At 74.4% G+C, this 56,695-nt stretch carries 55 protein-coding genes; 22 read left to right on the top strand and 33 right to left on the bottom strand.

Annotated elements, in window-relative coordinates; all coding sequences use genetic code 11:
* Positions 1-184 precede the first annotated feature (184 nt).
* From AB0873_RS15795 to AB0873_RS15760, 8 genes are all read right to left on the bottom strand, one after another.
* Positions 185-1,465, bottom strand: a complete 1,281-nt coding sequence (locus tag AB0873_RS15795) for an ABC transporter substrate-binding protein (RefSeq protein ID WP_366600464.1) — start codon at positions 1,463-1,465, stop codon at positions 185-187.
* 78 nt (positions 1,466-1,543) lie between these two features.
* Positions 1,544-2,569 carry a branched-chain amino acid ABC transporter permease gene (locus tag AB0873_RS15790; protein WP_366600555.1) on the bottom strand — a complete coding sequence of 342 codons (1,026 nt, stop codon included), beginning with the start codon at positions 2,567-2,569 and terminating at the stop codon, positions 1,544-1,546.
* A gap of 80 nt (positions 2,570-2,649) precedes the next feature.
* A complete protein-coding gene (locus AB0873_RS15785; protein WP_155331702.1) occupies positions 2,650-3,528 on the bottom strand; it encodes a branched-chain amino acid ABC transporter permease in 879 nt (292 codons plus the stop codon).
* 22 nt (positions 3,529-3,550) lie between these two features.
* The gene (locus AB0873_RS15780; protein WP_366600463.1) at positions 3,551-4,291 is read right to left on the bottom strand and encodes an ABC transporter ATP-binding protein; all 741 of its coding nucleotides are present in this window, start codon (positions 4,289-4,291) and stop codon (positions 3,551-3,553) included.
* The gene (locus AB0873_RS15775; RefSeq protein ID WP_366600462.1) at positions 4,288-5,073 is read right to left on the bottom strand and encodes an ATP-binding cassette domain-containing protein; all 786 of its coding nucleotides are present in this window, start codon (positions 5,071-5,073) and stop codon (positions 4,288-4,290) included. Before AB0873_RS15775 ends, AB0873_RS15780 begins: the two co-directional genes overlap by 4 nt.
* A 206-nt stretch (positions 5,074-5,279) precedes the next feature.
* Positions 5,280-6,179, bottom strand: coding sequence for an alpha/beta hydrolase (locus AB0873_RS15770; protein WP_366600461.1), 900 nt, complete (start codon positions 6,177-6,179; stop codon positions 5,280-5,282).
* Positions 6,180-6,351: 172 nt separating this feature from the next.
* Complete coding sequence (locus AB0873_RS15765) at positions 6,352-7,350, bottom strand: metallophosphoesterase (RefSeq protein ID WP_366600459.1); 999 nt, start codon at positions 7,348-7,350, stop codon at positions 6,352-6,354.
* Between the two features lie 143 nt (positions 7,351-7,493).
* Entirely contained in the window at positions 7,494-7,628 is a 135-nt protein-coding gene (locus AB0873_RS15760; protein ID WP_366600457.1) for a hypothetical protein, read from the bottom strand.
* 74 nt (positions 7,629-7,702) lie between these two features.
* Here AB0873_RS15760 and AB0873_RS15755 point away from each other — a divergent pair, with 74 nt between their 5' ends.
* Complete coding sequence (locus AB0873_RS15755) at positions 7,703-7,927, top strand: hypothetical protein (protein WP_366600456.1); 225 nt, start codon at positions 7,703-7,705, stop codon at positions 7,925-7,927.
* Between the two features lie 19 nt (positions 7,928-7,946).
* Here AB0873_RS15755 and AB0873_RS15750 read toward each other — a convergent pair whose 3' ends face one another.
* The 12 genes from AB0873_RS15750 to AB0873_RS15695 all read right to left on the bottom strand — a co-directional run bounded on the left by AB0873_RS15750 (position 7,947) and on the right by AB0873_RS15695 (position 20,977).
* Positions 7,947-9,779, bottom strand: coding sequence for an AMP-dependent synthetase/ligase (locus AB0873_RS15750; RefSeq protein ID WP_366600455.1), 1,833 nt, complete (start codon positions 9,777-9,779; stop codon positions 7,947-7,949).
* A 151-nt stretch (positions 9,780-9,930) separates the two neighbouring features.
* On the bottom strand, positions 9,931-10,440 hold the full coding sequence (locus tag AB0873_RS15745; RefSeq protein ID WP_366600454.1) for a hypothetical protein: 510 nt from the start codon (positions 10,438-10,440) through the stop codon (positions 9,931-9,933).
* Positions 10,441-10,466: 26 nt separating this feature from the next.
* Positions 10,467-11,261 carry a hypothetical protein gene (locus AB0873_RS15740; protein WP_366600453.1) on the bottom strand — a complete coding sequence of 265 codons (795 nt, stop codon included), beginning with the start codon at positions 11,259-11,261 and terminating at the stop codon, positions 10,467-10,469.
* Complete coding sequence (locus AB0873_RS15735) at positions 11,258-12,496, bottom strand: MlaD family protein (protein WP_366600452.1); 1,239 nt, start codon at positions 12,494-12,496, stop codon at positions 11,258-11,260. The genes AB0873_RS15740 and AB0873_RS15735 overlap by 4 nt, the downstream gene beginning before the upstream one ends.
* Positions 12,493-13,890: an MCE family protein gene (locus AB0873_RS15730; RefSeq protein ID WP_366600451.1), complete on the bottom strand. Its 1,398-nt coding sequence runs from the start codon at positions 13,888-13,890 to the stop codon at positions 12,493-12,495. The genes AB0873_RS15735 and AB0873_RS15730 overlap by 4 nt, the downstream gene beginning before the upstream one ends.
* On the bottom strand, positions 13,887-15,113 hold the full coding sequence (locus AB0873_RS15725) for an MCE family protein (RefSeq protein ID WP_366600449.1): 1,227 nt from the start codon (positions 15,111-15,113) through the stop codon (positions 13,887-13,889). Before AB0873_RS15725 ends, AB0873_RS15730 begins: the two co-directional genes overlap by 4 nt.
* Positions 15,113-16,096, bottom strand: coding sequence for an MCE family protein (locus AB0873_RS15720; RefSeq protein WP_366600448.1), 984 nt, complete (start codon positions 16,094-16,096; stop codon positions 15,113-15,115). Before AB0873_RS15720 ends, AB0873_RS15725 begins: the two co-directional genes overlap by 1 nt.
* Positions 16,093-17,124, bottom strand: coding sequence for an MCE family protein (locus AB0873_RS15715; RefSeq protein ID WP_366600447.1), 1,032 nt, complete (start codon positions 17,122-17,124; stop codon positions 16,093-16,095). The genes AB0873_RS15720 and AB0873_RS15715 overlap by 4 nt, the downstream gene beginning before the upstream one ends.
* Positions 17,121-18,410 (bottom strand): MCE family protein, encoded by a 1,290-nt coding sequence (locus AB0873_RS15710; protein ID WP_366600554.1) that lies wholly within the window; start codon positions 18,408-18,410, stop codon positions 17,121-17,123. Before AB0873_RS15710 ends, AB0873_RS15715 begins: the two co-directional genes overlap by 4 nt.
* A 2-nt stretch (positions 18,411-18,412) precedes the next feature.
* Positions 18,413-19,216, bottom strand: coding sequence for an ABC transporter permease (locus tag AB0873_RS15705; RefSeq protein WP_155331687.1), 804 nt, complete (start codon positions 19,214-19,216; stop codon positions 18,413-18,415).
* A gap of 1 nt (position 19,217) precedes the next feature.
* Positions 19,218-19,985, bottom strand: coding sequence for an ABC transporter permease (locus AB0873_RS15700; RefSeq protein WP_366600446.1), 768 nt, complete (start codon positions 19,983-19,985; stop codon positions 19,218-19,220).
* Positions 19,982-20,977, bottom strand: a complete 996-nt coding sequence (locus AB0873_RS15695) for an ABC transporter ATP-binding protein (protein WP_366600445.1) — start codon at positions 20,975-20,977, stop codon at positions 19,982-19,984. The genes AB0873_RS15700 and AB0873_RS15695 overlap by 4 nt, the downstream gene beginning before the upstream one ends.
* A 161-nt stretch (positions 20,978-21,138) precedes the next feature.
* On the opposite strand from AB0873_RS15695, the gene shbA reads away from it, so the two are divergent.
* The 4 genes from shbA (at position 21,139) to AB0873_RS15675 (ending at position 23,676) form a co-directional block, all read left to right on the top strand.
* Positions 21,139-21,723: an RNA polymerase sigma factor ShbA gene (gene shbA / locus AB0873_RS15690; protein WP_155331684.1), complete on the top strand. Its 585-nt coding sequence runs from the start codon at positions 21,139-21,141 to the stop codon at positions 21,721-21,723.
* On the top strand, positions 21,720-22,508 hold the full coding sequence (locus AB0873_RS15685) for an anti-sigma-D factor RsdA (RefSeq protein ID WP_366600443.1): 789 nt from the start codon (positions 21,720-21,722) through the stop codon (positions 22,506-22,508). Before shbA ends, AB0873_RS15685 begins: the two co-directional genes overlap by 4 nt.
* A gap of 329 nt (positions 22,509-22,837) precedes the next feature.
* On the top strand, positions 22,838-23,284 hold the full coding sequence (locus AB0873_RS15680) for a hypothetical protein (RefSeq protein WP_366600442.1): 447 nt from the start codon (positions 22,838-22,840) through the stop codon (positions 23,282-23,284).
* A gap of 44 nt (positions 23,285-23,328) precedes the next feature.
* Positions 23,329-23,676 carry a hypothetical protein gene (locus tag AB0873_RS15675; RefSeq protein WP_366600553.1) on the top strand — a complete coding sequence of 116 codons (348 nt, stop codon included), beginning with the start codon at positions 23,329-23,331 and terminating at the stop codon, positions 23,674-23,676.
* 50 nt (positions 23,677-23,726) lie between these two features.
* Here AB0873_RS15675 and rpmJ read toward each other — a convergent pair whose 3' ends face one another.
* Positions 23,727-23,849 (bottom strand): 50S ribosomal protein L36, encoded by a 123-nt coding sequence (rpmJ, locus tag AB0873_RS15670; RefSeq protein ID WP_155331681.1) that lies wholly within the window; start codon positions 23,847-23,849, stop codon positions 23,727-23,729.
* Between the two features lie 269 nt (positions 23,850-24,118).
* Here rpmJ and AB0873_RS15665 point away from each other — a divergent pair, with 269 nt between their 5' ends.
* From AB0873_RS15665 to AB0873_RS15655, 3 genes are all read left to right on the top strand, one after another.
* On the top strand, positions 24,119-25,366 hold the full coding sequence (locus tag AB0873_RS15665) for a family 16 glycosylhydrolase (RefSeq protein ID WP_366600441.1): 1,248 nt from the start codon (positions 24,119-24,121) through the stop codon (positions 25,364-25,366).
* Between the two features lie 183 nt (positions 25,367-25,549).
* On the top strand, positions 25,550-25,885 hold the full coding sequence (locus AB0873_RS15660; RefSeq protein WP_155331679.1) for an STAS domain-containing protein: 336 nt from the start codon (positions 25,550-25,552) through the stop codon (positions 25,883-25,885).
* Positions 25,882-26,310: an ATP-binding protein gene (locus tag AB0873_RS15655; RefSeq protein ID WP_366600440.1), complete on the top strand. Its 429-nt coding sequence runs from the start codon at positions 25,882-25,884 to the stop codon at positions 26,308-26,310. Before AB0873_RS15660 ends, AB0873_RS15655 begins: the two co-directional genes overlap by 4 nt.
* Positions 26,311-26,316: 6 nt before the next feature.
* On the opposite strand, the gene AB0873_RS15650 is transcribed toward AB0873_RS15655, so the two are convergent.
* Positions 26,317-27,876, bottom strand: a complete 1,560-nt coding sequence (locus AB0873_RS15650; RefSeq protein ID WP_366600439.1) for a PP2C family protein-serine/threonine phosphatase — start codon at positions 27,874-27,876, stop codon at positions 26,317-26,319.
* Positions 27,877-28,156: 280 nt separating this feature from the next.
* Positions 28,157-29,035 (bottom strand): alpha/beta hydrolase, encoded by an 879-nt coding sequence (locus AB0873_RS15645; RefSeq protein WP_366600438.1) that lies wholly within the window; start codon positions 29,033-29,035, stop codon positions 28,157-28,159.
* A gap of 153 nt (positions 29,036-29,188) precedes the next feature.
* Here AB0873_RS15645 and AB0873_RS15640 point away from each other — a divergent pair, with 153 nt between their 5' ends.
* Both AB0873_RS15640 and AB0873_RS15635 read left to right on the top strand, forming a co-directional pair.
* Positions 29,189-32,527 carry a BTAD domain-containing putative transcriptional regulator gene (locus tag AB0873_RS15640; protein ID WP_366600436.1) on the top strand — a complete coding sequence of 1,113 codons (3,339 nt, stop codon included), beginning with the start codon at positions 29,189-29,191 and terminating at the stop codon, positions 32,525-32,527.
* 163 nt (positions 32,528-32,690) lie between these two features.
* Positions 32,691-33,413 (top strand): DUF2306 domain-containing protein, encoded by a 723-nt coding sequence (locus AB0873_RS15635; RefSeq protein WP_366600434.1) that lies wholly within the window; start codon positions 32,691-32,693, stop codon positions 33,411-33,413.
* Between the two features lie 3 nt (positions 33,414-33,416).
* Here AB0873_RS15635 and AB0873_RS15630 read toward each other — a convergent pair whose 3' ends face one another.
* The 3 genes from AB0873_RS15630 to AB0873_RS15620 all read right to left on the bottom strand — a co-directional run bounded on the left by AB0873_RS15630 (position 33,417) and on the right by AB0873_RS15620 (position 36,727).
* Complete coding sequence (locus AB0873_RS15630) at positions 33,417-33,914, bottom strand: pyridoxamine 5'-phosphate oxidase family protein (protein ID WP_366600433.1); 498 nt, start codon at positions 33,912-33,914, stop codon at positions 33,417-33,419.
* Between the two features lie 150 nt (positions 33,915-34,064).
* Positions 34,065-34,478 carry a hypothetical protein gene (locus AB0873_RS15625; RefSeq protein WP_366600432.1) on the bottom strand — a complete coding sequence of 138 codons (414 nt, stop codon included), beginning with the start codon at positions 34,476-34,478 and terminating at the stop codon, positions 34,065-34,067.
* Positions 34,479-34,549: 71 nt separating this feature from the next.
* Positions 34,550-36,727 carry a hypothetical protein gene (locus tag AB0873_RS15620; RefSeq protein ID WP_366600431.1) on the bottom strand — a complete coding sequence of 726 codons (2,178 nt, stop codon included), beginning with the start codon at positions 36,725-36,727 and terminating at the stop codon, positions 34,550-34,552.
* Between the two features lie 365 nt (positions 36,728-37,092).
* On the opposite strand from AB0873_RS15620, the gene AB0873_RS15615 reads away from it, so the two are divergent.
* From AB0873_RS15615 to AB0873_RS15605, 3 genes are all read left to right on the top strand, one after another.
* Entirely contained in the window at positions 37,093-38,577 is a 1,485-nt protein-coding gene (locus AB0873_RS15615) for a S1 family peptidase (RefSeq protein WP_366600430.1), read from the top strand.
* A gap of 198 nt (positions 38,578-38,775) precedes the next feature.
* Complete coding sequence (locus tag AB0873_RS15610; RefSeq protein ID WP_155331673.1) at positions 38,776-39,174, top strand: DUF2267 domain-containing protein; 399 nt, start codon at positions 38,776-38,778, stop codon at positions 39,172-39,174.
* A gap of 12 nt (positions 39,175-39,186) precedes the next feature.
* A complete protein-coding gene (locus AB0873_RS15605) occupies positions 39,187-39,462 on the top strand; it encodes a hypothetical protein (RefSeq protein WP_155331672.1) in 276 nt (91 codons plus the stop codon).
* 122 nt (positions 39,463-39,584) lie between these two features.
* On the opposite strand, the gene AB0873_RS15600 is transcribed toward AB0873_RS15605, so the two are convergent.
* Complete coding sequence (locus AB0873_RS15600) at positions 39,585-40,658, bottom strand: SRPBCC domain-containing protein (protein WP_366600429.1); 1,074 nt, start codon at positions 40,656-40,658, stop codon at positions 39,585-39,587.
* Positions 40,659-40,812: 154 nt separating this feature from the next.
* On the opposite strand from AB0873_RS15600, the gene AB0873_RS15595 reads away from it, so the two are divergent.
* From AB0873_RS15595 to AB0873_RS15575, 5 genes are all read left to right on the top strand, one after another.
* On the top strand, positions 40,813-42,072 hold the full coding sequence (locus AB0873_RS15595; RefSeq protein WP_366600428.1) for a hypothetical protein: 1,260 nt from the start codon (positions 40,813-40,815) through the stop codon (positions 42,070-42,072).
* 213 nt (positions 42,073-42,285) lie between these two features.
* On the top strand, positions 42,286-42,684 hold the full coding sequence (locus tag AB0873_RS15590; RefSeq protein WP_155331669.1) for a hypothetical protein: 399 nt from the start codon (positions 42,286-42,288) through the stop codon (positions 42,682-42,684).
* A gap of 143 nt (positions 42,685-42,827) precedes the next feature.
* The gene (locus AB0873_RS15585) at positions 42,828-44,420 is read left to right on the top strand and encodes a beta-1,3-glucanase family protein (RefSeq protein WP_366600427.1); all 1,593 of its coding nucleotides are present in this window, start codon (positions 42,828-42,830) and stop codon (positions 44,418-44,420) included.
* Between the two features lie 274 nt (positions 44,421-44,694).
* Complete coding sequence (locus AB0873_RS15580) at positions 44,695-45,081, top strand: DUF2267 domain-containing protein (RefSeq protein WP_155331667.1); 387 nt, start codon at positions 44,695-44,697, stop codon at positions 45,079-45,081.
* 97 nt (positions 45,082-45,178) lie between these two features.
* Positions 45,179-45,991, top strand: coding sequence for an endonuclease/exonuclease/phosphatase family protein (locus AB0873_RS15575; protein ID WP_366600426.1), 813 nt, complete (start codon positions 45,179-45,181; stop codon positions 45,989-45,991).
* Positions 45,992-45,994: 3 nt separating this feature from the next.
* Here AB0873_RS15575 and AB0873_RS15570 read toward each other — a convergent pair whose 3' ends face one another.
* Both AB0873_RS15570 and AB0873_RS15565 read right to left on the bottom strand, forming a co-directional pair.
* Complete coding sequence (locus tag AB0873_RS15570) at positions 45,995-46,966, bottom strand: peptidoglycan DD-metalloendopeptidase family protein (RefSeq protein WP_366600425.1); 972 nt, start codon at positions 46,964-46,966, stop codon at positions 45,995-45,997.
* Positions 46,967-47,124: 158 nt separating this feature from the next.
* Positions 47,125-48,651: a glycerol-3-phosphate dehydrogenase/oxidase gene (locus AB0873_RS15565; protein WP_366600423.1), complete on the bottom strand. Its 1,527-nt coding sequence runs from the start codon at positions 48,649-48,651 to the stop codon at positions 47,125-47,127.
* A gap of 47 nt (positions 48,652-48,698) precedes the next feature.
* On the opposite strand from AB0873_RS15565, the gene AB0873_RS15560 reads away from it, so the two are divergent.
* A complete protein-coding gene (locus AB0873_RS15560; RefSeq protein WP_366600422.1) occupies positions 48,699-50,264 on the top strand; it encodes an FAD-binding oxidoreductase in 1,566 nt (521 codons plus the stop codon).
* Between the two features lies 1 nt (position 50,265).
* Positions 50,266-51,126 carry a diacylglycerol kinase family protein gene (locus AB0873_RS15555; RefSeq protein WP_366600420.1) on the top strand — a complete coding sequence of 287 codons (861 nt, stop codon included), beginning with the start codon at positions 50,266-50,268 and terminating at the stop codon, positions 51,124-51,126.
* A 66-nt stretch (positions 51,127-51,192) separates the two neighbouring features.
* Here the strand turns inward: AB0873_RS15555 and AB0873_RS15550 are convergent, their stop codons facing one another.
* Positions 51,193-52,119, bottom strand: a complete 927-nt coding sequence (locus tag AB0873_RS15550) for an SMP-30/gluconolactonase/LRE family protein (protein ID WP_366600419.1) — start codon at positions 52,117-52,119, stop codon at positions 51,193-51,195.
* Positions 52,120-52,230: 111 nt separating this feature from the next.
* Here AB0873_RS15550 and AB0873_RS15545 point away from each other — a divergent pair, with 111 nt between their 5' ends.
* Positions 52,231-52,725: an Lrp/AsnC family transcriptional regulator gene (locus tag AB0873_RS15545; protein WP_366600417.1), complete on the top strand. Its 495-nt coding sequence runs from the start codon at positions 52,231-52,233 to the stop codon at positions 52,723-52,725.
* A gap of 46 nt (positions 52,726-52,771) precedes the next feature.
* On the opposite strand, the gene AB0873_RS15540 is transcribed toward AB0873_RS15545, so the two are convergent.
* The gene (locus tag AB0873_RS15540; protein ID WP_366600416.1) at positions 52,772-53,365 is read right to left on the bottom strand and encodes a TetR/AcrR family transcriptional regulator; all 594 of its coding nucleotides are present in this window, start codon (positions 53,363-53,365) and stop codon (positions 52,772-52,774) included.
* Positions 53,366-53,505: 140 nt separating this feature from the next.
* Here AB0873_RS15540 and AB0873_RS15535 point away from each other — a divergent pair, with 140 nt between their 5' ends.
* Positions 53,506-54,816 (top strand): aminotransferase class V-fold PLP-dependent enzyme, encoded by a 1,311-nt coding sequence (locus AB0873_RS15535; protein ID WP_366600414.1) that lies wholly within the window; start codon positions 53,506-53,508, stop codon positions 54,814-54,816.
* An 82-nt stretch (positions 54,817-54,898) separates the two neighbouring features.
* Here the strand turns inward: AB0873_RS15535 and AB0873_RS15530 are convergent, their stop codons facing one another.
* Positions 54,899-55,672 carry a peptidylprolyl isomerase gene (locus tag AB0873_RS15530; RefSeq protein ID WP_366600412.1) on the bottom strand — a complete coding sequence of 258 codons (774 nt, stop codon included), beginning with the start codon at positions 55,670-55,672 and terminating at the stop codon, positions 54,899-54,901.
* 203 nt (positions 55,673-55,875) lie between these two features.
* Positions 55,876-56,568, bottom strand: coding sequence for a hypothetical protein (locus tag AB0873_RS15525; RefSeq protein WP_366600411.1), 693 nt, complete (start codon positions 56,566-56,568; stop codon positions 55,876-55,878).
* Between the last annotated feature and the right edge of the window lie 127 nt (positions 56,569-56,695).

Raw genomic sequence — 56,695 nt, 5'->3', positions numbered from 1 at the left:
CCGCCTCCTTCACCGCGGCCTGGTCTCGCCCGCACGCCGAGTGTAGACGTGCGGTTACTCACGATCCGGTGGCTGACACCGGGCCCGGCCCGACCCTCCCAGCGAGCGGTTGCCGCTGGCCGGTGGCAGGTGGGCCGGTCGGGCGGCGGGGCCGTGCGCCGGCCCCGCCCCGGCCACGACCGGATCAGGTGGTCGGCACGCCGTTGGCCGGCGGTGCCACCGCGGGGGCGGTGTACCCGTTCACCGCCCCGTCGCCCTCGTCGGTCTCGTACGCGGGCCCGAAGTAGGCCTGCACTCCCCCGCTCACCCGGGTGAGCCGGCCCCCGCCGTAGCCGGAGTGGTCGGTGGCGGAGAACCGCAGCGGAGCGAGCCCGGGGCCCTGGTAGCCACCCTTGCGGACGGCCTCGGTCAGCGACTCGCGGGTGAGGTCCCTGCCGGCGGCGAGGAGCACCTGGACGAAGAGGTACCCCACGGCCATGCCGTACACGGTGTTGCCGTCGAACGGCGCGTTCCCGTTGTGGTCCCGGTTCACCTTCGTGAACAGCTGGATCCACGGGTTGGTCGTGTCGTTCTGCATCGGCAGGTAGTTGATGCCGACCATGCCGTCCAGCAGGCCGGCGGCGTCCCCGAGCTGCTTGGCGAGGGTCGGGTGGTCGGCGCCGACGTTGGACACCACCCACTGCGGCCGGAAGCCGAGCCGGGCGGCGGTGCCGATGGACAGGGCGGTGAAGCCCGGCACCGTGGCGAGGACGACCACCTCGCAGCCGGCCGCCTTCAACGCGCCGATCTGGGGCGCCACGTTGGTGTTGCTGACCACGTAGTCCTGGCGGGCCACGACGGGACCGCCGAGCACCTTCTCCACTCCGGCGAGGCTGTCCCGGCCGAAGTCGTCGTTCTGGCCGAGGAAGCAGACCTTCTTCCCGGGCAGGGTGGTCTTCACGTGGTGGGCGAGGATCTTGCCCTCGACGGTGTAGTCGGGGTTGAAGCCGAACGTGTTCGGGTAGCGGTCGGGCTGGTCCCAGCTGCGGCTGCCGGAGGCGACGAAGAGGTCGGGGACCCGGTTGCTGTGCAGGAAGTCGAGCACGCCGCTGTGGGTCGGGGTGCCGAGGCCGTTGAGGATGGCGAAGACCTTGTCCTGGAGGACGAGCTGGCGGACGACCTGCTGGGTGTTCGCCGGGTTGTACCCGTCGTCCATGACCTTGTAGGTGATCTTGCGGCCGTGCACGCCGCCGTTGGCGTTGACGTAGTCGAAGTACGCCTTGGTGGCCGGCGCGATCTTGGAGTAGCCGGCCGAGGCCGGGCCGGTGAGCGGCATGTGGGTGCCGACGACCACCTCGGTGTCGGTGACGCCCGGGACCGGCCCACGGCCGGCGGACCCGCCGTCGTTCCCGCCGCAGGCCGCCGCGCTGAGCAGCAGGGTGATGGAGGTGGCGATCGCGAGACCGCGTCGTGCGATGCGTCGCATGGGGTACCGACCTTTCTCGGCCAGGGTGGATGGTGTGGTGGGTGGATGAGGTGCGCCCGGCCGGCGCCGGACGGGTGGTCAGCGCCGCCCGGCCCGCCACCGGTCCCGCAGGGTGCGGGCGAGGCGGGAGAGCAGGCCCTGCACGCCGCCGGGTGCGGCGATCATGACGACGACCAGCGTGCTCCCGAAGATCGCCAGCGGGAGGTTGCCCTCCAGCCGCTGCGCCGCCGCCGGCGAGAGCGTCAGCAGGTCGGTCAGGGTGTGCGTCAGGTCGGGCAGGGCGACCAGCAGGGCAGCGCCCCACAGCGCGCCGGCCAGCCGGCCGAGGCCGCCGATGACGACGGCCATCAGCAGGAACAGCGACAGCGTCAGCGAGAACGCGCCGGGCGAGACGCTCTGCGCGAGCACGGCGAGCAGGGCGCCGCCCAGCCCGGCCCCGGCGGCGCTGACCACGAAGGCGAGGACCTGGGTCCGGGCGACGTGGATCCCGGCGAGGCGGGCCGCGATCTCGTCGTCGCGTACCGCCCGGAAGGTGCGGCCGTACCGGCTGCGAACCAGGTTGGCCAGCAGCACCAGGCAGAGCAGTGTCGCCGACCCGGCGACCCAGAGCTGCCACCGCTCGTACGGGAAGTACGGGCCGAGCGCCGCCGGTGGCGGTGCGACCGGGACGGGCAGCCCCTGCTCGCCGTTGAAAACGCCGTCGAAGGTGACGGTCAGGGCCGGTACCACGACCGCGACCGCCAGGGTGACGCCGGCCAGGTAGGGGCCGCGCAACCGGGCAGCGGCCACGCCCACGACGGCGCCGACCGCGACGGTGGTGGCCACCGCCGCCACCAGGGACACGACCAGCAACCCGCCGCCGGTTCGGCCGCGGTCGGCGAAGGCGTCCTGCGTCAGGGCGACCGTGTACGCGCCGACCGCCATCAGCGCGCCGTGCCCGAGTGAGAGCTGGCCGTTCAGTCCGGTGAGGATGGTCAGCCCGGCGGTCGCGCAGAGGTAGGCGGCGACCGTGGCGAGCTGGAAGTTCCGGAACGGCTCGAGGCCGTAACTGACCGCCAGCAGTGCCGACGCGGCGACGGCCGCGAGCCCGAGGTGGCGCAGCAGGGTCGGGACGCGCCGCCCCTCCGGCCGGCCCTCGGGACGGGGCGCCCGGGTCGCGGGTGGGGTCGCCACCCCGGTGGCGCTCACACCCGCCTCGCCGTGACCGGGGCGAACAGGCCGCCGGGACGGACCAGCAGCACCGCCAGGAGCAGCACCAGCACCGCGAGGGGGATGAGGTCGCCGCCGGCGTAGCCGCTGACGTACGACAGCAGCAGCCCGACCCCGACGCCGCCGACGATCGCGCCGGGCGGGCTGTCCAGCCCGCCCACCACGGCGGCGGTGAACGCCGAGACGAAGACCAGGTCCATGGCGTGCGGGTGCAGGCCCAGCTCGGTCGGGATGACGAGCATGCCGGCCAGGGCGCCGACACCGGACGCGAGCGCCCAACCGAGCGTGAGCATGCCGCCGACGTTCACCCCGAGCAGGCGGGAGACCTCGGGAGCGAACGCCGCGGCCCGCATCCGCAGGCCCACCGCGGTCCGGGTGAAGATCCAGGCGAGCGCGGCGCCGACCGTCCCGACGGCGGCGAAGACGAAGACGTCGTACGGCGACAGGACGGCCAGACCGCCGACGGTCAGGGCGCTGCGGCTGAACGGAGCCGCCGCCGGCCGGAACTCGTTGCCGTACACCATGCCGAGGACGGCCTGGATCAGCAGGACCAGCCCGAGCGCGACGATCACCGGGTTGAGCGGGGAGCGGTGGTCGACGAAGCGCATGACGGCGACGTCGACGACCGCGCCGAGGAGCAGGCCGACGGCGAGCGCGGCGACGAACCCGAGCCAGTACGAGCCGGTCGCGGCCGAGACGCTGTAGGCGGCGTACGCGGCGGCGACGGCCATCGCCCCCTGGGCGAAGTTGACGATCCGCGCGGCCCGCCAGATGAGCACCAGGGCCAGCGCGAACGCGGCGTAGACCGCTCCCCTCGACAGGCCGTCGAGGGTGAGGAAGACGAAGCGGTCCAACGGGCCTCCTTGTCGGCGGTGGTCAGAATCCGAGGTACGCGTGGCGCAGGTCGGCGTCGTCGCGGAGCCGGGCGGCCGGCGCGGTGGTGACGACCCGGCCGAGGGACATCACGACGCCGTGGTCGGCGACGCCGAGGGCGCTGCGGACGTTCTGTTCGACGAGCAGCACGGCCAGCCCGGTGCGGTCGCGCAGTTGCCGCAGCAGGGTCATGGTCTGGGCGACCACCCGCGGCGCCAGGCCGAGCGACGGTTCGTCGAGCAGCAGCAGGCGGGGCCGGCCGACCAGCGCGCGGCCGAGGGCGAGCATCTGCCGTTCGCCGCCGGAGAGTTGGTGGCCGAGGTGCCGCCGGCGCCGGGCCAGCGGCTCGAACAACTGGTAGACCTCGTCGTGGGCGCGGGCGGCGTCCGCCCGGTCCCGCCGCCACAGCCCGCCGAGGCGCAGGTTCTCCTCGACGGTGAGTTCGCCGATCACGCCACGTCCCTCGGGGACGTGCGCCAGGCCGCGCCGGACGAGCTGCTCGACGGTCGTGCCGCGCAGGTCCTCGCCGTCGAGGAGGATCCGACCGGCGGTGGGGCGCAGCATGCCGGAGAGGGCGCGCAGCAAAGTGGTCTTGCCGGCCCCGTTGGCGCCCACGACGGCCACGATGGCGCCGGCCGGCACGCGCAGGTCGACGGCGTGCAGCACCGGCGCCGCCCCGTACCCGGCCACCAGGCCCCGCACGGCGAGCAGGTCGGTGCCGGGCTGCGCACTCCCGGCGGTCATGCTGCCGCCTCGTCGACGGCCGCGCCGAGGTAGGCGTCGGCGACGGCGGGGTCGTCGCGGATCGCCTCGGGCGTGCCGGTGGCGACCACCCGGCCGAAGTCCAGCACGACGATCTCGTCGCACACCGACATCACCAGGTCCATGTGGTGTTCCACCAGCAGCACCGCGCACGGGTCGGTGTCGCGGTGGGGCAGCTCCCGGATCAGCTCCGCCAGCTCGGCGATGTCCTCGCCGCCGAGGCCGCCGGCCGGCTCGTCGAGCAGGAGCAGCCGGGGGCGGGCGGCGAGCGCGCGGGCCAGGGCGACCCGCTGGCGTACGGCGAACGGCAGGGTCCCGGGTACGGCGTCGGCGTACCCGGCGACGCCGAGCGTGTCGAGGACGGCCAGGGCGTGCCGGCGCAGCCGGCGCTCCTCCCGGTCGCTGCGGGGCAGGCCGAGCAGCGCGGCGAGGAACCCGGCCCGGGCCGCGTGGGAGGCACCGGCCACGACGTTCTCCAGGACGGTGAGCCCGGCGAACAGGCCGGTCCCCTGGAGGGTGCGGGCGATTCCGAGCCGGGTGAGCCGGTGCGGCCGGGGCCGGAACGGACGGCCGTCGAGGGTGAGGCTGCCCTCGTGCGGGCCGACGAAGCCACAGAGGACGTTGAACAGCGTCGTCTTACCGGCTCCGTTCGGACCGATCACGCCGACCACCTGGCCGGGGGCCACCCGCAGCGAGACGTCGTCGAGGGCGGTGAGGCCTCCGAAGCGCACCCCGACGTGGTGCAGCGCAAGCCCTTGTTCCATCACCCATCCCTCACATCGGGGTCCCGGTTATTACACTGGCAGTGTACGTTTCGCGGCCTGACCGTCAAGACCGCCGCCGCCAGGAGGCCTCCGCATATCAGGAAGTTGCACTGATAATGCATCCAGCATCGTCAGCGACCGGGGCGGAAGAGCCGTTCGGCGACGTGCCGGGGCGGCCACACACCGGCGGCCGCCCCGGAGCACGGTCAGGAGTGCGGACAGGTGTTCCGGTACTCCTCGACGGCGAACCCGGTCGGGCCCGGGCAGAGGAACGGCTCGTAGCGGGTGTCGTTGTCGACGAACCGCTTCAACCACGCCACCATCTGCCGGGCCATGGGCGTGTTGGTCGTCTGCGGGAAGAAGTGGTCCGCGCCGTTGAGCTCCAGGTACGCCTTCTCCGACGAGGACGGGATGCTGGCGTAGAACGGCTCGGAGTGCGAGGAGACCGACGCGATGCTGTCGTACTCGCCGCCGATGATCAGCGTCGGTACGCGTACCTCCGACCAGGTCTTGTCCAGGTTCCACGGGGCGAGCGGCACCGCGGCCTGCAACGACGGCCGGTCCGCCGCGGCCTCCAGGCTGCCGCCGCCGCCCATCGAGTGCCCGGCCACCGCGAGCCGGGTGGCGTCGATCCGGCCGCGCACCGAACTGCGCTCAGTGAGCCAGTCCAGCGCCGCGAGCAGTTGGGTGCCCCGGCTGGCCGGCTGGTCGAAGCGGCTGTTGGTCTCGATGCCGATGACCACGAAGCCGTGCGAGGCGATCCGCGGCCCGAGCCAACTGAGGCTGGACCACGAGGCGGTGTAGCCGGGCGAGATGGCGATCGCACCGAAGGTGCCCTCACTGGTGCTGGTCGGGTAGTAGACGACCCCGCCGCCGAAGCCGCTGACGCTCAGCGACGAGACACTGAACGACGAGGTGGCGAAGGGGCCGCGGCTGGCCTCCAGGATCGCGGTGGTCGGCGCCGGGCCGCGCTCGTACGGGTTCTCGGCGGCCTGCGCGCCGGCCGGGACGGCCAGGGCACCACCGACGGCGAGGACGGCCGCGACGGCCACCCTCGTCAGGGCGGACACGGAGGTACGGGTACGGGTGGTGGTGGGTGATCGCACGTCGGGTACTCCCTGCTGAGGGTTGGAGTGTTATCGACGTACGTCAGTCTTTGGCCTGGTCGCCGACGCCACATCGGCAAAATCACCGGTCCCCGGCGGGACGGCGCCGGGCAGGCCGGGACGCTCGGGGTGGCCGGTGGCCGGCCGCCCCGGACCGCTGGTCCGGACTACCTCAGCGGATCAGGCGGAGGCCGGTGAGCGTCCGGTCGTGTGCCGGGAACGCCTCCGCCGTGCGCGGTGCGTAGATCCACGTGCGCAGCGAGTCGGCGGCGGTGTCCACCTCCACCAGCCGGACCGGGTTGGTCCGTCGGGAGTGGAACGCCTGGAGGAACGAGTGGATCCGGTTGCCGTGCACGCCGGTGTCGACCCGGTACGCGGCGCTGCCGGTGTGACCGGAGAAGACGAGGCGGACGTTCGGATAGCGCGAGATCAGGTTGTCGAACAGGTACTGCGGGCTGGTGGACCCGTGGGCCGGGCTGCGCCCGATCGTGCCGTCGGCCTCCAGGTAGTGGTGCGTGACGACGACGACGTTGTGCCTCGGGTTGGCGGCGACGACGTTCCGGGCCCAGGCGACCGCCGCCCGGCGCGGCCACGGCTCCAGGGTCAGCACCAGCCACCGCACGCCGCCGGCCTCGTAGGTCGCGTACGCGTTGTCGACCTTGCCGGCCTCGAACTGGCCCCGGACGGCGCCGAAGCGGTCCGCGGTGAAGTACCGGTTGAACACCGTGGTGTCGCGCAGCAACGGCCCGGCGGGGCTGCGCCGCTTGCCGTCCGGGCCGTAGACCTGGCCGTCGTGGTTGCCGACCGCGAGGGAGTACGGCAGCCGGGCCCTCTCCAGCGGTCGCAGCGCGTCCCGGGCGCGGATGTACTGCACGTGGTCGGGGGTGTCGAAGTTGACCACGTCGCCGATGTGGGTGACGAACCGCAGGTCCAGCGCGGAGCGGTTGGCGACCAGCCAGTCGGAGCGCTGCCGGAACCGGGGGTCGTCCGCTCTCAGCACCTCCTCCTGGGTGTCCGGCACGACCGCGAACCCGAACCGGGTGTCGGCGGCGACCCGGAGGGTGCCGGTCGGCAACGTGGACGGTGGCGACTCGACCGCGTTGGCGACGCCCGCGAGGCCGCCCGCCGTCAGCACCACCACGGCCGCCACGATGGTCCGCGTTATCCGCATCGGACACCTCCCACCAGGTCACCGGCGGTCGCCGGCTCCCGGGGATGCTACGGCAGGCCGTCGGCCGCACCCCGGAACCCCGCCATGACCGCGCGTGGTGGGCGCGTCCACGAAGAGTAGTCGGGTTTCGCGGCGGCCCGCCGCTACCGACCGGCGGGAACGAGATCCGGCGCGAACCGGAACGAGACGGCCTCCATCAGCGGCTTCCGCTTGGTGTTCTGGAAGGCGGCGATCCGCCAGCCGCCGTCGGCGGTGCGGACGAGCACGTAGGTCTGCACCTTGGTCAGTTTGCCCGGGCGGTCGCCCTTGTAGATCTCGCCGGTGGTACCTCGACGCGGTCGGCCCGCACGGGATGGCAGCGGCGGACCCCACCGACCGGCGCAAGGTGGTCGTGGCGCCCGTCCCCGAAGCCCTCGGGCGCATCGACGAGGTCGTGAGCCCGGCGCGTGAACGGATCGCCGAGGTGCTCACCGCGTACACGCCGGAGCAGCTCGACGTCCTGTTCGACTACTTCGAGCGGGCCGCACCCGCGTTCCGCGCCGCCACCCGGCAGATCCGTACCCGGCCCCGCCGCTGACCGCCGACCGCCGAACGGATCAGTGGCCGCGGTAGAGCGCCTCGACGTCCGACCGGAAGCGCTCCTCGACGACGCCGCGCTTGATCTTCAGGGTCGGGGTCAGTTCGCCGTCGGCCTCGGTGAAGTCGCGCGGCAGGATGGCGAAGGTCTTGACCTGCTCGGCCCGGGACACGGTCTGGTTGGCCTGGTCGACCGCCTCCTGGATCTCGCCGCGCAGCGCGGGGTCGTCCCGCAGCTCGGCGACCGAGGCGTCCGGCCGGCCGTGGGCGGACCGCCACCGCGGCCATGCCTGCACATCGATGGTGACCAGCGCGGCCACGTACGGTCGATCGTCGCCGACGAGCATGCACTGGCTGACCAGCGGATGGGCGCGGACGGCCTCCTCGATCGGCGCGGGTGCGATGTTCTTGCCGGCCGCCGTCACGATGATCTCCTTCTTGCGGCCGGTGAGCCGGAGGAAGCCGTCGGGGTCGAGGCTGCCGAGGTCACCGGTGCGAAGCCACCCGTCCGGCGTGAAGGTGTCCCGGGTGGCGTCCGGGTTGTTCCAGTACCCCGGGAACACCACGTCGCCGTGCGCCAGCACCTCGCCGTCGTCGGCGACCCGGATCTCCACGCCGGGCAGCGGTCGGCCGACGGTGCCGATCCGCTGCGCCGACGGCAGGTTCGCCGTGAGGGCGGGCGACGTCTCGGTGAGGCCGTACCCCTCCAGGACCTGGATTCCCGCACCCCGGAAGAAGTGCCCCACCCGCTCGCCGAGGGGTGCGCCGCCGACGATCGCCGTCCGGCACCGCCCGCCGAGCGCCGCCCGCAGCTTCCGGTACGCCAGCAGGTCGAAAACGGCCCGGGCCAGCCGGAGCAGCGGGTTCGGCCCGCGCGGCCGGTCGAGGGCCCGGCTGTACCGCACCGCCACCCGGTCGGCGAGGGCGAACAGCCACCCGCGTCGCGCGTCCTCGGCCTTCTGCCGGGCCCGGTTGAACATCTTCTCGAAGACGCGCGGCACCGCCAGGATGAACGTCGGCCGGTGCCGGCGCAGCTGCTCCAGCACCCCGGCGACGTCGGCGCTGTGCACCATGGTGGCGCGGCTCTGCACCACCCCCACCTGGATCAACCGGGCGAACATGTGCGCCAGCGGCAGGAACAGCACCGTCGACGCACCGGGGTACAGCAGCCGCGACAGCGCCGCGACAGCGGCGGTCACGTCGCAGTGGATGTTGCGGTGCGTCAGCACGCAACCCTTCGGGCGCCCCGTCGTGCCGCTGGTGTAGACGATCGTGGCGACGTCACCGCCGGTCACCCGCTTGCGCCGGTCGTCGATCCGCGTGTCGTCGACGGTGCGTCCCCGGCCGGCGAGGGCGATCAGGTCACCGGCGTCGATCTGCCACACGTCACGCAGCGCCGGAAGGCCGTGCCGCAGGGCGGCGACCATCTCCCCGTGGCTCGCCGACTCCACCACGGCGCCCATCGCGCCCGAATCCGACAGGACCCACCCGAGCTGGTCCGAGCTGGCCGTCTCGTAGACCGGCACCGGCACCGCCCCGATCGCCCACAGGGCGTAGTCGACCAGGGTCCACTCGTACCGGGTGCGGCTCATCAGCACGATCCGGTCACCGTGGCCCACGCCGGCGGCGACGAAACCGCGGGCCAGCGTGAGGACGTCGTCCCGGAACTGCTCGCACGTCACCGGCAGGTCGCCACCCTGCACCGACCGCGGCGCGGGCCACGCGCGCGACACCGGCGCGGGGCGTACGAACTGCACCGCCTGCGGAGCCTCCCGGGCGTTGATCCACACACGCTCCGCCAGCCCCGGCACCACCGCCCCGACGTCCAGCGGCGCGACAGCGACGTCCTGCACGTCGACCCCCCACCTGCTGCGCTCCCGGCACACCGGACGCGGCAGCCGGCCGTACGGTCATGCTGCCGCCGCCACCGGCCCGGGCGGCGGCTATCGGCGAAACCCGCCCCGGCCACGGGGACGCGTGGTAGAAGGCCCCACCGGCCCGAGCTCAGATCGCGACCGCCGCCGACACCTTCCACTCGCCGTCGACCGGGACCAGGGTGAGCACCACCCGGTTCTGGTCGACCTTTTCCCCGGCCGTGGTGACGTTGCGCCGGTACTGGTTGAGGTACACCAGCAGCTCGACCCGGGCCGGGCCGGCCGTGACCACGCCGGCCGAGGACACCTCCGCCAGCACGACCGCCTGCTGCTTCACGGCCGTCTGCTGCAACGCGGCGGTGGTCCGCGCGTACTCGTCGGCGAAGGGCCCGGTGACGAAGCCGCGGCCGTTCGCCACGCTCTCGTCGAACGTGCGGTGGTCGTACGAGAAGATCGCCTTCGCCGCGGCCGGGGCGACCGCCAGGGCCTGCCTCGCGGCGGTGTCGGTGCGGGTGCCGGTACGGTCCCGCTGCCAGCCGACGGCGGCGGTGCCGGCGGCCAGCGCGATCGCCGCCGCCAGCGCCGGCACCAGGGACAGGCGGCGGCCCCGGGGCCACGGCCGGAGATTCCGGATGCGCATACGTCCTCCCAAGGTCGGCGCCGGTGTCACCCGACGAACTGCAGACGGGACACCAGCCACTGACCTGAGTCCCGGTCGTGGACCAGGTCCAGCTGGATCCGGTAGTGCGCCGCCCGGCCGGCGGGCGCCTTCGCGTTCTTGACGGTGGCGTCCACGGCGACCAGCACCACCGCCCGGCGGCGGTCACCGGAGACCAGGCCGGCCCGCAACACGGAACCCCGCGACTCGACCTTGTTCTCCACCACCGCCGTCCGGACCTGCGCCTGGCCCCGGGTGAACTCGTCCTTGAACTCGCCGGTCGCCCCGTCCACGATCCGCTGGAGGTCGCGGTCCACACTGGCGGCGCTCACCGACACGAAGTCGACGCTGGTCTGCTTGGCCGCGGCGAGCGCGCCCTGGCGGGCCTCCTCCAGCGCCCGGTGCCCGTACCAGCGGTGGCCGTACAGGCCGGCGAGGGCGAGGGACCCGGCGAGCAGGGCGACGAGCAGCCCGACCAGGAGGCGACGGCGGCCGGGACCGGCGGACGCCGGGGCCGGATCGTCCGCCGCCGCGGGATCGTCGCCGGGCGCGTCGGCCGCGTCGGGCCGGTCCTCGACCCGCTCCGGATCGGCGGTCCCGGTCGGGACGCCGCCGACCGCCGCGTCCTCGGCCGGCTCCTGGTCGATCCGCTCGAGCACGTCCTCGATCGGCGTCCGCACCGGCCGGAGGACCACCCGGCGCTGGGCGGGCCGCCCGGCCGCACCGGACCTGCTTCCCTTGATCACCTTCAGCGTGCGGTCCCTCCGGGTCGGCACGGCCACCTCCTTCGATCGGTCCGTCACGGGGTCACCCCGGCGAGCAGCAGGTGCTTCCACGACTGGTCCCCCGCCATCCGGTACTGGCCGCCGGCCGCACCGAACTGCAACGGCCGCCCGTCGCTGCCGAGCACCAGCCCGGTCGCCGGGTCGAATCCCGCCGCGTACGCGGGCGGCGGGGCGGCGGGGGCCGGAGCCGCCCGGCCACCCGCCCGTGGCGCGTTGGCCGACCCGCGTACGCCCGCCCCGGCCGCCCGGTCCTTCGCGCCGCACTGCCGGCCGCCGTCGCCGTACCGGCAGGGCGGCGGGTCGTTCGCGTTGAGCACCAGGCCGAGGTGGGCGGTGCCGTCGCCCGGCGTGACCGTGAAGCCGCCCGAGACGGTGATCGGGTAGACCACCAGCAGGTGCTCGATGTTCGGCAGCCGCCGGGCGGCGATGCCGTTGACGGTGACCAGGTTTCCGAGCAGCGTGCCGACGGTCGGTTCCAGTCCCCGCAGCAGCGCGGTGACCTCGGTGGCGGCGGGCGGTCCGGCGGCGAGCAGCCGGCGCAGGTCGGGATCGGCGGCCCGGACGGTGGCGGCGAGCGCCGCCAGGTCGGCGGCCCAGCGGCGCAGGGCCTCCGCCGACTCGGCCTGGGTCTGGAGGACGGTCCGGCCGTCGCGGATCAGCGCGAGGGTCTCCGGCAGCGCGGCGGTGGCGTCGGCGAGCAGCGCGTCGCCGGCGTCGAGGAGCCGCGCCAGCGCCGCCTCGTTGCCCTCGAACGCGGTGCCGAGTTCCGTGATCACCACGGCCAGGTCCTCGGGGCCGACCGACCGGACCAGCGCGTCCAGGTTCGTCAGGAGCACCTCGGGCGGCAGCGGCACGCCGGTCCGGTCGGCCGGGATCACCGCCCCGTCGCGCAGGTACGGCCCGCCGTCGCGCTCCGGCCGCAGGTCGACGTACTGCTCTCCGACGGCGGAGCGCTGGGCGACCACCGCACGGAGGTCGTCGGGGATCCGTACGCCGCGGTCGATCCGCAGGTCGGCGCGGACACCGCCGTCGCGCAGCTCGACGGCGGTGACCCGGCCGACGGGAACACCCCGGTAGGTGACCGGTGCGTGGGGGAAGATCCCCCCGGCCCGGACGAGGTCGAGGTGGACGCGGTACCCGCCGCCCAGCAGCGTGTCACCGAGCCCGACGTAGCGCAGGCCCACGTAGGCGACGCCGAGCAGGCTGACCACCACGAACGCGAGCACCTTGAGCCGGGTCGATCGTCCGATCACGGCAGCAGCCCCCCTCCGAGGACGTCCGGCAGGTCGCCGACCTGGCCGAGGATCTCGCCGGTGACCGGGAGCAGGCAGTCGGCGGTGAGGACGGTTCCGGCGGGCAGTTCCGTCCCTTCGGGGAACGCCGTTCCGGCCGGCACCAGTCCCTTGGGGAGGACCAGCCCGCCGACGGGCACCGGCGAACCCGGCTTGAGCAGCGTGCAGCCCTCGGGCAGCAGGCACTTCGCCGGCGGGACCCAGGTCGCCGGGAAGTCGTCCGGGTCGGGCAGGCACTCGGTCAGGGGCAGGTCGAGGTTCCCGGTGCCGCCGGGCTTCGGCACGGGGACGCCGCCCGGGGGGCGTGGTGCGGCCGGCGGGCCCGGCCGGGCGGCCGGGCGGGCGGGCGGCGGGGCCGCCGCCACCAGGTTGGCCAGGATGCCGGCCGCGTCCAGGTCGGCGGTCACGGCCAGGTTGACGAAGTCCCCGACGATCGCGCCGGTGACGTTCGGCGGGAACGGGTACGACAGCATGAAGTCGAGGGACTTCGGCAGGTCGTCGCCGGCGCGCACCAGCTGTTCCAGGATCGGTTTCAGGGCCTCCAGGCTGGCCACGGTGTCCGCGCGGCTGCTCTCGACCACCCGGGTGCCGACCCGCCCGAGATCGCCGAGCGCGGTCAGGACGCCGGTGAGCTGGGCCCGCTGCTCCTCCAGCACGGTCAGGCCGGGGGCCAGCGAGTCGACTGCGGCACCGATCACCTGCTGCTGGCGGGCCAGCCGGCCGGTCAGCCGGTCGAGCGCCTCGACGGCCCGGACGATGTCGGTCTTCTGCCGCTCCAGGCCGCCGATGAAGGTGTCGAGCTGCCGCAGCGCGTCCCGCACCGCCGGCTCCCGCCCGTCGAGGGCCGTGGCGAGTTCCTGGTTGATGGTGCGCAACTGGGCCAGGCCGCCACCGTTGAGCAGCAGGCCGAGGGCGGCGAGCACCTCCTCGACCTCGACGCCCCGGGTGGTGCGGGACAGCGGGATGACGTCGCCGTCGGCGAGGGCACCGGTGGCGGGCGGGCCGGACGGCGGGGCCACCGTCACGTACTTCTCCCCCAGCAGGCTGCTCTGCCGGACGGCGGCGGTGGCGTTGGCCGGGAGTCGGACGTCGGCGTCGAGGCGGAGGACGACCTGCGCGGTCCAGCCGGACAGCGAGATCCTCTCGACGCTGCCCACCGTGACGTCGTCCACCTTCACGGCCGCCTGGGGCACCAGGTCCAGCACGTCGCGGAACTCGGCGGTGACGCGGTAGCCGCGGCCGTCGGGCGCTCCGCCGGGCAGCGGCAGTTCGGTCACCTCGGGCAACCCGCAGCCGGCGGGCAGCAGTGCCACGGCCAGGGTGGCGGCCAGGGTGCGGCGCATCCGGCGGGTCATGCCGGCCCCCGCAGGATGCCGCCGAGGGTGAGGTCGGGGCCGCCCGGCGCGGGCGACGGCACCGCCGCGCCGGGCGCCACCGGTGAGGGTGTGGCCGGTGGCGCCGGGCGGGTCGCGCCGGGCGGCAGCTTGAGCAGCTTCCGGAGCTGGTCGGTCATCGGAAGCTTGCGGGCGTGCAGGGTCTGCGCGAGGGCGGTGCACGTCGCGGGCACCGTCGCGGGTGTCTGGTCGACCAGGAGGGAACAGACGAAGCTGGCGGGATCGTAGGGACCGAGGACGTTGTCGCGGGTGTCCAGCGTTCCGGACCGGGGGTTGTAGGCCAGCGCCAGGTTGTTCAGCGCGAGCGGGGCGACGTCGAGGATGTCGATGACGGCCTGCTGTTGGCGGACCAGCACGCCGGTGACGTCCGCCAGGGCGGCGACGTCGGTGGTCAGCAGGTCGCGGTTCTGCCGGACGAAGGTGGTGACGTCGGCGAGGGCGGTCGCCAGGTTGCGCAGCGCGGCGGCGAGCTCGTCCCGCTCGCCGGCCAGTTGCGCGGCCACCTCGGCCAGTTGCCGGTTGAACGCCCGGACCTGCTGGTCGCTGCGGGCCAGGGCGGTGGTGAAGCGTTGCAGGTTGGCCACCGAGCCGAAGAGGTCCCGCCGCCCGTCGGCGAGCGTGGTCAACGCCTGGGAGAGCCCGTCGAGGGTGTCGTGCAGCTCGTCGCCGTTGCCCTCCAGGTTGGCACGGCCGGTGGCGACGAGATCGGACAGGGCGCCGTCGGCGTTGGCGCCCCGCGGACCGAGCGCACGGTTGAAGTCGTCGAGCGCCCGGTAGATGTCGTCGATCTCCATCGGGGTGGCGGTGCGCTCGACGGGTATCTCGGCGCCGTCGGCGAGCACGGCGCCGCCGGCGTACGCGGGGGTGAGCTGCACGTAGCGGTCGCTGACCACGCTGGGCGGGACGACCACGGCCTGCGCGCCGGCCGGCACCTGCACCTCCCGGTCGTAGCGCATGGTCACCCGGACCGTGCGGCCCTGCGGTCGCACCTCGACCACCTCGCCGACGCGGACGCCGAGCACCCGCACGTCGGAACCCGGGTGCACGCCGACCGTGCCGGTGAAGTGGGCGACGAGCCGGCGGGGCGGCGTGCCGGGACGCAGCACCGCGACAGCGGCGGCCACGGTGACCAGCACGGTCGCGGCGGCGACCGGCCGGCGCCAACGGCGTACGGTGTCGGGCATCAGCGTCCTCCCGTCGTGGGCTGGAACGGCTGGACGAGCCCCTGCACGTACGAGTCGAACCACCGTCCGTTGCCGACCACGTTGGCGAAGGCGCTGACGAACGGTGCCATCCGCTGGACGGTCAGTTCGAGGTCGTCCCGGTTGCGTTGCAGGATGGCGATCACGTCCCGCAGCTGGCGCAGGGCCGGACCGAGTTGGGCCCGGTTGTCGGCGACCAGACCGGACAGCTGGGTGGCCAGGTCGTTGGTGCCGACGAGCAGCTCGTGGATGGCGTCCCGGCGGCGCCGCACCTCCGCCAGGAGCGCCTCGCCGTCGGTGACCAGCGCGCGGAACTCCTCGTCCCGGGTCGCGAGCACGTCGGTGACCGTCCGGGCGCGGGCCAGCAGCGAGCGCAGTTCGGCGTCGCGGTCGGCGACGGTACGGGAGAGCCGGGACAGCCCGACCAGCGAGGCGTTGACCGTGCCGGGGGTGTCGGCGAACGTCTCCGACAGGGTGGCGAAGGCGGCGGCGAGCTGGTCGGTGTCGATCGTGTCGAGGGTGTCGGCGAGGCCGGTGACGGCCTGCACCACGTCGAACGGCGCGGCGGTGCGCTCGAGGGGGATCTGCGCGCCCTCGGGCAGCCGTCCCCCGCCGTCGGGCGCCAGCGCAAGGTACTTCTGCCCCAGCACCGTCTTGATCCGGATCGTCGCCGCGGTCCGGTCGCCGAGGCGTACGCCGTCGTCGTCGACCCGGAAGCGGACCCGCACGTACGGGCGGGTGTCCCGGGCCAGTTCCACGGCGGTGACCTTGCCGACGCGCACGCCGGCGACGCGCACCTCGTTGCCCACCGCCAGCCCACTGGCGTCGGTGAACGCCGCCTGGTAGGCGCGCCCGGTCAGCGCCGCGAGCCGGTCGAACTGGAAGGCGCCGAGCAGGGTGGCACCGACCAACGCGAGGCCGACGGCGCCCACGGCGACGGGATTGCGTTCCCGGAACGGTCTCATCGGCTGCCTCCGGTCGCGCACCGGGCGGCCGGGGCGCTGAACGTCACGGGATTCAGGGTCTGCCCGCCGGCCGTGACCCGGCCGTCGAAGTCGCAGAGGTAGAAGTTGAACCACGACCCGTACGACGCGACCCGGGTCAGCGACTGGTACCGGTCGGGGAGCCGGCCGAGGGTGCCGTCGATGACGGCCGCGTTGCGGTTGAGGGTGCCGGCGAGCGTGTCGAGGGCCCGGATGTCGGCCGCCAGGGGTGGTCGCGCGTCCTCCAGCAGCGCCGACGTGGCGGTGGTGAGGTCGCCGATGCTGACCAGCGCCTCGCCGATCGCGGTCCGGTCGGCCGACAGTCCCGAGACGAACTGCTGCAGCTGCCGGATCGTCTGGTCGAGTTCGCGGTCGCGGGTGGCGAGGGTGCCGAGGACGGTGTTGAGGTTGGTGACGACCCGGCCGATGACGGCGTCCCGGTCGGCGAGCGTGTTGGTCAGCGACGCGGTGCGGTCCAGCAGGCTCGTGACGGTGCCGCCCTCCCCCTGGAGCACCTGGATGATCTCGTGGGCGAGCTTGTTGACGTCCTGCGGGTCGAGCGCGGTGAACAGTGGACGGAACCCGTTGAACAGCACGGTCAGGTCCAGCGCGGGAGTGGTCTGCCCGATCGGGATGAGCCCGCCGGGTCGCAGCGGACGGCGGTCGCCGGGGCCCTCGGTCAGCGCCAGGTAGCGCTGGCCGACCAGGTTGCGGTAGCGGATCTTGGCGCGGACGCCGGTGGCCAGCGGAACGTCGTCGCGGACGGTGAAGGACACCTCGGCGACGGTGTTGTCGACCACCCGGATGTCGCGGACCTGTCCGACCCGGACGCCCGCGATGCGCACGTCGTCGCCGGGCAGCAGCCCGGTGGCGTCGGTGAACCGGGCGCGGTAGGTGGCGCCGCCGGCCGGGAACGCGCCGAGGGTCTGCGCGAGCAGGGCGGTGAGCAGCAGCGTCACGGCGGCGAAGAGGCTCAGCTTGAGCAGCGAGGCGGTGGTCTTCCCGGTCATCGCGTGTTCACCACCGCGCCGCGCAGCAGCGGACCCCACAGCAGGACCGCGATGTCGGGCACCTCCACCGGCGGGGTGCCGGTGACGGCGCCGACGATGGGGCCGACGAGGTCCTGTTCCTCCTTCGTGCCGGCGCGTCCCATCTCGACCGGAGCGGCCGGGGCGGCGGCGCCCGGAGCCGGTACGCCGACCGGCAGGAGCGGGCGGGGACGGTCGCCGGAGTAGTCGTACCCGTCGTCGATCGGCACCTCGGGGGCGGGCGTCCCCGGCCGGGGCAGCCCGTGGCAGTCCGGTCCGCCGCCGGCGCCGTAGACCGGCTCGTCGCGCCCGCGCTCGTACTTGCCGCCGTCCCGGGTGACCTCCAGGGTGATGCGCATCCGCCCGCCCGCGAACACCTCCTCGACCCGCGGTTGCAGGGCGACCAGCCCTCGCATCAGGCACGGGTACTCGGGGGCGTACGCGGCGAGCAGTTCCAGGACCGGCCGGCTGACCTGGCCGAGCCGGATGAGCTGGTCGCCGTGCCGGTCGAGGAACCCCCGGGTGACGTCGGCGGTGCCGGTGGTCCCGGCCAGGAACGCCGCGAGCTGGCCGCGCTGGTCGGTGACGGTACGGGCGGTGACGGTCACGTCCCGCAGCAGCGCCAGCAGGTCGGGCAGCGCCGCGTCGTACCCGTCGAGGACGACGGCGAGCGTCCGGATGTCCTCCTCGATGGTGGGCAGGGCGGGGTTGAGCTGCTTCAGGTAGGCGGCGAGCCGGTCGAGGTTCGCGCCGAGCTGCTCGCCGCGGCCGTCGAGGGCGGCGGCCAGCGCGCCGAGCGTCACGGCCAGTTGGTCGGGGCGGACGGCCTGGAGCAGGGGCAGCGCCTCGTCGAGGACCCGTTCCAGCTCGACGGCGGTACGGCTGCGGTCCTGGGTGATGACGGCGCCGTCGCGGATCGGTCCGGCGCTGGTCGCCTCGGGCGGAACCAGCTCGACGTACCGCTCGCCGAAGAGCGTCTTCGGCAGCAGCCGGGCGGTCACGTCGGCGGGGATCCGCCGGGTCAGGGCCGGGTCGAGCGCCAACCGCAGGGTGGCCCCGCCGCCGTCGCTGCGTACGGAGCGCACGTCGCCGACGACGACGCCGCGTACCTTGACGTCGGCGCCGTCGCTGAGCTGCAGCCCGGCGCGGTCGGTGTGCAGGGTGACCCGGGCGACCGGCGTGAAGGCCCGGTGGTAGTGGAGGACGGAGGCGGTCAGCGCCGCGGTCAGCACGGCGATGAAGACGACGCCGAGGATGCGATTCTTCATGGTCACCCCGCGATCCGGACGGTGGTGGTCGCGCCCCAGATGGCCAGCGACAGGAAGAAGTCCACGATGTTGACGGCCACGATGGCCAGGCGGACGGCGCGGCCGACGGCGATGCCCACGCCGGCCGGCCCGCCGCTGGCGGTGTAGCCGTAGTAGCAGTGGACCAGGACGACGATCACGCTGAAGACCAGCACCTTGCCGAAGGACCACAGCACGTCCCCGGGCGGCAGGAACAGGTGGAAGTAGTAGTCGTACGTGCCGGCCGACTGCCCGAAGTAGGACACCGCGATGGTCCGGGTGGCGAGGTAGCTGGAGAGCAGCCCGATCACGTACAGCGGGACGACCGCGATGAACCCGGCGATCATCCGGGTGGTGACCAGGAACGGCAGCGAGGGCACCGCCATCACCTCCAGCGCGTCGACCTCCTCGGAGATGCGCATCGCGCCGAGCTGTGCGGTGAACCCGCAGCCCACCGTCGCCGACAGGGCCAGCGCCGCCACCAGGGGCGAGATCTCCCGGGTGTTGAAGTACGCGGAGATGAAGCCGGTGAAGGCGCTGCTGCCGATCTGGTTGAGCGCCTGGTAGCCCTGGAGTCCCACCTCGGTGCCGGTGAAGAAGGTGAGGAAGCAGATGACGCCCACCGTCCCACCGAGCACCGCCAGCGCCCCGGTACCGAAGCTGACCTCGGCGAGGAGGCGGACGACCTCCCGCTTGTACCGGCGTACGGTGCGCGGCGTCCAGGCGAACGCCCGCACGTAGAAGGCGAGCTGCCCGCCGAGGTCGTCGAGGTGTCGCAGCGCCGGCACGTCAGCTCCCCTTCTGCGGTACGACCTGGAAGTACACGGCGGTGACCACGAAATTCAGGGCGAACAGCGCCATGAACGTGAGCACGACGCTCTGGTTCACCGCGTCGCCGACGCCCTTCGGGCCGCCCTTGGCGGTCATTCCCTTGTAGGAGGCGATCAGCGCGGCGGCGGCACCGAACAGCAGCGCCTTCACCTCCCCCACCAGCAGGTCGGGCAGTTGTCCGAGGGCCTGGAAGCTGGCCAGGTACGCGCCCGGCGTGCCGCCCTGCATGACCACGTTGAACAGGTAGCCGCCGCTGACCCCGACGACGCTGACCAGGCCGTTGAGCAGCACGGCCACCAGCATCGAGGCGAGCACGCGCGGCACCACCAGCCGGTGGATCGGGTCGATGCCGAGCACCTGCATCGCGTCGAGCTCCTCCCGGATGCGGCGGGAGCCGAGGTCGGCGCAGATCGCGGAGCCACCGGCGCCGGCGATCACCAGCGCGGTCACGATCGGCCCGGCCTCGCGGACGACGGCCAGGACCGACGCGGCCCCGGTGAAGGACTGCGCGCCGAGCTGGCGGACCAGGGAGCCGAGCTGGAGCGCGATCACCGCGCCGAACGGGATCGAGACGAGCGCCGCCGGCAGGATCGACACCGAGCTGATGAACCAGGCCTGCTGGACGAACTCGCGGACCTGCACAGGCCGCCGGCCCAGTCCCCGGAGGGTGTCCAGGCAGAAGGCGAAGAAGTGGCCGGTCTCGCGCCGGACCGCCGGGCCGCTCATCCGGGCACCCCGTCGCGGGTGAGGACCGGCGGCAGCTCGACGGTCGGCCGTCCGTCCGGCCCGGCGAAGGAGCCGGGCGGCGGGACGACACCGTGGTCGCGGCACCACTGGCCGGGCGGTCGTTCGGCCCGCCGGCGCCGCCCGTCGGAGGGCTGGAGCTGCACCGGGATGGGCGGCAGCGGCGGCAGCTCGGCACCGGCCTGCGCCTCGGCCTGCAACTCCTCGGCGTCCTTCTCCTCGGCCATGCCGATCGGGCCGATCCGCTGGGCGTTGAGGAACTGCCGCACCACCGGCTCGGTGCTGGACAGCAGCATCTCCCGGGGCCCGAACATGGCCAGGTGGCCGTGGTAGATCAGGCCGATGTTGTCCGGGACCGTCCGGGCGGTGTTGATGTCGTGGGTGACGATCAGGAACGTCGCCTCGGTCCGCTGGTTGAGGTCGATGATGAGCTGGTTCAGGTACGCGGTGCGGACCGGGTCGAGCCCGGAGTCGGGCTCGTCGAAGAGCACGATCTGCGGGTCGAGGACGAGCGCCCGGGCCAGCCCGGCCCGCTTGCGCATCCCGCCGGAGATCTCCCCCGGCAGCTTCTTCTCGGCGCCGACCAGGCCCACCATGTCGAGCTTCTCGGTGACCACCGTCCGGATCTCCGACTCCGACCGGCGGGTGTGCTCGCGCAGCGGGAAGGCCACGTTGTCGTAGATGTTCATCGAGCCGAACAGCGCACCGTCCTGGAACAGGACGCCGAACAGCTTCCGCACCTCGTACAGCTCGCGCTCCGGCAGCCGGGGCAGGTTGCGGCCCTCGATCAGGATGTCCCCCCGGTCGGGCCGGAGCAGCCCCACCAGGGTCTTGAGGAACACCGACTTCCCGGTGCCGGACGGGCCGAGCAGCACCGAGATCTCGCCGGCCGGCAGGGTCAGGCTGATGTCCGACCAGACCGGCTGACCACCGAAGGACTTCGTCAGTCCCCGTACGGCCACTTCGACGCCCACGTCGCCTCCCCACCTCGCTACTGGAGACATCGCGGCCGTCGGCCCGAACGCAACAACTACTTTGCGCAGCCACGCGGCCACCCTGGTCGGGCTAGGCAAACCGGGCCGGGCTCGATAGCGTGCCGGTTAACTCGCCGGTAACAGAGGTGTCTTCCAATCCGATGACGACGACGACCGAGCCCGAGGCCGAGCTCGTCCGCCGGGCGGCCCGCCGTGACAGCGCCGCCGTCGCGGCGTTGCTCGCCGGCCTCCGCCCGGGGCTGGTGCGCTACTGCCGGGCCCGGCTGGGCCGCATCGGCGGGGCGTACACCACCGCGGACGACGTCGCCCAGGAGATCTGCCTCGCGGTGCTGCGGGCCCTGCCGAACTACCGGGATCAGGGGCGGCCGTTCTCGGCGTTCGTCTACGCCATCGCCGCGCACAAGGTCGCCGACGCCCACCGCGCCGCCGTACGCGCCGCCACCGTCACGGCCGACGACGCGCCACCGGAGCACCCGGACGCGGATCCGGGCCCGGAGCAGCGGGCGGTCGCCACCGACCTGGCCCGCCGGCTGTCCGAGTTGCTCGACCGCCTGCCCGAGATGCAGCGCGAGATCGTCCTCCTCCGGGTCGCGGTCGGGCTCTCCGCCGACGAGGTGGGCACGATCGTCGGGATGACGGCGGCGGCGGTACGGATGGCCCAGTCCCGGGCGCTGGCCCGCCTCCGTACCCTGGCAGGGGACGCGTTTGGCGAGGTGGCAGCATGAGCGGGCGGACGCCGGAGAGCGGCGGCGAGATCGACCTGGCGGCGATCGCCCGGGACGACGAGCTGCTCGACGCGCTCGGCCGCGGTGACCCGGCGCCGGAGGGGGACGACCTCGCCGCCATGCTGGCCGCCTGGCGTGACGACCTCGGCGACGCGGTCGACGAGCAGCCGGTCCGCCCCGCGGTGCCCGCGCTCCCGCCGGCGTCGCCCCGACGGGTACGGCTCGGACGGCCGCTCGTCCGGGTCGCGGCCGCCGCCGTCGTGCTCGCCGGCGTCGTCACCGGGCTCGGGATCGGCAGCCGCGAGGCGGGGCCGAGCAGTCCGTTGTGGGCGCTGACCCAGGTGCTGCACCCGGAGCGGGCCGAGGTCCGGCTGATCGAGGACACGATCCGGCAGGCCCGGTCCGCCCTCGCCGCCGGCCGCCCGGACGAGGCACGGGACCTGCTCGACGAGGCACGGCGGCGCCTCGCGTCGGTCGAGGACCCGTCCACCGCCCGCCGCCTCGCCGCGGAGATCGACGCGCTGCGCCCCGCGCCGGTCGTCACGGTGCCGACGCCCGCGGCCCCCGGCCCGTCGGCTACGCCGACCACGACGTCGCCGTCGCCCCCGGGCGGCAGCGGACCGCAGGCACCGGCGTCGACGCCGCCGCCGTCGCCACGGCCGTCCTCGTCGCCGCTGGTCGTGGTGCCGTTGCCCGAACTGCCGGTCCTGCCGGACCTGAGTGCGGATCCGGCCGAGTCGTCGCTGCCCGGGCTGCCCCTGCCCACCCTGGACATCCTCGGTTAGGGCCGGGGGTCGACGTCCTCGGTCGAGGGCCTCGACAACCGACCCTGGCCCCTCCACATCGCACGCACCGCACCCGTCCATCATCGACGCTCCGTGACGATCAGCGACGTGGCGCAACCCCGGCCGGCGATGCCGGCGGCGGCCTGCTGGCCCCCGCCAGAACGCTCTTGACCTGCGCATTGTCGGGTCTTGACACTTGGTGGCCACGCGTGCGGGTGATATGACTTGAGTACCGGCCACCAACGACGCGAGCCGTCACATCCCGTTACCGCGCGAGCCGACCCTTCGGAGCAGGCCGAGCGGCGGCGGATCCGGCGGGAGGAGCCGCGGTGCCGAAGATGCGGATCTGGCGTAACCGACAACCGTTCCAGAACGCGGTCGTCGTCACCGCTCCCGTGTGCGGCGTCCTGATGATCACCCTGGAGGTCCGTCCACCGTCGGTGGAGGTGGCCATGCCGGGGCCGGTTCGCCTGGGCTGGGAGCTCGGGCTGGTCGTGGCCGGACTGGTCGGGCTCGCCGGGCTGCTGTGGCCGGGCCGGTGTTCCACCGCTCTGGGCATCGAACTGGCGTCGATGCTGATGCTCGGCACCCTCGCGGGCATGTACGCGGTCTCGCTGGCGGCGTTCTCCGGCCGGATGGCCGTCGCGGCCGCGTCCTTCGTCACCGCGGTGGCGATCGGGTCGTGGTGGCGGTCGGCGGAGATCGTGCGTGACCTCCGTGTCCTGGCCCGGCCGCGACAATCCTGTCCCGGCGACATCTTCGGCAGGCTCCCGTGACACCCTCGCCCGCGACCAACGCCGCCCCCCACTGGGTGCAGATCGTGCTGTCGGTCCTCGGCGTCCTCGGTGGTGCCGGCGGCCTGGCCGCCATCGCCGCCGTCGTGGTGCAGCGCGGCAAGTTCCGGGCCGAGGCGGCGGACATGCTCACCGACACCGCCCTGACGCTGGTGCAGCCGATGCGCGCGCGGGTGACCGAACTGGAGGCGGAGGCACAGTCCGCACGGGAACTGCTGCGGGCGTCCGACGAACGGGCCCGCCGGCTCCAGCTGACGGTGGCCGAACTCCGCGCGATGCTCGACCGCTGGTACGCGCTGATCTTCGCGCCGGACGCGACCGTCCGTGCCATCCGGTACGCGGTCCGCGAGGACCGGCGCAAGCTCGACCGGTAGCGACGGCCCGGCGGACGGCACCGCCAGCGCGAATATCGTGGGGGCGCGGCTCAGCCCTGTCGGGCCTTCTGTCGCGGATCGGCCTTGTTGATGACGTAGACCCGACCGCGACGGCGCACCACGATCGAGTTCATCTTCCTCGTCAACGAACGCAGCGAGCTGCGGACCTTCATCGTGGTCCACCCCTTCCCGGCGGCTGCCGACACTCCGGCCGCGTGGCGTGCTGCGGCCGCTCGACGCGTACCCGGAGCCGAATCGGCCATGCGTCCCGGGCAACCTCCGGCGCCGGCCGGACATGCATTGGTAACAGTCTTGACAGATGTTTCGGGCATCGACAGACTTCGCTCAGGAGAGCGCTCTCAGGCCCCTCTCCACGGTGACGGCGCGCCGCGGTGGAGGCCCGTGCACAGACCGACGTCCACCACCGACCACGGAGATCCCCATGCGCAGAGCCCGTCCCCTCGGGCGGCGACTGCTCGTCGCCGCCGTCGCCGCCGTCACACTCGCCGCGTCCCTCGTTCTGCCCGCGCCCGCCGGCCCGGCCACCGCCGCCATCGGCGGGATCACCTGGCAGGACGAGTTCAACGCCCCCGTCGGCACGCCGGTCGACCAGAGCCGGTGGCGGTTCGACATCGGCGGCCACGGCTGGGGCAACAACGAACGGCAGTACTACACCAACAGCACCAGCAACGCCGTACACGACGGCCAGGGCAACCTCGTCATCACGGCACGCCGCGAGAACCCGGCCAACTACCAGTGCCACTACGGCCGGTGCGAGTACACCTCCGCCCGGCTGCTCACCGCCGCCACGTTCACCCAGGCGTACGGCCGCTTCGAGGCCCGCATCAAGGTCCCGCGCGGGCAGGGCATCTGGCCCGCGTTCTGGATGCTCGGCAACGACATGGGCAGCGTCGGCTGGCCGGCCGCCGGCGAGATCGACATCATGGAGAACATCGGCCGGGAGCCGAACACGGTCTACGGCACCATCCACGGCCCGGGGTACTCCGGCGGTGGGGGCATCACCGGCAGCCGCACCATCGGCCAGCCGCTGGCCGACGCCTTCCACACCTACCGGGTGGACTGGGAGCCCAACTCGATCATCTGGTACCTCGACGGCGTCGAGTACCACCGCGTCGACCCGAGCCGGCTCGGGGGTGACCGGTGGGTGTTCGACCACCCGTTCTTCATGATCCTGAACGTGGCGGTCGGCGGAAACTGGCCCGGCTACCCGGACGCCTCGACCCAGTTCCCGCAGCAGATGCTCGTCGACTACGTCCGCGTCTCGGGCTACACCTCGGGCGGCGGCACCACCACGCGCATCCGTGGCCAGCACAGCGGCCGCTGCATCGACATCCCCGGCGCGAACCCGGTCGAGGGCGCCAAGCTGCAGATCTGGGACTGCAACACCACCGCCGCCCAGGCGTGGACGTTCGCCACCGACGGCACGGTGCGGGCCATGGGCAAGTGCATGGACCCGGCGTGGGCCGGCACGGCGAACGGTACCGAGGTCAACCTGGTCAGCTGCAACGGAAACCCGGCGCAACGGTTCACCCTCAACGGCTCGGGCGACCTCGTCAACCTCAGCTCCAACCGGTGCGTGGACGTCCGGGACCGGGTCAGCGCCAACGGCGGCCGGCTCCAGTTGTGGGACTGCACCGGCGGCGCCAACCAGAAGTGGTCCCGCGCCTGACCGGGACGGTGATCGGGCCCTCCGCGCGCGGAGGGCCCGATCCGTCGCGCCACCGGGCGGCCGGCAGGTCGTGAAGCGGACAGTTCCTGACCAGCGGTCGCCGCGGGCCGCAACGGCGCGCCGGTGAATGACATCATGTCCCCGAACGGCCACGGTCGCCGTTCAGGGAGGGCGAGCTGCCGCATGGCGCGTTTCGAGGCGACGACGTCCAGCGACGCCGGGCGCGTCACGGTGTGGTTGTCCGGCGAGTGCGACCTCGCCGTCCGCGAGCGGTTGACGTCCGTGCTGCTGGCGGCGGTGGCCGACAGCCCCGTCGTGGTGGTCGACGCGGCCGGCCTGGACTTCCTCGACTCCAGCGGCGTGCACGGCCTGGTCACCGCCCACCACGCGGCACTCGCCGCCGGCGGCCGGCTGTACGTGGTCAACGCCGTCGGCGGCGTCGCGCGCGTCCTGGACCTCACCGGGGTGGGCGAGCTGCTGCGCCAACCGGCGGACGATCACGGTTCGGAGCAGCGGTGACCAGCGGCCGACCGGCGTGTGACGCCGCCCACCACCAGCTCGCGGCACCCTCGCCCCCGGCCGAGTCGATGCCGTACGCCCGACCGGAGGACCTGGCGGCCGTACGCGCGTTCGTCCGCGCCCGGGCGCTCGCCGGCGGCCTCTCCCCCACCCGGGTCGACCTGCTCGGGCTGGCGGTCAGCGAGCTGGCGACGAACACGTTGCAGCACACCGAGGGCGGTGGCCTGGTACGCGTGTGGACGGCGGCCGACGACGTCGTCTGCGACGTCGTGGACCGGGGCGGCCTGCGCAGCGTCCCCGGGGAGATGCCCGCGGCCGACGCCATCCGGGGGCGGGGCCTGGCGATCGTCGCCCGCATCTGCGACGAGGCGACCGTCTCGGCGAGTCCGGAGGGCACCCTGGTACGCGTCCGCTTCCGCCGGTGACCACGGTCAGGGCAGCACGCGGACGGCCAGGGTGCAGGTGTCGTCGTCGGGGCTGGGCCGGTGCAGCACCTCGCGCAGCCGCGGCAGGGTCCGCGGGCCCGGCTCCCGGGACACGGCCGACAGCCCCCTGAGCACCGGGGCGAGCAGGTCCGGATTGTCGCCCACCCGGCGCTCGACGAGCCCGTCGGTGTAGAACAGCAGCAGGTCGTCACCGCGCAACCGGACGGTGGCCACCGGGTAGGCGGCGCCCGCGTCCGCCCCGAGCAGCAGCCCGGCCGGCCGGTCCAGTTCGCTCGTCGCCCCGGCCCGGGACAGCAGCGGAGGCATGTGACCCGCCCGCGCCCAGGACAGCGTACGGCTCGCCGGGGCGTACAGTCCGACCACGGCGGTGCCGGTGACGGCCAGCTGACCGCAGAGCCGGTTCATGTGACCGAGCAGCACCCCGGGATCGCGGATGCCGATCGACAGCCAGGCCACCAGCGCGTACCGCAGGTGGGCCATGCCGCTGGCCGCGTCCAGGCCGTGCCCCGCGACGTCGCCCACCGCCAGCGCGACCAGCCCGTCCGGCAGGGTCTGCGCGTGGTACCAGTCGCCACCCACCCGGACGGCGCTCTCCGCCGGCAGGTAACCGACGAGCACCTCCAGCCCGGCGAGCGGGAACGGCTCGCGGGGTACGGGTTGGATGAGATTCTGCAACTGTCCGGCGAGGCGATGCTCCGCCAGCGCGGTCATCTCCCGGCTGCGCAACTGGTCGCTGAGCCGCTCGATGGCGGTCTGCGAGTCCACCCGGGCCGTCACGTCCTGCACCACGGCGTAGATCTTCACCGGGGCGCGGTCGGCGTCGCGCGCCACGTCGGACAGGATCCGCAGGTGCTTCACCGTGTCGCCGGTGTGGAACCGGACGGTGACATCCGAGGCCACGCCGCTGTCCATCGTCTGCCAGGCCGCCTCCCGCAGCCCCACGTCCTCGGCGACGACGGCGGCCGCCTGCTCGGCCCGGGACATCGGCCCCAGAGCCGGGTCCCGGTCGAAGATCCGGTACATGCCCGGCGACCATTCGCTGAGGCCGGTCACCAGGTCGTACTCGGCCCAGCCCAGGCTGCCCAGGAGCTCTGTACGCTCCAGCCGGCGCCGGGACTCGTCGAGGCGCTGCCACCACACCAGCAGTCCACCCAGGACCCGGTGCACGCTGACGTCGAACATCGAGTCGGCGACCACACCGGCCTGCCGGCCCTCGTACCGGAAGCCGGGCAGGCGGTCCGGCACGCCGGTGGCCAGGACCTGGAGGTACGCCTTCCACAGCGGTCCGCCGACCATCGTGGGATACAGCTCGCTGAGCAGCGACCCCACCCGGCCGGCGCCCCGGCCGTAGACGTCGCGCACCCTGTCACTGGTCGCCGCGATCCGGAAGTCGACGACCTGGTCGTCGGGCCCCGCCACCGGCAGCAGCCACGTGCAGCCGGCGGGGATCGCCGCCAGCACCTGCCGGACGGCCGCCACGATCGGCTCGTCCAGCGACGGCGGCGCCACCCCGGTGGGTCCGGTCCGCAGGGCATCGTCTGCCATGCGCGCAGCCTAACCACTCCCCGCGCCGTCCAGCGGGCGCACCGTTCCGGGGGCGACCGCGACGGGTCAGACGGCGCGCGGAAGCCACCATTCCCACACCGGCGGGAACCGCACGATCCGGTCGTCGTCCGCCGCCGGTGTGCCCCGGCCGTCCCGGTTGCTGGTGGTGGCCCAGAGCGAGCCGTCCGGAGCCCGGACGGCGGTGCGGAGCCGGCCGTAGACACCGACGAGCCGTGCGGTGGGCCCAGGCCGGCGGGTTCGCCGCGTGGCGTGCCCGGCCCTAACGGTCCAGCAGCGCCCGCAGGGCCTTGACGACCTCGGCGGGTGCCTCCTCCGCCATGAAGTGGCCGCAGGAGACGGTGGTGTGCCGCAGGTCGGGCGCCCACGCTCGCCAGCGGGCGGCGGCGTCGAAGCCGAGGGCGGCTCCCCAGTCCTGCTGCAGGACGGTCACCGGCATCCGCAGGCGGGTGCCGGCGGCGCGGTCGGCGACGTCGTGCTCGACGTCGATGCCGGCGGACGCCCGGTAGTCGGCGACGATGGACGGCACCGCCGCCCGGGAGGCCGCCAGGTATGCGTCCCGCACGTTCGCCGGGATGGCGTCCGGGTCGCGCGTCCAAACGTCCAGGAAGTGGCCGAAGAAGGCGTCGGGGCTGGCCCCGATCAGCTGCTCGGGCAGGCCGGGAGGTTGCGCCATCAGGTAGAGGTGGAAGCCGATCGCGGCGGAGGTGCCGCGCATCACCTCCCACATGTCCAGCGTCGGCAGGACGTCCAGCGCGGCGAGGTGGGTGACCACGTCGGGGTGGTCCAGACCGGCGCGGACGGCGACCAGGGCTCCCCGGTCGTGGCCGGCCAGGGCGAAGCGGTCGTGGCCCAGCGCGCGGGCGAGGGCGACCACGTCCGCGGCCATCGTGCGCTTCGAGTAGACCGACGGGTCGGTCGCCGCGGGCTTGTCGCTCTCGCCGTACCCCCGCAGGTCGGGGCAGATCACGGTGTGGTCGGCGGCGAGGTCGGCGGCCACGTGCCGCCACATGAGGTGGGTCTGCGGAAAGCCGTGCAGCAGGACGACGGGGCTGCCGGAGCCGCCGACCGCCGCGTGGAGCGTCATGCCGTCGCCGACCGTGACGCGCTGGTGGTCGAAACCTTCGATCCTCGGCTTCACCGGGGACACCTCTCTGCTCGGGATCGTGTCGGAGGCCGGCGCGGTGCCGGCCGGGATCGACACTGCCCCCGGGGGATGAGCAGCCGATGAGCGTCGGATGAGTGCCGTGACCAGCGCCGGGCACACCGATCGGCGGCGCATAGGGTGGGTGCCATGACCGGGCTGGCAGGGGCACCGGCGGTGACGTTCCGGGTGCTGGGGCCGCTGGAGGTGGCCGACCGGCGGGGACCCGTACCCCTCAAGGGCCCGCGGCAGCGGGCGGTGCTGGCCCGCCTGCTGGTGGCCCGGGGCCGGGTCGTGCCGGTCGACCGGCTCGTCGGCGACCTGTGGGAGACGCCCGGGGACGGCGCCGTCGCCGCGATCCGCACCTTCGTCGCGGACCTGCGCCGGGCACTCGAGCCCGGGCGCCCGGCACGGCAGCCGGCACGGCTGCTGGTGACCACGCCGCCCGGGTACCTGCTCCGGGTGCCGGCCGATGCCGTGGACGCGTGGCGGTTCGAGGCGGCCGTCACCGGGTCGGGCCGGTCGCTGGCCGAGGGGGACGCGGCGTCGGCGGCGGACCACCTGGCCGCGGCCCTGGCCTGGTGGCGGGGGCCGGCGTACGCGGAGTTCGCCGACACCCCCTGGGCGCGCGGGGAGATCAACCGGCTGGACGAGCTGCGGATGCTGGCGACGGAACGGCGCGGCGAGGCCCTGTTGGCGCTGGGTCGGTCCGCCGAGGCGGCCGTCGAGTTGGAGCAGCACGTCAGCGCCCGCCCGTTACGCGAGGACGCGTGGCGGTTGTGGGCCACCGCGCTGTACCGGTCGGGTCGGCAGGCGGACGCGCTGGCGGCGCTGCGCCGCGCCCGCGAGACCCTGGCGGCGGAGCTGGGCCTGGATCCGAGCCGCCGGCTGCGCCGGTTGGAGACCGACATCCTGACCCAGGCGCCCGGCCTGGACCTCCCCGCGCCGGCGGCCGGGACCGGTCGGGTCACCACGACCGTGCCCGCCACCGGCACCCCGGCGGGCGCGCCGGCCGGCGCCGGCCGGCCGGGCGGGCTGGTGGGCCGGGACGCGGAGCAGGCCCGGCTCGCGGAGGCGGCCGAGGACGTCGTCCGCGGGCGCCGGCCGGCGATCGCCCTGCTCTCCGGCGGCCCCGGGGCGGGCAAGACGGCCCTGGCCGAAGCGCTCACCGCGCGGCTGGGACACGCCGGCTGGGCCACCGCCTGGGGCCGGAACCCGGAGTACGAGGGCGCGCCGGCGGCCTGGCCGTGGACCCAGGTCGCCGAGGCGCTGGCGCCCGAGGTGCCCGACAGGCCAACGGTCGTGTCGCACGCCGACGATCCGGCGCTGGCCCGGTTCCGGCGACACCGCGCCGCCGTGGCGCTCGTGACGGCGGCGGCCGCGCGGAGACCGGTCCTGCTGGTCCTCGACGACCTGCACCGGGCCGACGAGGACACCCTCGACCTGCTGGCCGCGCTGCTGACCGAGCCGGAGCCGGTCACCGGTCCGGTGCTCGTTGTCGGGGTCTTCCGCGCCACCGGGATCGGGCCGGGGCTGACCGCCACGCTGGCCCGGCTCGCCCGGATCGAACCCGTCCGGGTGTACCTCGACGGCCTCGACGAGCCGGCCACCGGGGATCTCGCCCGGGCCGTGACCGGGGCCGACGTCGACCCGTCCACCGTGCGGCTGCTGCACCGGCGCACCGGCGGCAACCCGTTCTACGTCCGGGAACTGGCGCGGCTGCTCGCCGCCGAGGGACCGGCGGCGCTGGACACCGTCCCGGCCGGTGTCCGCGACGTCGTCCGGCACCGGCTGGCCCAGCTGCCCGAGGCGGCGCGGACGGTGCTGAGGCAGGCCTCCGTCCTCGGCCGGGACCTGGATCCGGAGATCCTCACCGCGCTGGCCGGGGACGAGACGGTGGTCCTGGACGCGGTCGACGCCGCCGTCCGCGCCGACCTGCTGACCGAGCGGGGCACCGAGGGACGGTTGCGGTTCGCCCACGTCCTGGTGCGGGACACCCTGTACGGCGACGTGTCCGCGCCGCGGCGTGCCCGCTGGCACACCGCCGCCGGTGAGGCCGTCGAACGCCTGCACCCGGACGACGTCACCACGCTCGCCCACCACTTCGCCCGGGCCGGCACCCGCGCCACCGCCGCACGCGCCGCCCGGTACGCCGCCGCCGCGGCGGAACGCGCCGAACGGCTGTCGCGCCCGCACCAGGCGATGCGCTGGTGGCAGGAGGCGCTCGCCGCCCAGCAGCGGATCGGCGGCGACGACCCGGGCGCCCGGCTGACGTCGTTGACGGGACTGGGCCGCGCGCTCGCCGTGACCGGACATCTGGCCGAGGCGCGCCGGCACCGCGCCGCCGCCCTCACCGACGCCGAGCGGACCGGCGACCCGGAGCTGACCGCCCGGGTGCTCACCGCCTTCGACGTGCCGGCGATCTGGACCCGCAACGACGACGAGGACCTGTCCCGGCGCGTCGTCGAGGCCATCGGGCCGGCCCTGGCCGCCCTGCCCGCCGACCGGGCCGAACAGCGCAGCCGCCTCCTGAGCACGCTCGCCCTGGAGGTACGGGGCACCACCGGTGACCGGGGACGCCGCGCCGCCGACGAGGCCGAGGCCGTCGCCCGACGCCTGGGGAACCCGTCGCTGCTGGCGTACGCCCTCAACGCCCGCTTCATGCACACGTTCGCCCGGACCGGCCTGGCCCCGCAGCGGGCCGCCGTCGGGGCGGAACTGGTCGACCTGTCGCGCCGCCACGAGCTGGTGACGTTCGAGGTCCTGGGCCATCTCGTTCTGCTCCAGGCGCGGTGCGCGCTGGCCGACCTCGACGCCGCCGACGCCCACGCCGACGCCGCCGACCGGCTCGCTGACCGCTACGACCTACCGCTGGTCGGCGTGTTCACCCGCTGGTACGCCGCGCTGCGGCTCGCCGTCACCGGGGACGTGACGGCGGCGGAGACCGCGTACCGGGCCGCCGAGCCGGGCCTGCGGTCCGCCGGCATGTCCGGTATGGACGACGGCCTGCTGCCCCTGGCGCTGCTGTCGCTGCGCCTGGCCGGCCCGGTCACCGCCGAGGTGGACCCGCTGCGAATGCACGCGGACGAGTGGCGGGGGTACGCGTGGGGGCCGCACGAACCGTGGGTCCGCCCGCTGACGCTGCTCGCCGCCGAGCGTCCCGCCGACGCCGCCGACGCGCTGCGCGCGCTGCCGGAGTCGCCGCATGACCTGCTCCGCGAGGCGCGGCTCTGCCTCGCCGCCCGGGCCGCGCTCATCCTGGACGACCGCGCCGCGATGCGACGGACGTACGCCGACCTGCTCCCCGCCGCCGACGAACTGGCCGGCGCCGGCTGCGGCCTGCTCACCCTCGGCCCGGTCGCCGAGCATCTCGCGGCCCTGGCCGCCGCGCTGGGGCGGCCCGACGAGGCCGCCGACCACCGCCGGTCCGCCGCCGCGGTGACGGCCCGGGTGGCCGGTGCCGCTGCCCGCGCGGCGACGGCCGGCTGAGCCGGTTTCCGGATCACGCCGAGACGCGGCACGGGACCGTTCTCCGAACCGAGCACTGTGGAAGAAGCACGACCGGTGACCGGAAACCTACGGTGGGGACGGCACGTGAGGTCGAGGCAGGCCCGGCGGCGGGTGCCGGTCCGGGACCGGGGAGGAGCCCACGGTGACCCGGCATGTCGAAGAGGTCGATGGCCCGGCGAGGCGGGCGGACCAGCCACCACGCACGCCGGGCCGGACCGGTGCCCGGCCGCCTGCCACCCGCTGGTGGCGACGGCCGTGGGTGGTGCCGCTGGTGGTGCTCAACGCCGCCTTCCTCCTGTTCGTCCTGCCGCCGTACCTGGGCCTGGACCCGAGCCGGTCCCGGGTCGTGCTGAACGAGGACTTCCCGGCCCACTACGCGGTCGTGGTGGCGCACATCTTCTTCGGCACGATCGCACTGGTGACGGTGTGCCTGCAGGTGTGGCCCTGGCTGCGGCAGCGGTACCCGGCCGTGCACCGGACCAGCGGGCGGCTCTACGTGATCGCCGGTGCGGTCCCCTCCGCCCTGCTCGGACTCGCCCTCATGCCGTTCGCCGCGGTGCCGGTCGGGCTGCTCGGCAGTGCGCTGGCGGCCGTGGGGTGGATCGTCACGAGCCTGGTCGGCCTGCACATGGCCCGCCGGCGACGCTTCACGGAACACCGCCGCTGGATGGCGTACAGCATCGCCTTCGCCCTGCAGACGCTGTGGGGACGGATCTTCGTCCTGACGTCCGCGCTGACCGGGGTCACCGTGAACCCGATCGTCCTGGGCGAGGCGGCCGGTTGGCTCAGCTGGCTGGTGAACCTCGCCGTCGCGCACTGGTGGGTGCGCCGCACCGCCCGGCCGCCCCGCCCGGTGTTCGGCTGACCGTCAGGCGAACCGCCAGCGGGTCACGTTGAAGCCGGCCTCCTTGTCCATGCCGATGACCTTCGCCGGAGTCACCTCGTAGACGAGGTACGGTGCCGGGCCGATGCCGTCGCCGTCCAGTCCACCGTCAACGACGGTCACCGGCCAGCCGTGCTTCGTCCCGTAGCCGTCGGCCACCCGTTCCAGGGTCTCCTTGTCGGTGACCCGGGACGCGGTGCCCTCGATCGAGAGATCGAGGTCGGGCCCGGCTGCGGTGAGGACGCACTGCGGGTTGGCGGCCAGGTTCCGGACCTTCTGGGCGGACTCGCTGGAGCAGAAGTACATGGCGCCGTCCAGCCACATCCCGAGCAGCGGCACGGCGTGCGGCCGGCCGTCCGGCCGGACGGTGGACAGGTAGAACTCGCCCGCCTCCGCCAGCCGTTCGTGCGCCCGGGACCAGGGCGTCGGCGTGGAGCCCTCGCTGGCGAAGGACGGTTCCGCGACCGGCTCACGGTCGACCATGGGTTCCCCTTTCGTTGACGATGACAGGTGATGGGATCAGCACGCAGAGTAACCCGGCCGTTCGGCCGCCGCATGACGGCGGGCCGCCGGCGCGGGCGTGCCCCGGCGGACCGCGCGCGGCACGCCGGGGCGTCGGTGGAGGGTCCGAGGTCAGCAGGCGATCACCACGTCCGGGGAGGCCAGGTAACCCATCATGTTCGGGTCCCACATGACGGACCGGTAGGTGTGCGGGCCGGTTCCCCGGCAGTCGAAGTCGAGCCGCGCCGTCGTGTGCGGCTCCATCCACCGCTCCAGCACCGTCCGCCACCCGCCGGGCTCGTAGCGCAGCAGCCAGAAGACCGCGTACGAGCTGCACGTGTTGTGGGCGGTGCTGCGCACGAACCCGCCGAGCGGTGTCTTCGCCGGGGTGCTCGGCGCGGTCGCGCAGGTGGCCGCCCCGGGCGGCTCGGCTGCCGTGGTCGCCGCGTCCACCGCCGGCCCGGCGTACGCCGCGGCGGGCGCGCCACCGAGGGCGAGCGCGGCGGTCAGCGACGCCGCCGTCACCAGTCTCCGGATGTCCGTCATGACCCTGCTCCTTCGTCCAGCCGGTGCACTCCACGCGGGCCGGCGGGTGTCCGCGCGCCGTCCGCGGGGCGTCACCGGACCAACGGGTACGCGTCGACGATGGTCTGCGTCAGGCGGTTGCCGTGGGAGTCGACGAGCGTCGCGCGCAGCGACACGCTCGCGGCGTTCGACGGGGTGCGGAAGACCGCCCGGTACGCCCGGTCGCCCGCCGGGACCACCAGCGCCGACCGCCAGGTGCGTCCCTGGTCCCCGGAGACCTGGACGGTCAGCCGCCGCACGGTGCCCACCCGCGCCTCGGGCTGGGCGATCAGCGTGACCGGCAGGACGGTCACCGGCGTCGCCCGGGACCGATTGTGATCGTCGACCGTCGGCGCGTACCGGACCACCCAGATGGGCAGCCACTCGGTGCCCGCACCGGATCCCTCCGACCGGAAGGTCCAGGTCGCGTCGATCCTGGTGGACAGCCCGGAGATGGACGGCCGGGTGGTCCGCTTCTCCACCCGGAAGGCCGCCGGCCCCGGCGCCACGGTCGCTGTCACGTCGACCGCGGCCGACTCGCCGACGAGCCGGTCGCCGCGGTAGAGGCGGGTGGACGCCGAGTCGGTGAGCGAACCGCCACGGTGGCCGTCCTGGTCGGAGAAGATCGGGACGCCGAACCACATCCGGTCGCCCTGCCGGCCCGCGTGGCCGGCGAAGTCGAGGAGCGGCCCGAAGGCGGCCGCGTTCCAGCGGTCGGAGTACACCCGGCCGGCCTGGTAGGTCTGGTAGCCCTGGCCGAGCGCGGTCACCTCCGCCGGCAGCCCGTTCCCGTCGGGGCGGTTCTCCCCGAACGCGGCACTCCACTCCACCGGGCTCGCGTCGAGGCGGTGTGTCACCCGGGCCGGCAGGTCGTACGGCAGCAGCGAGCCGACCGTGCCGGTGACGCCCGGGGCGATCGAGAACAACGACTTGGTCGCCTGCCGCCCCGGCACCTGCTGGTTGAGCCGGGAGTTCACGGTCGCCAGGCCCGCGTCGGACACCGTCCGTCGGAAACCGGTGAAGAAGCTGCCCCGCCGGGTGTTCAGTAGGCCGTAGGTGAACGGGCTGTTCCGGAAGTCGCCGCGGGCGCCGGGGACCGCCCAGGTCGAGGAGAGGTAGGAGGTCACTTCCTCGGGGGCGACCTCGGGGCCGAGGTGCCCGGCGTGCAGCCCGGCGAAGTCGTCGGCGATCAGCGAGAGCCGGAACCCGGCGCCGTCGGCCGCCGGACGGTCGAATCCGAGTTCGACCAGCACCGGGCGGGCCTCGGCCCGTGGCACGGTGGTGGTCACCGGCGCCGCCCGGCGGGCGTCGACGGTCACGGTGGCGTCCCGGTCCAGGGTGAGCCGGGGCTGCACCAGGCGGTACCAGGGGGCGTCCGGCCGTCCGAAGTCGACCACGTCGCCCACGAGGACGTAGTCGCCCTTCGGCAGCCGTGCCGTGGCGGTGTCCCCGGTCCCGTGCAGGACGGCCCGGATCTCCCCGGCCCGGTCGAACACGGTGGTCTCGGCCCGGGTCGTCGGCCGCCCGGCGGCGTCGAGGTGCGCGACGGTGAGCTGGTGGGTCTCCGTGTCCTGCGCCGGGGAGGCGGGCCTCCGGCCGGTGACGCCGGCGGGCGACGTGGCCGGGTCGGCCTGGGGTGCGTCCAGCGAGATGCGCCGGGCGGTGCCCGAGGTGATCGCGTGCCACGCCCGGCCCGCGTCGGACTTCGCCAGCACGGCGGCGGTGGCGCCGGACGCGTCCGGACGGCGGACCGCCCGCACGCCGGGCAGGTCGGCGCCGTCGCCGGCCACGACCAGCGGCAGGTCGGCGCGGCGGGCGTCGTGGTAGCCCGCCCGGACCAGGCCCGTCACGTCGAACAGCCGGCGGTCCAGCAGCCCGCCGGTCACCAGCGGGCGGGCGTCCTCCGGTACGACGTACCGGTGCTCGCCGGTGCCGTAGCTGCTGAAGCGGATACCGTCCCGCCCGGGCGCCCGGGTGACGGTGACCCGCGTTCCGTCGGCGGAGGTGCGGACCCGGTCGCCGGTGATCAGGGTGACCTCGTGCGTCGGTTGTACGTGGCCGGGCGCGGTGGCCGGCGCCGCCGGGCCGGGCGGCGGAGCGGCGGGGCGCGCGCCGGCCGGTGCCGGCTGCCCGCCGAGCAGCAGGGCGACGGCCGACCCGACGGCGACCAGCCGTCCCGCCAGCGTGATCCCCGATCGCCGGGCCGGGGCCGGTTGCGGTGTGCCACGCACGTGTCTGCCCTCCGATGTGGGTCGCGCGTCCTTCGGATCTGGCGGTGTCCGGTGGTCCGCCCCGGACACTGAGGATCCTGGTCGCTCCGCGCGGGGGGCCGCATCTCCCGACGTGCGCTCTCCGACCGGCGGTATGAGCCAATCGATATTGATTAAATTCTATTGAAGTTCGTTACGTTGACGCTGCCTGCCGGACCGGCCGGTGCCGGGGCCGTGGGGAGCGGCCCCGGACCGGCTCAACCCCGGAAGGCACCGGGGCCCGCCGCCGCGCCCCTGACCCCGAGGGCGCGACCGGCGGGGCACGGCCACACCGTCCCGCCCGCGGCGTCACCCCCACGCCGCGGCCGCTCCCGAGGAGGCCATGAATGAGACGAAGCCTCGCCGCCGTGGCAGCAGCCGTCCTGCTGCCCGTCGGCGCCATCGCCGTCGCGGTGCCGTCCGCCGCCACGGCGTCGCCCGCCACCACCACGAGCACCGCCGCACCGGCCGAGGCGGCGTCGTCGGAGATGCTCGCCGCGATGCAGCGCGACCTCGGCCTGACCGCCGACGCGGCCCGCACCCGCATCGCCCGCGACGAGAAGGGCAGCCGCACGGACGCCAGCCTGCGCCGGTCGCTCGGTTCCGCGTACGCCGGCGGCTGGCTGACCCCCGACGGCCTCGTCGTCGCCGTCACCGGCGCGGCGGCGGCCGACCGGGTGAAGGCCGCCGGAGCGCGGGCGACGATCGTCGGCCGCAGCGGCGCCCAACTCGACCGGGTCAAGTCGACGCTGGACCGCCACGCCGCGAAGGCGCCCGCCGAGTCGGTCCCCGGCTGGTACGTCGACGTCACCACCAACACCGTCGTGGTGCTCGCCCGCGGCGACACCCGGGCCGCCACGGCGTTCGTGCGGGCGAGCCGGGTCGACGCCGCCGCGATCCGGGTCGTCCGCACCACCGAGGCCCCCCGGACGTTCTACGACGTCCGCGGCGGCGACGCGTACTACATGGGCGGCGGACGCTGCTCGGTCGGCTTCTCGGTGACCGGCGGGTTCGTCACCGCCGGGCACTGCGGCACCACCGGCACCGCCACCCAGGGCTACAACCAGGTGTCCCAGGGCACCTTCCGCGGGTCGTCGTTCCCCGGCAACGACTACGCGTGGGTGCAGACCAACTCGAACTGGACCCCGCAGCCCTGGGTGAACAACTACTCCGGCGGCAACGTCACGGTGGCCGGCTCCACCGAGGCCGCGGTCGGCGCGGCGATCTGCCGCTCCGGTTCGACCACCGGCTGGCGCTGCGGCTCGGTCCAGGCCAAGAACCAGACCGTCAACTACCCGCAGGGTACGGTCACCGGCCTGACCCGCACCAACGCCTGCGCCGAGCCGGGCGACTCCGGCGGGTCGTGGCTGTCCGGGCAGCAGGCGCAGGGCGTCACCTCCGGCGGCTCCGGCAACTGCAGCTCCGGCGGGACCACCTACTTCCAGCCGCTCAACGAGATCCTTTCGGTGTACGGCCTGACGCTGCGCACCAGCGGTGGGGGCGAGCCGCCGCCGCCGACCGGCTGCACCGGCTACGAGGCCACCTACACCGGCAGCATCTCCTCGGGGCAGAGCCGCTACCAGCCGAACGGCAGCTACTACTACTCGTCCGTCTCCGGCACCCACCGCGGTTGCCTCGACGGGCCGACCGGGGTCGACTTCGACCTCTACCTGCAGAAGTGGAACGGGTCGACGTGGGTCGACGTGGCCGGCTCGTACAGCCCCGGACCGGACGAGACGATCAGCTACAACGGCACCGCGGGCTACTACCGCTTCGAGGTGCACGCGTACAGCGGTTCCGGCAGCTACACGCTGGGCATCACCAACCCCTGACCGGCACTCCGCCGCCGGCCCCGTCCGGACGGCGACGCCGGTGACGGCGGGGCGTGGATCCTCCGATCCGCGCCCCGCCGCTCGCTGCCGGTCGGCGGTTGCCGCTCGCCGGGCGCTCGCCGTCCGGTTCGGGGGCGGCCCGTTTGCGGACGTCGCCGCCGGGAACTCACCGGGCCCGTCCGAGAGGAAGGCCGCACGGTGAACGACAACGAGTTCCTCGCCCTGGTGGCGACCCGGTCCGGGATGTCGTCGGAGCAGGCCACCGCCGTCACACGGGCCACCCTGACCACGCTGGCCGAACGGATCGACGGCGGCGAGGCACGTGATCTGGCCAGCCAGCTCCCCGCCGGGCTGCGGGCGTACGCCTTCGGCGGCAGCGAGACCGGCGAGCGGTTCGGGCTCGACGTGTTCGTCGAACGGGTCAGTGGCCGCGCCGACGTCGACGTCGACCGCGCCCGGGACGGGGTGACGGCCGTCTTCGACGTCCTCCGGGACGCCCTCGGCCCCACCGGGTACGAGCAGGTGGTCACCCAGTTGCCCGCGGAGTACGGCGACGTCGCCGACCAGACCGCGCCGTACGCCCGGCGGCAGGCCTGACCGGGGGCCGGGATGACGACCGATCGGGAGGACATCGACCCGGTGCCCACGGCCACGGCGGCGGACGCGCAGGAGCAACGGCAGGACGAGACGGAGGTCGGCCCTGCCGACGCGGTGACGGACGCCGTGCCGGAGGCGTCCGAGGCGGACCTGGCCGAGCAGGGCGCGCTGCCGCCGCCCAGCGCCGGGGCCGGCCTGGCCGACGCCGCCGGAGGCGATGTCACCCCGGCGGACGCCCAGGAACAGAACCTGGAGATCCCGACGCCCGACGAGGACCGCCGGGACTGACCGCCCGGGTGCGGCGCCGTTCACCGCCGTGCGCCGCTCCTTCTCGGTGCGCGCGCCGCCCGCGCCGGTCGCCGTTTCCGGCCGCCGGCACGCCGTGGTGCCGGCACGCCGCGCCCGGACATTCAGACTCCGGTGCAGGCGGCCTCGCCCACCCGGCACGCCTCCGGCCCGGCCGGTTGGGTGCCGCGGACGTCGAAGGTGAAGGTCATGGACCCTCCCGCCGGTACCGGAGGACCCGAGAAGGTGGCCTCCTCCCCCTCCTGCCGCCAGGTGGCACCGTCGGCGTCGACGACGGCGGCGTCGCGGGCCAGGGTCACCACCACGGTCCAGGCGGCGGGAGTGGTGCCGGGGTTGGTCACCTCCACCTCGCCCGTCCATCCGAGGATCCGCTTCGAGCTTGTCTCGTAGCGGGCGGTCAGCCGGACCGCCGGGGACGCGCTGACCGACGGGCTCGGTGTCGCGCTCTTCGTGGGTGTGGCCCGGGGCCGGGCGGCCCGACTGGTCGCGCCGGTGGTGGGGCGCGACGGCGCGGACACCGCCGACGGCCGTGCGTCCGACGGCCCGGCGCTGAGTGTGGGTGCGGGATCGGCGAGGGCGCCGGCCGGTCGCGGGTCGGCCGGTGCGAGCGCCCACAGCGCCACCCCGGCAGCGAGCGTGCCGGCGGCCGCGACGGCGATCGTCGCCCACCGGCGGCGTGACCGCGCGGCCACCGCCGGGCCGGCCGGGGCTCCGCCCGGAACCTCCGGGCCGCCGACCGCGTCGCCGGCCCGCAGGTCCACCTCCCGGAAGGCCAGCCAGTCGAGGATGGCGGGCAGGCGGACGCCGAGGGCCTGCTGGTAGCACCGCTCGCGGTCGGTGCGCAGGGTGGTCGACCAGGCGCCGTACTCGAGGACCTCGCGCACCGTCAACCGGCAGCCGGCGCTGGTCGGGGTGACGGTGCAGGTGACCTCGCTCCGCCGACCGGCCTCGTGCCACCGCATCGCCAGGCGCCGCGGCGGCTGGCGGTCCAGCACGCTCACGTCGACGGCGGCCTCGAAGCCCGGCAGGTTGCCGGTGCTGAGCCGGGGGCCCGCCAGCGCTCCGGACGGGACCTCGACGTCGGCGAACCAGCGGCCGACCACCTCCGCGTCGGCCAGTGCCTGCCAGACCCGCGTGGGCGGGTGGAACAGCTCGCCGTCGACCTCGATCTCGATCACCGTCGGAATGTACGCCCCGGCGGCAGCCGGCGGTTCCGAGGGCGGACCGCGGGCGGCGTCGGTCCGCCCGTCCACCCGGGATCTGACATCCGGACCTTTCGGAATTAACGCCGCGTGACGTGTCCTTCCTGGAGCGTGACGGGTTGTATCACGTGTGACGACATCAACGGTCATCGAAGACCGGCGACCGGCGGAGGCCGCCCGATGGCGGACCACCTGGGCGCGCCTGGAGGACGACCGGCGGCGGCAGGCGTACGACGAAGCGACCTCGGCCTGGCAACGACATCACGACCACCTGGTACGGCTGCGGGCCGAGGCGGCCGACTTCCACGGCTGCCGGCCCCCGGCCGCCGGCCTGCCGGTGGAGTTCGAGGACGGTGAGGTCGTCCACCGGGTCGTGCCGGCGGCGCAGCTGGTCGAGGTCTCGGCACGGCACTCCCCCGGCCTCCCGGTCCCCGGGGTGACGACCGGCGTCCGTCCCGGGGCGTTCGGCCGGAGGACCCCACGTGGCCTGCGGGTCCTCGACGCCGGCACGATCGTGGTGACCGATCGACGGGTGACGTTCTCGGGCCGGCACGGCGACCGCGAGTGGCGGTTCACGGCCGTCTCCGGGCTCGCGCACCACCCTGACGCCCCGCTGTCACTGCTGCACACGGTCGACGGCCGTCGCCTCGCCGGCCTCCTGGCTCCGCCGGTGTCGGTGCTGAACGCCCGCTTCTATCTCACCCTCGCGTTCGCCGGCGCCACCGGGCAGCGCGGCGCGGTCGCCGCCGAGATCGACGACCTCCTCGCCGCGCACGAGGCGGCCCGGCCGACGCCACCACCGCCCGCGCGACCGGCGGACGCGCCGCTGACCGCCCTGCGGCCGGACCGCCGGGCGGGCACCGTGCTCGCCATGGCGGCGACCGTCGTCGCGTTGGGCTCCGGCGTCTTCGGTTCCGCGCCGACCGGCGAGCCGTACCGTGCGGAGGCCGGCGCCGCCGAACGGCCCGCCGCCGGACCGCCCGCCGCCGAACCGTCCCTCGGTGAGCCGCCCGCCGCCGCCGAACCGTCCCGCCCCGCCGACCCGGTGACTGCGACGACCGGCCCGTCGCCGAGCACCGCTCCCGCCGCGACGCCGGTCGTCCACACCGGACGGGGCCCCGCGCCCGCCGCACCGGGGACGCCGAGGGCCCCGCAGACCGCCGCACATCCGACGACCGGGAGCCACGGGCCGGGGCCGGCTCCCAGCGCCCGCCCGACCACCGGTCCGGCTCCCACCGCGCCGGCACCGACCACGGCAGCCCCGCCGGGTACGGCACCGTCGCCGACCGCCGCTCCACAGCCGGACACCCCCCAGTTGGTCACCGTGTGCCTGGGTCCGATCGCGCTTCCGTTGGTGGACCCGCTCCTCTGCCCGAAGGCGCCGGCCTGACCGACCGGCGTCCTCCTCCTCCGCAGCGGCGGGCACCGGAACCCACGACGCCGGGGCCGCGGAGTCGGATCAGCGACAGTTCGCCGTCCACCTCGTCCGGACCCCGGTCAGATGGCCGCTGAGCTGGTCTTTCGCACCATCCACGTGGCTATAGTCGAGGTGTCGCCCAGCGTCGGTCGACGGGACAGGTTCGACGCCCGGTGGAGGTGCGGCGTGGAAGCGTTCTTCGGCAGATACGGCAAGGCAATCGCCGCGATCGCGTTCGCGGCTCTCACCGCCCTGTACGCGACATCCTCCGGCGACGGCGTCGTCGACCCGGACGAGTGGATCGCGATCGCGATCGCCGCCGCCAGCGCGGTCGGCGTGTACGTCGTACCGCTGGCTCCGCAGTACCGGTGGACGAAGACGGCCGTCGCCGCGCTGCTGGCCGGCCTTCAGGTTCTCGCCACGGTGATCCTGGGCGGCGTGGACGCCAACGAGTGGCTGCTGATCGCCATCGCGATCGGGCAGGCGTTGGGCGTCGCCGCCGCACCGGCGACGTCGGACAACGGCGTCACCAGCCGCGTTCGGCCGGCTCCGCCCGCGGCACCCGGCCCGGTGACGGGCACCTGACCCGCGGCCCCGTTCGGGACGGGGAGCCCACCGGGAGCGACCTCGGCGCGATACATCGTTGTCAATCTATTGACACATGTTGTTAACGGCTGGACGCTGAGAGAGCGCTCTCTCAGCCCGTTCCGCCACCCCGAGGAGTTGCCGTGGGCATCCGAAGAAGACTCCTGGCCGCACTCTCCGCTCTGGTCGCCGCCGTCCCGGTGACCGCCGCCGCGTCCCCCGCCCTGGCGGTCGGCCCCGCGCTGCTGCCGGTCACCGTCACCAACAGCACCGGCCGCGGCGAGGCCGTCCACCTCTACGTGATCGGCACCCAGCTCGCCACCGGACGCCTGGGCTACGTCAACCAGGCCGGCACCTTCGTCCCCTGGTCCGGCGGGCAGGTTCCGCCGGCGCCGGCGCCGGACGCCTCGATCCCGGGACCCGGCACCGAGGGCACCACCACCATCCGCTTCCCGCGCGGCTTCTCCGGCCGCGTCTACTTCTCCTTCGGCGAGAAGCTCAGGTTCTTCCTGACCCCCGACGGTCTCGTGCAGCCCGCGCCGTGGGCGCCCGGGGACGCCAACCGCGACATCCTCTTCGACTGGAGCGAGTTCACCTACAACGACGCCGGGCTGTGGCTCAACAGCTCGCAGGTCGACATGTTCGCCGTGCCCCACGCGGTCACCGTCACCGGCGCCGACGGCGTCACCAGGCGCACCGGCGACGTGGTGGCCAACGGCCGCACCGCCATCATCGACGGCATCCGGTCGCAGCCGGGCTGGGCGAACACCATCCACACCCGCTCCGACGGAACGGTGCTGCGCGTGCTGGCTCCCGGCAAGGCGGCCGGAGCCGGCCTGTTCAGCACCACCTACCTGGACCCGTACATCGCGTCGGCCTGGAACGCGTACACCACCAGGACGCTGACCGTCGTGCCGTTCGCGAACCAGCCGCACATCCGCTACTTCGGGCGGACCTCCGGCACCGTCATGACCTTCACCAACGGCTCCGGCCAGGTGGTCGCCGCCTTCAACCGGCCCTCGTCGGCCAGCGTGTGGGGCTGCGACGGCGACCTGCCCGCGCCGAACGACCAGGTGGTCGGCCCGATCTCCCGTACGCTGTGCGCCGCGCTGAACCGGGGCACCCTCGGCACCATCGACACGCAGCCCAGCACCAACCCGGCCGAGTTCTACCGCAACAACCCGACCAACCACTACGCCCGCGTCATCCACGCCAACATGGTCGACGGCAAGGCGTACGCCTTCGCCTTCGACGACGTGGGCGCGTTCGAGTCGCTGGTCCACGACGGCGACCCCCGCTCCGCCGGCCTGATCCTCAGCCCGTTCGGCGCGGGCGGGCCGGGCGGCCCCGGCAGCGGGGTCCCGCTGGTGAGCAACTGGAACAACAAGTGCATCGACGTGCCCAGCTCCAACTTCAGCGACCGGGTGCCGCTGCAGACATGGGGCTGCAACGGCACCGACGCGCAGAAGTGGACGTTCACCGGCAGCGCCGTGCGGAGCCGGAACAACAAATGCATGGACGTCGACGGCGGCGCGACCGGCAACGGCGCGGTCATCCAGCTCTACACCTGCAACGGCACCGGCGCGCAGCAGTTCACGCTGACCGCCGGCGGCGACCTGGTCAACCTGCGCGCCAACCGGTGCGTCGACATCAAGGACTGGAACGGCGCCGACGGCGCCCGACTCCAGCTCTGGGACTGCGCCGGCACCGCCAACCAGAAGTGGCGCAAAGGTTGAGCCCGCACGGGCAGGCAGAACGAGTGGGAGCTCTCCCAGGGACACCACCGGGTCGCGGCGCCGACCAGGTGCGGCGCCTGCCGGGCTGACGCCCACGCCGGCCCCCGTCCGCGGCACGGACGGGGGCCGGCCACGGACGCCGCAACTATCCGGCCCCCATGGGCTTTCCCGCTCCGGTACCGGGTAATCGGTGCCACCCCGCCGCCGCGGTCAGGACGCCGCCGCCGGGGCGGGCGCAGGGATCCCACCCCGGGACCGCGGGAAGGAGCGGGTCATGGAGTACGAGCAGTTGATCGCCACCGTACGACGTCGCGCCGGGCTGAGCGACGAGGAGGCCGAGCGGTCCGTGCGGGCCGTCCTGTCGACGCTCGGCGAGCGGCTCGCCGGCCGCGAGGCCGACCACCTCGCGGCCCAGCTACCCGACCGACTCGACCAGTTCGTCACCCGCAACCCGCAGGGACGACGGTGGGACGTCGGCGAGTTCCTGCGGATCGTCGGCCGACGGGAGCAGTGCGCGGACGCCGACCTGGTACGCCAGCACGCCCAGGCCGTCCTGGTCACCGTCGCCGAGGCGCTCGACGACGACGAACGCGCCAGCCTGCTCGCCCAGCTTCCCGGCGGCATCATCGACCTCTTCGGTGTCCCCGCGCCGCGCGGCTGACCATCACCGGCGCAGCGGCACGTGCCGATACACTTGCCCCAGCCGGATTCGGGGCGGGTGCATGGCTGGTCGTTCGTACCGTTTTCTTCGGCGATTCATGGCCGGCGTGTGCCTGGTCTCGGTGGCGGCGCTGCCCGCCGGATCGTCGGTCGCCGGCCCGGCCGGCGCCACCTCGGTGCGGGTGCTCCAGATGAACCTGTGCAACAGCGGCATGGCCGGCTGCTACACGGGCCGGTCGGTGGCCGAGGCCAGCCGCGTGATCCGGGTCGAGAAGCCCGGTCTGGTCGCTCTCAACGAGGTCTGTGCGGACGACGTGGCCGCGCTCGAGCGGACGATGGCGGGCGTCCACGCCGGCGGTACCGTCGTCGCGGCCTTCCGGGCCGCCCGCAACCGCCGGACCGGTGGCCCGTACCGGTGCCTGAACGGCGAGGAGTACGGCGTCGGGCTGCTGGCGCACATCCCGGCGCCGTACCGTGGCCACACCGTGCACAGCGGGATCTACCCCATGCAGGACGCGGCGGACCCCGAGGAGCGGGCCTGGCTCTGCGTCGACGCCACCAGCGCCCTCTCCGCCTGCACCACCCACCTGGCGTACACCAGCCCGGTCCTGGCGCTCGCCCAGTGCGCCTACCTGCTCGGCACGGCCATCCCGCTCGTGCGCCTCCGCGACCCCCGCCAGCCCGCGGTCGTGTCCGGCGACCTCAACCTGCGGCACGGCGGCTCGCCCGACGTACGGTCCTGCGTCCCGTCGGACTACCTGCACAGCCACGACGGCGCGGTGCAGCAGCTCATGGCGACCGGCGGACTGGCCGTCCACTCCAGTCGGTCGGTCGGCATGGGCGGGACCACCGACCATCCGAGCTTCCTGGTCACCCTCACGGTCGGTCGTGGGCGGAGCCGGGCCCACTGACAGTCAGCCCAGCGGTGGCTGCGGGGCGACACCGCGCGTCGCGTAGTAGCAACCGGTCGTGGGCAGGCCGGTCGCGGCCGGCGGGGTGACGCCGTCGTAGATCGCGAGAAGGAAGGCCTGCGGGCACCGCCGGGTGCTGCCGGTGCGGATGCCGAAGTGCAGGTGCGGTCCGGTGGAGTTGCCCGTGTTGCCGGTCAGGCCGATCTGCTGTCCGGGTGAGACGGACGCGCCGTTGCCGACCGACCAGGACGAGAAGTGGCAGTAGGTGTAGACCGCCCCGTCGGCGCCGGTGAGGTTGACGCCCCGGCCGCAGGAGCTGTCGTCGATGATGGTCACGGTTCCGGCGCGTACGGCGTAGGCGGGCGTCCCGGTGCCGACCGGCAGGTCGATCGCCGGGTAGTCGTGGTGCGGGTCGTCGTACTCGGTGCGCGGCAGCGCGCTCTTCGGCACGGGCAGGGAGAACGCGGGGCCGCCGGTGGTGGAGGTGACGCGGACGGCGTCCGCGACGACGTAGCCGATGCCGCTGGTCCAGCGGCTGACCCCGACCACGTTGCGGTCGCCGGCGGCCAGGGTGAAGGTGCCGAGGGCGACCCAGCGTCCGCCGCTGGCCCGCTGGTCGACGGTCACGCTCTGGCTGCCGCTGCTCGTCGCCACGACGAACGGGGTGGCGTTGTTGTATCCGGGGTCCGCCGGGTACCACACCTCGACCAGGTGCGGGCCGGTCGCGGCGACGGCCGCACGGAACCAGGCGACATCGCTCGCTCCGGTGTACGGGGTGGCGAACCGGTAGTCCGGCCCGTACCTCTGGCTCGACCAGGAGGACGTACCCCAGTTGGCGCTGGCGGTGAAGCGGCCGGGGGTCGCGTTATCCACGGTGACCGTCGCGGCGGACGCGGACCCGGCCGGGGCGAGCAGGACGAGCGAGACCGCGGCGAGCGCCGTGACCAGGGAACGCAGGGTTGCGGTGAGTCTCATGAGGTCCTCCGCGAGGTCGAGGACGCAGGGGCACGGCGGGCGCCGGACCGCTCTGGCGACCATCAGGTGCAGGCACGATACATCTCGACACACATCGATGTCGATAGTTGCCCGCTTGCCTCAGTCTCGCGAAGGTTTTCGCCGCGCCCGGTGCCGGGTCAGCGCTCGGCGGCGAGGGCGAGGACGTCCCGCGCCACGGGCAGCGCGGCCTCCCGGCGCGCCGGGACGAGTCCGATCCGGGTACGCCGGTCGAGCAGGTCGTCGACGGTGAGGGCAAGCTCGTGCCGGGCCGCCCAGAGCAGTTCGGCGCCGGTGACCGGGATGTCGGGGCCGATCGGCCGGCGGAGGTGGGCCGGCGCCTCGGCCAGCACGTCGACCGCTTCGGTGCCGTACCGCTGGACGAGCCGGCGCGGCGCGGGCACCCGGGCCAACTGAGCCCTGCTGGCGGCGCCGGGCAGCGGGAGGCGGCGGGTCCGGCAGGGGCCGGCGGTCAGGCCCCGGCGGCGCACGGCGGTGTCGACCGCGTCCTGCGCCATCCGGCGGTAGGTGGTGAGCTTCCCGCCGACGACGCTGATGATGCCGTCCGGGTCGTCGATGACGGCGTGCCGCCGGGACAGGTCGGCGGTCCGGGCGTCGGCGTCGGCGAGCAGCGGCCGCAGCCCGGCGTACGCGCCGAGGACGTCGTCGGGGCGCAGGGGCTGGTCGAGGACGCTGTTGAGCACGTCGAGCAGGAAGGCGATGTCGGCGTCGGTGGGTTGCGGCACGTCGGGAACGGGCCCGTCCACCGGTTCGTCCGTCAGCCCGGCGTAGACCAGGCCGTCGGTCTGGGGCAGGGCGAAGACGTAGCGGGTGAACTCGCCGGGCACCGGGATGGTCAGCCCGGCCCAGAGCCCGCTCAGCCGGGCGGCGGACAGGACGATGTGGGTGCCCCGGGAGGGGCGCAGGCGGACGTGCGGGGTCAGGTCGCTCGCCCACACACCGGTCGCGTTGACCACGGCGCGCGCGGCCACCTGCAGGCGGGTACCGGTGCGGGTGTCCTCGACGGTGGCGCCGTCGCGGTGCAGCTCGACGGCCCGGCAGCGGGACAGCACCCGGGCGGATCGCGCGGCGGCCGCGCGGGCCAGGCCGACCACGAGCCGGGCGTCGTCGCAGAGCTGACCGTCCCAGGACAGGTGCGCCCCGCGGAGCCCGGCCGCACGCAGCGCGGGCGCCATCGCGGTCGCCTCGGCGGGACCGAGCCGGCGGGCCCGGGGCAGGGTCCGGCGGGAGGTGCCGGCACAGGCGCGCAGCAGGTCGCCGGCACGCAGGCCGGCCGCCGCCGCGCGATCCTGCCACCCGGTGGTGTACCGGGTGGCCGGCAGCAGCATCGGCAGCGGCCGGGTCAGGTGCGGGGCGGTACGGGTCAGCAGGACGTGCCGCTCGGCGGCGCTCTCGTACGCGACGCCGACCTGGCCGTGGGCGAGGTAGCGCAGGCCGCCGTGGACCAGCTTGGAGCTCCAGCGGGACGTGCCGTGGGCCAGGTCCTCGGCGTCGACGGCCACCACGGACAGGCCGCGGCTCGCCGCGTCGAGCGCCACCCCGGCGCCGGTGACGCCGAGCCCGACGACGAGGACGTCGACCGGGGTGCCGCCGGCCAGCTCCGCCAGCTCCCGCTCACGGCGTACGCCGGTCAGCGATGCCTCCACGAACCCCTCCTTGCGATGGAGTGACGTTTGATGTCACTCTGTCACACATGGATGTGCGAGGGGAAGCGTCGTCCGCCGGCTGGGCCCGGTGGGGCACGGCGACGAACGCGAAGGTGCTGCCGGACTCCGCCGCGAAGCTGCTGGCGCAGGTGCTCGACCTGACGCCTCCGCCGCCGCCGGTGCCGCTGGCGGAGGCGGCGGTGCCGGAGTGCGAACTGGACGTCGCGGTCCTCGACGCCCTGCGGCAGGTGGTCGGCGACGGGCACGTCCTCACCGCCGCCGAGGCGCGGGCACGGCACGCCTCCGGCATGTCGACGCCCGACCTGCTGCGGGACCGGCGCGGACAGGTGCGACCGGCCCCGCAGGCCGTGGTCCGGCCGGCCGACCACGCTGAGGTGGTGTCCGTCCTCGACGTCTGCTCCCGGCACCAGGTGGCGGTGGTGCCCTTCGGCGGCGGCACCTCGGTCGTGGGCGGGTTGACGCCCACCGCGACCCGGCACGTGACCGTCGACCTGGGCCGGCTGGACGCGCTGGTCGCCGTCGACCCGGTGTCGCGGACGGCGGTCCTGCAGGCCGGGGTGCGCGCCCCGCGCGCCGCCGACCTCCTCGCCGAGCACGGGTTCACCCTCGGCCACGTCCCGCAGTCCTACGAGTACGCCACCATCGGCGGCTTCGCCGCCACCCGGTCGTCCGGGCAGGCGTCGGCCGGCTACGGCCGCTTCGACGACATGGTGGCGGCGCTGACCGTCGCCACCCCCCGCGGCACCGTCCGGGTGGGCCGCGCGCCCGCCTCGGCCGCCGGTCCCGACCTGCGGCAGCTCTTCCTGGGCAGCGAGGGGACGCTCGGCATCATCACCGACGTGACGCTGCGGGTGCGCCCCCTGCCGGCGCGGTCGCACTACGAGGGCTGGCGGTTCGAGTCGTTCGCCGCCGGCCTGCACGCCGTACGGCGGCTGGCGCAGGACGGGCCGCGGCCCACGGTGCTGCGGCTGTCCGACGAGGTCGAGACGATGATCGGGGCCACCGGCTCCGGCCGCTCGGAGGGGGGCTGCCTGCTGGTCGCCGGGTACGAGGGCGAGGACGTCCAGCCCACCGTCGAGGCGGCCGCCGGTGTCCTGGCCGCACACGGGGGCACGCCGCTGGGCCCGGAGGCGGGGCGGCAGTGGGAACGGCACCGCTTCGACGCCCCGTACCTGCGGGACGCACTGCTGGACGCGGGGGCGTTCGCGGAGACCCTGGAGACCGCCGCGTACTGGTCGGCGGTGCCGGCGGTGCACGACCGGGTCCGGCAGGCCATCCTCGACGCGCTGCCGGACGGGGCCCTGGTGCTGGCCCACGTCTCCCACGTCTACGAGACCGGCGCGTCGCTCTACTTCACCGTGATCTGCTCCCCCGGCCCCGACCCGATCGGCCGCTGGCACGCCGCGAAGGCGGCGGCCAGCGACGCGATCGCCGCCACCGGCGCCACGATCACCCACCACCACGGCGTCGGCGCGGACCACCGACCCTGGTACGCCGCCGAGATCGGCGACGTCGCGGTGGACCTGCTCCGAGCGGTCAAGGGGCACCTGGACCCGGCCGGCGTCCTCAACCCCGGCATCCTGGTGCCGTGAGGTGCGCGCCTTCGCCGTGATCCTCGGGCCGGCCGCACGCCGAGGACTGTCCCGCCTGATGCCGGTGGCCCACCGGCTCCGCGCCGCCGGCGCCCGGATCCGGGTCGAGTACACGCAGACCGCCACGGAGGCCCGGCGACACGCCGCCACGGCGGTGCAGGGTGGTGAGGTCGTCGTCGCCGCCGGGGGCGACGGCACGATCCGGCTGCTCGCCGGCGCGGTCGCCGACGCCGGCGGCCTGCTCGGCGTCGTCCCGGCCGGGCGCGGCAACGACCTCGCCCGCCAGCTGGCGTTGCCGCACTCCCCCGACGCGGTCGCCGACCTGCTGCTGCACGGCCCGACCCGGCACCTCGACGTGCTCCGCGTCGCCGGGCAGACGATCGTCGGCAGCGTCTACGCCGGCCTCGACGCGGCGGCCAACGAACTGGCCAACCGGTCCCGACTACCCGCCTCGCTGGTGTACCCCACCACCGGGCTGCGCGCGCTGCTGCGCTGGCCGCGCACCCGGTACACGATCACCGTCGACGGCCGCACCGAGGAGGTGTACGCGTACACGGTGGTCGCCGCCAACTGCGGCTACTACGGCGGCGGACTGCACGTCGCCCCCGCGGCGCGGCCCGACGACGGAGCGCTGGACGTGGTCGTGATCGGACACGCCACCAAGCTGCTGTTCCCGGTGGCGCTCCGGCGGATGCGCACCGGCCGGCACGTCGGGCTCCCGCAGGTCACCACCTACCGCGGCAGGTCGGTCACGGTCCACGCCGACCGCCCGGTGGCCGTGTACGGCGACGGCGACCCCGTCGGCCGGGTGGACCGGGTGCACGTCGAGGTTCGTCCGCGGGCCCTTCGGATCATCGCCTAGCTGCCCGTGCACGTCGGCGCGAGCCGCACCGCGTCGTACGTTCGGCGGCCGCGACGTCGTTCACGGTCACCCGATTCCACTGTGCTGGGGATAGCGGGCACCGTTGACGGTGACCCGCAGCGTGTACACGCTGGTCCCCGCGGTGACGAACAGGTGGTTGCGCTTGGGTCCGCCGAACGTGAGGTTGGCGACGGATTCCGGCAGCAGCAGCTTGCCGATGAGGGTGCCATCGGGGTCGAAGCAGTGCACGCCGTCCCAGGCGGCAGCCCAGACCCGTCCGGCGTCGTCCAACCGGAGCCCGTCGAAGCGTCCGTTGTCGCACTCGGCGAAGACCTTCCCACCGGACAGGGTGCCGTCGGCGGTGACGTCGAAGACGCGGATGTGGCTGGGTTCCTGCCGGGTGTCCGCGATGAAGAGTCGCTGCTCGTCGGGAGAGAAGGCCAGGCCGTTCGGTCGGCAGAAGTCGTCGGCGACCATCCGCAGCTCGCCGGTTGCCGGGTCGAGGCGGAACACGTGGCAGGCGCCGCCGAACTCGCTGTCGCCCTGGTTGCCCTCGTAGTCGCTGAAGATGCCGTAGGTCGGGTCGGTGAACCAGACCGTGCCGTCCGCGCGGACGACCACGTCGTTGGGGCTGTTGAGCCGCTTGCCCTGGTACCGGTCAGCCAGCACGGTGATCGTGCCGTCGTGCTCGGTGCGGGTGACCCGTCGGTTGCCCTGCTCGCAGGTGATCAGCCGGCCTTGCCGGTCGACGGTGTTGCCGTTGGCGTAACCGGAGCAGTGGCGGAAGACGCCGACGGCGCCGGTGGTCTCGTCCCAGCGCAGCAGCCGGTCGTTGGGGATGTCGCTCCACACCAGGTAGCGCCCGGCCGGGCAGTACGCCGGGCCCTCGGTCTTGCGCGAGCCGGTGTGGAGGCGTTCGACGACGAAGTCGCCGTTGACGTACCGGAAGCGTTCGTCGAGCACCTGGAACTGGGCGGGAATGGTCTCGGCCACCTGAGGCTCCTCACCTGAGCGGAGTCATGTTCGGCAGAACGCTAACACCGCCGAACCTGGTATGGTCAACATGCTAGTTGGACGGTTCACGTTCTAAGGGAGTGGGGCGCAGTGGACGAGGTAGACCGGGCGCTGCTCGCGGAGTTGCAGGCCGACGCCACGCAGGCGTACGCGGCCCTCGGCAAGGTGGTCGGGCTGTCGGCGGGGTCAACCCACGAGCGGGTACGCAAGCTGCGCGAACGTGGGGTCATCCGACGTACCACTGTCGACGTCGATCCAGCCGCCGTCGGCCGTGGCGTGCTGGCGTTCGTCATGCTCCAGGCCAACGCCTGGATGGGCGACCCACCGACCCGGGACGCTCTCGCGGCCATCCCCCAGATCCAGGAGGCCCACATCATCGCCGGGTCCGCGTCGCTGCTGGTGAAGATCCGCACCTCGACTCCGGAGGAGCTCCAGGCGGTGCTGCGCCGCCTCTTCGACGTCGAGGGTGTCACCGGCACCCAGACCATCGTCGCGCTCGAGACGTTCTTCGAACGACCAATGAACGTCACCGATCTGGACGCCGGCCCGACCGCCGGTCAGCGATCGCGGCCCGCGAACACGTAGGGTCCGCGACGCGGCCGCGCACCCACCACGGACCCCGGCGCCAGTCCTAGTCCGGTCGCAGGTAGCCGTCGACCAGCCGGGCCAGTTCCTGGTCGAACTCGGTGGCCGGCACGGTGTCGGCGACCGTGCGGACGGAGAGCACGAAGGACTGCGTCGTCAGGAAGACCGCACGGGCCATGACACCGGCGTCGCCGGACCGGATCGAGCCGTCCATGCGACCGTCGGCCAGGGCCGCCGCCAGGAACCGCAGCATCTCGTCCTGGCCGTTGCCGCGCCGGTCGAGAAGGTACGGGAGCAGCACCTCGGGATCGACGTCCCGGATCTTGCAGAGCAGCGGGTGCTCCCGCAGCAGTCGCGCACCCGCCACCACCCGTGCCACCACGCGTGCCCGGGCCGGCCCCTCACCCTCGTCGGCCGCGGTGGCCATCAGCACCTGGTGCCACTCGCGGCTCATCAGGTCGCCGATGAGCGACTGCACGTCCGGCCAGCGCCGGTAGACGGTCATCCGCGAGACCCCGGCACGTCGCGCCACGTCCGTCAAGGTCGTGCGACGGACGCCGTAGGCGAGGACGCAGTCCCGGGCGGCGTCCAGGACCACGTCGTCGATCGCACGCTCCCCGGACTGGCTCACCTCCACCACGCCGAATGTCTACCACGCGCCCACCCGCGCCGGGCACCGGCAGGCCGGCTCCCCGGGGCGCGCCGCGCCCCGCCGGATCGGCGCTCCGCTCGCGACCTCCCGGTGATGTGTCCGTGACGTCGGCGGCGGACGATGGTCCTGTGCAGTTCACCCGACGGGGCCTGCTCGGCGTGACCGCGGCGGCCGGCATGACCGGCCTCGCGGCCGGCTGCGAGCCGACCGGGCGGGAGTCCGCCGCCCGACCGGCCGCCAGCACACCCGCGCTGGACCCGGCGAGCTGGGACAGCGTCCGGGCGCAGTTCGCGATCGACCGGGCCAGGGCGCACCTGGCCACGTTCGTCTTCGCGCCCCATCCCGCGCCGGTCCGCGCCGCCGTCGCCGCGCACCGGGACGGGCTGGACCGGGACGCGACGGGTTACCTGGCGGCCAACGAGGAACGGCTCGACGCCGCCGCCCTGGCGGCGGCCGCCGGGCACCTGGGGACGCGCCCCGACCAGATCGCCCTGACCGACTCGACCACGATGGGCCTCGGCCTGCTCTACACCGCCGTACGGCTGCGCCCCGGCGACGAGGTCCTGACCACCGAGCACGACTTCTACGCCACGCACGAGTCGTTGCGGCTGCGGGCCCAGCGCGACGGTGTCACCGTCCGCCGGGTGCGCCTCTACCGGGACCCGGCGGTGACCCGCGTCGACGAGGTGGTCGGCAACCTGGCGGCGGCGGTCACCCCGCGCACCCGGGTCGTCGCGCTGACCTGGGTGCACTCCAGCACCGGCGTGAAGCTGCCGATCCGGCAGCTCGCCGAGGCCGTCCGCGCCCGCAGCCCCGAGGCGCTGGTCTGTGTGGACGGGGTGCACGGCTTCGGCGCCGAGGCCGCCACCCCCGATCAGCTCGGCTGCGACGTGCTCGTCTCCGGCTGCCACAAGTGGCTGCTCGGGCCGCGTGGCACCGGCCTGGTCTGGGGCAGCGAGCGCGCCTGGGCCCGGATGACTGCGGTGATCCCGCCCTTCGACCGGCGCAGCATCGGCCACTGGCTGTCCGGCGGCGCGGGTGCACCGGCGGTACCGGGCGGCCCGGCGCACACGCCCGGGGGCTACCACACCTTCGAGCACCGGTGGGCGCTGGCCGAGGCGTTCGACCTGCACCGCCGGATCGGCCCGGAGCGGGTCGCCGCGCGGACCCGCGAACTGGCCGACCGGCTCAAGGGCGGCCTGGCCGGCATCCGCGGCGTGCGGCTGGTCACGCCGCGCTCCGCCGAACTGTCCGCCGGCGTCGTCTGCTGCGCCGTCGCCGACCTGCCGGTGGGCGAGGTGGTCGGCCGGCTGCACGCCGCCGGAGTGATCGCCAGCAGCACGCCGTACAACCCCTCGTACGTGCGGTTCGGCGCGACCATCGCCAACAGCGAGGCGGACGTCGACGCGGCGCTGGCGGCGGTTCGCGGGCTGATGTGAGGGGACACCCCGCCGGTGATACGGGTGCGCCACCAGCGGCGTCGTGACGCCCGGCGGGGCACCGGACCGCCCCGCCGGATCGTCAGCGGCCCCGCTTGGCGCGGCAGATCTCCACCGGCACGGCCGGCGCGCCGTCGACCGGCGCCGGGTCCTCCGGGGTGGCGGCGATCCCGCCGGCCGCGATCCGGTCCAGGGTGGCCAGTCCGGCCTCGTCGACCGTGCCGAAGACGGTGTAGTTGGGGCGCAGCGCCGAGTCGGACTGCACCAGGAAGAACTGGCTGCCGTTGGTGTCCGGGCCGGCGTTCGCCATCGCGAGGGTGCCCCGGGCGTAGAGCCGGCGGACCCCGGTCGGGTCGGTCGGCGCCGGTGGCAGGTCGGTCGGCAGCTCGTCGGCGTACCGGTAGCCGGGGCCCCCGGAGCCGGTGCCGGACGGGTCGCCGCACTGCAGCACCTTGAGGGTCGGGTACGCGGTGAGCCGGTGGCAGGTGGTCCGGTCGTAGAACCGGTGCCGGACCAGGTGCAGGAAGCTCTGCACGGTGCACGGCGCCTGCTCCCGGTCGAGGGTCAGCCCGATCGGGCCCTGGTTGGTCCGCAGGGTGACCCGGACGGTGCCGTGGTCGGGCGTGCGCCGCGGGTCCGGCGGCAGCGGCACCGGCCGGGCCGCCGGCTCCTCCGGCGTCGGCGTGTACGCGCACGGTCCCTTCGTGGGCGTCGTCGCGCTGGGCATCGTCGCGGTGGGTGGCGCGGCGATGGCGGCGGTGCCGCCCGCGGCGACCAGCGCGGCGGACACCACCGCGACGCCGGCGAGGCGGGACAGCCGCGGCGGAGCGGCGTGCGCTCGGGTTTCGCTCGACACGTGGATCCTCCCCTGGACTCGTGGTACCAGAAAGACCGGAGTCTATGGATCCGGCGCCGCGATGTCGATCGATGCGGCGGCAGGTTTCCGGACCACGGTGTAGCGGCGGACCCGTTCCGCGGCCGGCGGTTCGCGCGGGCTCCGTCGGGCGCCGACGCGTGGCTGTGTCGATCCCCGACAGCGATCGGTGAGCGGGAGTGCTTTCAGGCCGCGGTCGGCGCCGGAGCCCGCCGCGTCCCGAGCGGGAAGGGACGGGCCAGTAGCCCGGCGAGCCCCCGCGGATGGAAGGCGCCCGGCACGAGCACGGCGCACGCGAGCAGTCCCGGCAGCACCCCGAGGGTGTGTAGCGCGATGCTGACGACGGCCGCCGTGCCGAGCCCGAGGCTGACGGCCACGGCCAGCAGCAGGCCCACCGCCCGCACCCGGCCGAGCCCGTCGCCGGCCCACCACCCCGCCTGGAGCCACAGCATCGTCGGGAGCAGGACCGCCCCCATGCCGTACAGCGTGAGGGCCACCGGGCTGGTGAGGAACGCGAGCGGGTCGACCGCGCCCGCCTGCCAGGCCGCGGTGGTGGGGGCGAAGAACCGGCGGTACCCGGTGCCGTCCCAGCCGTACGCCAACACGAAGAACATCGCGAAGTAGCCCACCGGCATCTGCAGCCAGGAGAGGTACCGGTGCCCGCTGCGCCACAGGTGCCGGGCCACGGCGTACCCGACGATGCCCTGGGTCACGTTGGTGACCGCGAAGGCGGCGACCAACCAGGCCGGCAGGTCGGCGGGCGCGACCGCCGCGTGCATGGTCTCCCAGCCGGTGAACTGCCACAGCAGCCACAACCCGCTGGGGGCGAAGAGACACGCCAGGAACAGCACCGTCGTGGTGAACCGACGGTCGGACAACAGGGGGCGGACCGGTTCCGCGGCGGCCGCCCCGGGGGGCCCCCCGCCCCAAACCCCGCCCCTAGCCGTAGCCCCCAAAAACGGAAACCGGGCCCAGCAAACAACAGTAGGGGGCAACCGGGCCGGC

This window comes from Micromonospora sp. NPDC047707 (assembly GCF_040704235.1).
Lineage (GTDB): Bacteria > Actinomycetota > Actinomycetes > Mycobacteriales > Micromonosporaceae > Micromonospora.
The sequence above is the reverse complement of the archived record's forward strand: the minus strand, read 5'-3'. Positions and strand labels throughout refer to the sequence as shown.

Coding starts and splice junctions, on each gene's coding strand:
- AB0873_RS15755 (WP_366600456.1), top strand. CDS start 7,703: ATGGCAGCGGCGGACCCCACCGACCGGCGCAAGGTGGTCGTGGCGCCC.
- AB0873_RS15730 (WP_366600451.1), bottom strand. CDS start 13,890: ATGACCCGCCGGATGCGCCGCACCCTGGCCGCCACCCTGGCCGTGGCA.
- AB0873_RS15765 (WP_366600459.1), bottom strand. CDS start 7,350: ATGCGGATAACGCGGACCATCGTGGCGGCCGTGGTGGTGCTGACGGCG.
- AB0873_RS15685 (WP_366600443.1), top strand. CDS start 21,720: ATGAGCGGGCGGACGCCGGAGAGCGGCGGCGAGATCGACCTGGCGGCG.
- shbA (WP_155331684.1), top strand. CDS start 21,139: ATGACGACGACGACCGAGCCCGAGGCCGAGCTCGTCCGCCGGGCGGCC.
- AB0873_RS15715 (WP_366600447.1), bottom strand. CDS start 17,124: ATGACCGGGAAGACCACCGCCTCGCTGCTCAAGCTGAGCCTCTTCGCC.
- AB0873_RS15720 (WP_366600448.1), bottom strand. CDS start 16,096: ATGAGACCGTTCCGGGAACGCAATCCCGTCGCCGTGGGCGCCGTCGGC.
- AB0873_RS15640 (WP_366600436.1), top strand. CDS start 29,189: ATGACCGGGCTGGCAGGGGCACCGGCGGTGACGTTCCGGGTGCTGGGG.
- AB0873_RS15660 (WP_155331679.1), top strand. CDS start 25,550: ATGGCGCGTTTCGAGGCGACGACGTCCAGCGACGCCGGGCGCGTCACG.
- AB0873_RS15630 (WP_366600433.1), bottom strand. CDS start 33,914: ATGGTCGACCGTGAGCCGGTCGCGGAACCGTCCTTCGCCAGCGAGGGC.
- AB0873_RS15775 (WP_366600462.1), bottom strand. CDS start 5,073: ATGGAACAAGGGCTTGCGCTGCACCACGTCGGGGTGCGCTTCGGAGGC.
- AB0873_RS15575 (WP_366600426.1), top strand. CDS start 45,179: ATGGCCGGCGTGTGCCTGGTCTCGGTGGCGGCGCTGCCCGCCGGATCG.
- AB0873_RS15605 (WP_155331672.1), top strand. CDS start 39,187: ATGACGACCGATCGGGAGGACATCGACCCGGTGCCCACGGCCACGGCG.
- AB0873_RS15745 (WP_366600454.1), bottom strand. CDS start 10,440: ATGCGCATCCGGAATCTCCGGCCGTGGCCCCGGGGCCGCCGCCTGTCC.
- AB0873_RS15560 (WP_366600422.1), top strand. CDS start 48,699: ATGGATGTGCGAGGGGAAGCGTCGTCCGCCGGCTGGGCCCGGTGGGGC.
- AB0873_RS15580 (WP_155331667.1), top strand. CDS start 44,695: ATGGAGTACGAGCAGTTGATCGCCACCGTACGACGTCGCGCCGGGCTG.
- AB0873_RS15615 (WP_366600430.1), top strand. CDS start 37,093: ATGAGACGAAGCCTCGCCGCCGTGGCAGCAGCCGTCCTGCTGCCCGTC.
- AB0873_RS15570 (WP_366600425.1), bottom strand. CDS start 46,966: ATGAGACTCACCGCAACCCTGCGTTCCCTGGTCACGGCGCTCGCCGCG.
- AB0873_RS15725 (WP_366600449.1), bottom strand. CDS start 15,113: ATGCCCGACACCGTACGCCGTTGGCGCCGGCCGGTCGCCGCCGCGACC.
- AB0873_RS15700 (WP_366600446.1), bottom strand. CDS start 19,985: ATGAGCGGCCCGGCGGTCCGGCGCGAGACCGGCCACTTCTTCGCCTTC.
- AB0873_RS15780 (WP_366600463.1), bottom strand. CDS start 4,291: ATGACCGCCGGGAGTGCGCAGCCCGGCACCGACCTGCTCGCCGTGCGG.
- AB0873_RS15665 (WP_366600441.1), top strand. CDS start 24,119: ATGCGCAGAGCCCGTCCCCTCGGGCGGCGACTGCTCGTCGCCGCCGTC.
- rpmJ (WP_155331681.1), bottom strand. CDS start 23,849: ATGAAGGTCCGCAGCTCGCTGCGTTCGTTGACGAGGAAGATGAACTCG.
- AB0873_RS15710 (WP_366600554.1), bottom strand. CDS start 18,410: ATGAAGAATCGCATCCTCGGCGTCGTCTTCATCGCCGTGCTGACCGCG.
- AB0873_RS15650 (WP_366600439.1), bottom strand. CDS start 27,876: ATGGCAGACGATGCCCTGCGGACCGGACCCACCGGGGTGGCGCCGCCG.
- AB0873_RS15625 (WP_366600432.1), bottom strand. CDS start 34,478: ATGACGGACATCCGGAGACTGGTGACGGCGGCGTCGCTGACCGCCGCG.
- AB0873_RS15795 (WP_366600464.1), bottom strand. CDS start 1,465: ATGCGACGCATCGCACGACGCGGTCTCGCGATCGCCACCTCCATCACC.